General features: G+C 42.8%; 54 protein-coding genes and 4 pseudogenes (2 of these 58 cut by a window edge). 32 read left to right on the forward strand and 26 right to left on the reverse strand.

All coding sequences use genetic code 11. The features are described from left to right. The 9 genes and pseudogenes from PAV_RS24705 to PAV_RS24745 form a co-directional block, all read left to right on the forward strand. A protein-coding gene (locus PAV_RS24705) for a sensor histidine kinase (RefSeq protein ID WP_005550706.1) crosses the window boundary here: on the forward strand, positions 1 to 894 show its 3' portion. Its footprint begins 546 nt before the window's first position; the window shows 894 of its 1,440 coding nt (coding positions 547-1,440); its start codon lies beyond the left edge, outside the window; its stop codon occupies positions 892 to 894. Further along, the gene (locus PAV_RS24710; protein ID WP_005550707.1) at positions 891 to 1,670 is read left to right on the forward strand and encodes a hypothetical protein; all 780 of its coding nucleotides are present in this window, start codon (positions 891 to 893) and stop codon (positions 1,668 to 1,670) included. Before PAV_RS24705 ends, PAV_RS24710 begins: the two co-directional genes overlap by 4 nt. Before the next feature lie 232 nt (positions 1,671 to 1,902). Then, entirely contained in the window at positions 1,903 to 3,387 is a 1,485-nt protein-coding gene (locus PAV_RS24715; RefSeq protein WP_005550708.1) for an ABC transporter substrate-binding protein, read from the forward strand. Continuing rightward, positions 3,380 to 4,246, forward strand: coding sequence for a carbohydrate ABC transporter permease (locus tag PAV_RS24720; RefSeq protein ID WP_005550710.1), 867 nt, complete (start codon positions 3,380 to 3,382; stop codon positions 4,244 to 4,246). Before PAV_RS24715 ends, PAV_RS24720 begins: the two co-directional genes overlap by 8 nt. 70 nt (positions 4,247 to 4,316) lie before the next feature. After that, on the forward strand, positions 4,317 to 5,132 hold the full coding sequence (locus tag PAV_RS24725) for a carbohydrate ABC transporter permease (protein ID WP_081505832.1): 816 nt from the start codon (positions 4,317 to 4,319) through the stop codon (positions 5,130 to 5,132). 21 nt (positions 5,133 to 5,153) lie between these two features. Next, positions 5,154 to 6,293: an efflux RND transporter periplasmic adaptor subunit gene (locus tag PAV_RS24730; RefSeq protein WP_005550714.1), complete on the forward strand. Its 1,140-nt coding sequence runs from the start codon at positions 5,154 to 5,156 to the stop codon at positions 6,291 to 6,293. A gap of 338 nt (positions 6,294 to 6,631) precedes the next feature. Continuing rightward, positions 6,632 to 6,924 (forward strand): annotated as a pseudogene (locus PAV_RS24735) (TFIIB-type zinc ribbon-containing protein). A 347-nt stretch (positions 6,925 to 7,271) separates the two neighbouring features. Beyond that, positions 7,272 to 9,581 (forward strand): NPCBM/NEW2 domain-containing protein, encoded by a 2,310-nt coding sequence (locus tag PAV_RS24740; RefSeq protein ID WP_005550718.1) that lies wholly within the window; start codon positions 7,272 to 7,274, stop codon positions 9,579 to 9,581. 311 nt (positions 9,582 to 9,892) lie between these two features. Next, positions 9,893 to 10,423 (forward strand): GNAT family N-acetyltransferase, encoded by a 531-nt coding sequence (locus PAV_RS24745; protein WP_005550719.1) that lies wholly within the window; start codon positions 9,893 to 9,895, stop codon positions 10,421 to 10,423. Positions 10,424 to 10,509: 86 nt separating this feature from the next. Here the strand turns inward: PAV_RS24745 and PAV_RS35580 are convergent, their stop codons facing one another. Then, complete coding sequence (locus PAV_RS35580; protein ID WP_085981384.1) at positions 10,510 to 10,722, reverse strand: carbohydrate-binding protein; 213 nt, start codon at positions 10,720 to 10,722, stop codon at positions 10,510 to 10,512. Positions 10,723 to 10,994: 272 nt separating this feature from the next. On the opposite strand from PAV_RS35580, the gene PAV_RS24755 reads away from it, so the two are divergent. The 3 genes from PAV_RS24755 (at position 10,995) to PAV_RS24765 (ending at position 12,755) form a co-directional block, all read left to right on the forward strand. Beyond that, positions 10,995 to 11,423 carry a MarR family winged helix-turn-helix transcriptional regulator gene (locus PAV_RS24755; RefSeq protein WP_005550721.1) on the forward strand — a complete coding sequence of 143 codons (429 nt, stop codon included), beginning with the start codon at positions 10,995 to 10,997 and terminating at the stop codon, positions 11,421 to 11,423. A 163-nt stretch (positions 11,424 to 11,586) separates the two neighbouring features. After that, a complete protein-coding gene (locus PAV_RS24760) occupies positions 11,587 to 11,925 on the forward strand; it encodes a DoxX family protein (protein ID WP_005550722.1) in 339 nt (112 codons plus the stop codon). A gap of 101 nt (positions 11,926 to 12,026) precedes the next feature. Further along, on the forward strand, positions 12,027 to 12,755 hold the full coding sequence (locus PAV_RS24765) for a DUF981 family protein (RefSeq protein ID WP_005550723.1): 729 nt from the start codon (positions 12,027 to 12,029) through the stop codon (positions 12,753 to 12,755). A 186-nt stretch (positions 12,756 to 12,941) separates the two neighbouring features. Here the strand turns inward: PAV_RS24765 and PAV_RS33820 are convergent, their stop codons facing one another. Next, positions 12,942 to 13,280 (reverse strand): carbohydrate-binding protein, encoded by a 339-nt coding sequence (locus PAV_RS33820; RefSeq protein ID WP_202950517.1) that lies wholly within the window; start codon positions 13,278 to 13,280, stop codon positions 12,942 to 12,944. 367 nt (positions 13,281 to 13,647) lie between these two features. Here PAV_RS33820 and PAV_RS24770 point away from each other — a divergent pair, with 367 nt between their 5' ends. From PAV_RS24770 to PAV_RS24805, 7 genes and pseudogenes are all read left to right on the forward strand, one after another. Then, positions 13,648 to 14,106, forward strand: coding sequence for a cupin domain-containing protein (locus PAV_RS24770; RefSeq protein WP_005550725.1), 459 nt, complete (start codon positions 13,648 to 13,650; stop codon positions 14,104 to 14,106). 581 nt (positions 14,107 to 14,687) lie between these two features. Further along, positions 14,688 to 17,030 carry a helix-turn-helix transcriptional regulator gene (locus tag PAV_RS24780; protein ID WP_005550727.1) on the forward strand — a complete coding sequence of 781 codons (2,343 nt, stop codon included), beginning with the start codon at positions 14,688 to 14,690 and terminating at the stop codon, positions 17,028 to 17,030. A 202-nt stretch (positions 17,031 to 17,232) separates the two neighbouring features. Next, a pseudogene (locus PAV_RS24785) lies at positions 17,233 to 18,421 on the forward strand (amidohydrolase). A 1-nt stretch (position 18,422) separates the two neighbouring features. After that, on the forward strand, positions 18,423 to 19,832 hold the full coding sequence (locus PAV_RS24790) for an MFS transporter (RefSeq protein ID WP_005550728.1): 1,410 nt from the start codon (positions 18,423 to 18,425) through the stop codon (positions 19,830 to 19,832). 767 nt (positions 19,833 to 20,599) lie between these two features. Beyond that, positions 20,600 to 22,012: an NAD(P)-binding domain-containing protein gene (locus PAV_RS24795; protein ID WP_005550730.1), complete on the forward strand. Its 1,413-nt coding sequence runs from the start codon at positions 20,600 to 20,602 to the stop codon at positions 22,010 to 22,012. A gap of 34 nt (positions 22,013 to 22,046) precedes the next feature. Next, complete coding sequence (locus tag PAV_RS24800) at positions 22,047 to 22,976, forward strand: DMT family transporter (RefSeq protein WP_005550732.1); 930 nt, start codon at positions 22,047 to 22,049, stop codon at positions 22,974 to 22,976. Positions 22,977 to 23,279: 303 nt separating this feature from the next. Then, positions 23,280 to 24,191 carry a glycerophosphodiester phosphodiesterase family protein gene (locus PAV_RS24805; protein WP_051135226.1) on the forward strand — a complete coding sequence of 304 codons (912 nt, stop codon included), beginning with the start codon at positions 23,280 to 23,282 and terminating at the stop codon, positions 24,189 to 24,191. A gap of 223 nt (positions 24,192 to 24,414) precedes the next feature. On the opposite strand, the gene PAV_RS24810 is transcribed toward PAV_RS24805, so the two are convergent. After that, complete coding sequence (locus tag PAV_RS24810) at positions 24,415 to 25,038, reverse strand: DUF2272 domain-containing protein (protein WP_005550736.1); 624 nt, start codon at positions 25,036 to 25,038, stop codon at positions 24,415 to 24,417. Positions 25,039 to 25,275: 237 nt separating this feature from the next. Between PAV_RS24810 and PAV_RS24815 the strand changes: the two genes are divergently transcribed. The 5 genes and pseudogenes from PAV_RS24815 (at position 25,276) to PAV_RS24835 (ending at position 29,112) form a co-directional block, all read left to right on the forward strand. Then, positions 25,276 to 25,488, forward strand: a complete 213-nt coding sequence (locus PAV_RS24815) for a hypothetical protein (RefSeq protein WP_005550738.1) — start codon at positions 25,276 to 25,278, stop codon at positions 25,486 to 25,488. A 189-nt stretch (positions 25,489 to 25,677) separates the two neighbouring features. Continuing rightward, on the forward strand, positions 25,678 to 26,373 hold the full coding sequence (gene rpiA / locus PAV_RS24820; protein ID WP_005550740.1) for a ribose-5-phosphate isomerase RpiA: 696 nt from the start codon (positions 25,678 to 25,680) through the stop codon (positions 26,371 to 26,373). A gap of 622 nt (positions 26,374 to 26,995) precedes the next feature. Next, positions 26,996 to 28,123, forward strand: coding sequence for an endonuclease/exonuclease/phosphatase family protein (locus tag PAV_RS24825; protein ID WP_005550742.1), 1,128 nt, complete (start codon positions 26,996 to 26,998; stop codon positions 28,121 to 28,123). Between the two features lie 278 nt (positions 28,124 to 28,401). Next, a pseudogene (locus PAV_RS24830) lies at positions 28,402 to 28,883 on the forward strand (DUF2975 domain-containing protein). A 10-nt stretch (positions 28,884 to 28,893) separates the two neighbouring features. Further along, positions 28,894 to 29,112, forward strand: a complete 219-nt coding sequence (locus tag PAV_RS24835) for a helix-turn-helix domain-containing protein (RefSeq protein WP_005550745.1) — start codon at positions 28,894 to 28,896, stop codon at positions 29,110 to 29,112. A 1,490-nt stretch (positions 29,113 to 30,602) separates the two neighbouring features. On the opposite strand, the gene PAV_RS32735 is transcribed toward PAV_RS24835, so the two are convergent. The 3 genes from PAV_RS32735 to PAV_RS24855 form a co-directional block, all read right to left on the reverse strand. Beyond that, the gene (locus PAV_RS32735) at positions 30,603 to 31,943 is read right to left on the reverse strand and encodes an alpha/beta hydrolase family protein (RefSeq protein ID WP_051135212.1); all 1,341 of its coding nucleotides are present in this window, start codon (positions 31,941 to 31,943) and stop codon (positions 30,603 to 30,605) included. Between the two features lie 1,060 nt (positions 31,944 to 33,003). Continuing rightward, positions 33,004 to 33,717, reverse strand: coding sequence for a hypothetical protein (locus tag PAV_RS24850; RefSeq protein WP_005550747.1), 714 nt, complete (start codon positions 33,715 to 33,717; stop codon positions 33,004 to 33,006). Positions 33,718 to 33,810: 93 nt separating this feature from the next. Next, entirely contained in the window at positions 33,811 to 34,392 is a 582-nt protein-coding gene (locus PAV_RS24855) for a hypothetical protein (RefSeq protein ID WP_005550748.1), read from the reverse strand. A gap of 453 nt (positions 34,393 to 34,845) precedes the next feature. Between PAV_RS24855 and PAV_RS24860 the strand changes: the two genes are divergently transcribed. After that, complete coding sequence (locus PAV_RS24860) at positions 34,846 to 36,000, forward strand: IS4 family transposase (RefSeq protein WP_005543483.1); 1,155 nt, start codon at positions 34,846 to 34,848, stop codon at positions 35,998 to 36,000. A 162-nt stretch (positions 36,001 to 36,162) separates the two neighbouring features. Here the strand turns inward: PAV_RS24860 and PAV_RS24865 are convergent, their stop codons facing one another. The 4 genes from PAV_RS24865 to PAV_RS24875 form a co-directional block, all read right to left on the reverse strand. Beyond that, complete coding sequence (locus PAV_RS24865; RefSeq protein WP_005550749.1) at positions 36,163 to 36,357, reverse strand: response regulator; 195 nt, start codon at positions 36,355 to 36,357, stop codon at positions 36,163 to 36,165. Beyond that, the gene (locus PAV_RS36520; protein WP_005550751.1) at positions 36,354 to 36,860 is read right to left on the reverse strand and encodes a sensor histidine kinase; all 507 of its coding nucleotides are present in this window, start codon (positions 36,858 to 36,860) and stop codon (positions 36,354 to 36,356) included. Before PAV_RS36520 ends, PAV_RS24865 begins: the two co-directional genes overlap by 4 nt. Continuing rightward, positions 36,842 to 37,981, reverse strand: coding sequence for a sensor histidine kinase (locus PAV_RS24870; protein ID WP_005550753.1), 1,140 nt, complete (start codon positions 37,979 to 37,981; stop codon positions 36,842 to 36,844). Before PAV_RS24870 ends, PAV_RS36520 begins: the two co-directional genes overlap by 19 nt. Before the next feature lie 319 nt (positions 37,982 to 38,300). Then, positions 38,301 to 38,882, reverse strand: coding sequence for a DJ-1/PfpI family protein (locus PAV_RS24875; protein WP_005550754.1), 582 nt, complete (start codon positions 38,880 to 38,882; stop codon positions 38,301 to 38,303). A 143-nt stretch (positions 38,883 to 39,025) separates the two neighbouring features. Between PAV_RS24875 and PAV_RS24880 the strand changes: the two genes are divergently transcribed. Both PAV_RS24880 and PAV_RS24885 read left to right on the forward strand, forming a co-directional pair. Then, a complete protein-coding gene (locus PAV_RS24880; RefSeq protein ID WP_040736866.1) occupies positions 39,026 to 39,463 on the forward strand; it encodes an Lrp/AsnC family transcriptional regulator in 438 nt (145 codons plus the stop codon). Between the two features lie 90 nt (positions 39,464 to 39,553). Beyond that, positions 39,554 to 40,111 (forward strand): SMI1/KNR4 family protein, encoded by a 558-nt coding sequence (locus PAV_RS24885; protein WP_005550756.1) that lies wholly within the window; start codon positions 39,554 to 39,556, stop codon positions 40,109 to 40,111. A gap of 220 nt (positions 40,112 to 40,331) precedes the next feature. Here the strand turns inward: PAV_RS24885 and PAV_RS24890 are convergent, their stop codons facing one another. After that, on the reverse strand, positions 40,332 to 41,252 hold the full coding sequence (locus tag PAV_RS24890) for a DUF1963 domain-containing protein (RefSeq protein WP_005550757.1): 921 nt from the start codon (positions 41,250 to 41,252) through the stop codon (positions 40,332 to 40,334). A gap of 356 nt (positions 41,253 to 41,608) precedes the next feature. Between PAV_RS24890 and PAV_RS24895 the strand changes: the two genes are divergently transcribed. Next, positions 41,609 to 42,058 carry a hypothetical protein gene (locus PAV_RS24895; protein WP_005550758.1) on the forward strand — a complete coding sequence of 150 codons (450 nt, stop codon included), beginning with the start codon at positions 41,609 to 41,611 and terminating at the stop codon, positions 42,056 to 42,058. Positions 42,059 to 42,102: 44 nt separating this feature from the next. Further along, positions 42,103 to 43,494 carry an SMI1/KNR4 family protein gene (locus PAV_RS24900; RefSeq protein ID WP_005550759.1) on the forward strand — a complete coding sequence of 464 codons (1,392 nt, stop codon included), beginning with the start codon at positions 42,103 to 42,105 and terminating at the stop codon, positions 43,492 to 43,494. A gap of 136 nt (positions 43,495 to 43,630) precedes the next feature. Here the strand turns inward: PAV_RS24900 and PAV_RS24905 are convergent, their stop codons facing one another. The 14 genes and pseudogenes from PAV_RS24905 to PAV_RS24965 all read right to left on the reverse strand — a co-directional run bounded on the left by PAV_RS24905 (position 43,631) and on the right by PAV_RS24965 (position 54,484). Beyond that, positions 43,631 to 44,191, reverse strand: coding sequence for an SMI1/KNR4 family protein (locus tag PAV_RS24905; protein WP_005550760.1), 561 nt, complete (start codon positions 44,189 to 44,191; stop codon positions 43,631 to 43,633). Between the two features lie 219 nt (positions 44,192 to 44,410). Next, on the reverse strand, positions 44,411 to 44,854 hold the full coding sequence (locus PAV_RS24910) for a DMP19 family protein (protein ID WP_005550761.1): 444 nt from the start codon (positions 44,852 to 44,854) through the stop codon (positions 44,411 to 44,413). Between the two features lie 103 nt (positions 44,855 to 44,957). Further along, entirely contained in the window at positions 44,958 to 46,625 is a 1,668-nt protein-coding gene (locus PAV_RS24915; RefSeq protein ID WP_005550762.1) for a DUF6138 family protein, read from the reverse strand. A gap of 77 nt (positions 46,626 to 46,702) precedes the next feature. Further along, on the reverse strand, positions 46,703 to 47,041 hold the full coding sequence (locus PAV_RS24920) for a DUF4274 domain-containing protein (protein WP_005550763.1): 339 nt from the start codon (positions 47,039 to 47,041) through the stop codon (positions 46,703 to 46,705). An 84-nt stretch (positions 47,042 to 47,125) separates the two neighbouring features. Beyond that, positions 47,126 to 48,421, reverse strand: a complete 1,296-nt coding sequence (locus tag PAV_RS24925) for a hypothetical protein (RefSeq protein ID WP_005550764.1) — start codon at positions 48,419 to 48,421, stop codon at positions 47,126 to 47,128. Positions 48,422 to 48,472: 51 nt separating this feature from the next. Next, on the reverse strand, positions 48,473 to 48,832 hold the full coding sequence (locus tag PAV_RS24930) for a hypothetical protein (RefSeq protein ID WP_040736868.1): 360 nt from the start codon (positions 48,830 to 48,832) through the stop codon (positions 48,473 to 48,475). A gap of 62 nt (positions 48,833 to 48,894) precedes the next feature. Next, positions 48,895 to 49,098, reverse strand: a complete 204-nt coding sequence (locus PAV_RS36525) for a hypothetical protein (RefSeq protein ID WP_238555915.1) — start codon at positions 49,096 to 49,098, stop codon at positions 48,895 to 48,897. Continuing rightward, positions 49,091 to 49,402, reverse strand: a complete 312-nt coding sequence (locus tag PAV_RS36530; protein ID WP_005550767.1) for a hypothetical protein — start codon at positions 49,400 to 49,402, stop codon at positions 49,091 to 49,093. Before PAV_RS36530 ends, PAV_RS36525 begins: the two co-directional genes overlap by 8 nt. A gap of 148 nt (positions 49,403 to 49,550) precedes the next feature. Beyond that, the gene (locus tag PAV_RS24940; protein ID WP_005550769.1) at positions 49,551 to 50,714 is read right to left on the reverse strand and encodes a Ger(x)C family spore germination protein; all 1,164 of its coding nucleotides are present in this window, start codon (positions 50,712 to 50,714) and stop codon (positions 49,551 to 49,553) included. Then, positions 50,711 to 51,817, reverse strand: coding sequence for a GerAB/ArcD/ProY family transporter (locus PAV_RS24945; protein ID WP_005550770.1), 1,107 nt, complete (start codon positions 51,815 to 51,817; stop codon positions 50,711 to 50,713). Before PAV_RS24945 ends, PAV_RS24940 begins: the two co-directional genes overlap by 4 nt. A 49-nt stretch (positions 51,818 to 51,866) precedes the next feature. Continuing rightward, positions 51,867 to 53,459: pseudogene (locus PAV_RS24950) on the reverse strand (spore germination protein). A 37-nt stretch (positions 53,460 to 53,496) separates the two neighbouring features. Further along, on the reverse strand, positions 53,497 to 53,973 hold the full coding sequence (locus PAV_RS24955) for a hypothetical protein (RefSeq protein WP_005550773.1): 477 nt from the start codon (positions 53,971 to 53,973) through the stop codon (positions 53,497 to 53,499). 53 nt (positions 53,974 to 54,026) lie between these two features. Beyond that, entirely contained in the window at positions 54,027 to 54,266 is a 240-nt protein-coding gene (locus PAV_RS24960; protein ID WP_005550774.1) for a hypothetical protein, read from the reverse strand. Between the two features lie 2 nt (positions 54,267 to 54,268). Next, the gene (locus PAV_RS24965; protein ID WP_005550775.1) at positions 54,269 to 54,484 is read right to left on the reverse strand and encodes a hypothetical protein; all 216 of its coding nucleotides are present in this window, start codon (positions 54,482 to 54,484) and stop codon (positions 54,269 to 54,271) included. A gap of 439 nt (positions 54,485 to 54,923) precedes the next feature. Here PAV_RS24965 and PAV_RS24970 point away from each other — a divergent pair, with 439 nt between their 5' ends. The 3 genes from PAV_RS24970 to PAV_RS24980 are packed head-to-tail and all read left to right on the forward strand — an operon-like array spanning position 54,924 to position 57,443. Further along, positions 54,924 to 55,745 (forward strand): MerR family transcriptional regulator, encoded by an 822-nt coding sequence (locus tag PAV_RS24970; protein WP_005550776.1) that lies wholly within the window; start codon positions 54,924 to 54,926, stop codon positions 55,743 to 55,745. Continuing rightward, complete coding sequence (locus tag PAV_RS24975) at positions 55,720 to 56,352, forward strand: GNAT family N-acetyltransferase (protein WP_005550778.1); 633 nt, start codon at positions 55,720 to 55,722, stop codon at positions 56,350 to 56,352. Before PAV_RS24970 ends, PAV_RS24975 begins: the two co-directional genes overlap by 26 nt. A 26-nt stretch (positions 56,353 to 56,378) precedes the next feature. Next, positions 56,379 to 57,443 carry an alpha/beta hydrolase family protein gene (locus PAV_RS24980; protein ID WP_005550779.1) on the forward strand — a complete coding sequence of 355 codons (1,065 nt, stop codon included), beginning with the start codon at positions 56,379 to 56,381 and terminating at the stop codon, positions 57,441 to 57,443. Here the strand turns inward: PAV_RS24980 and PAV_RS24985 are convergent. Next, positions 57,406 to 57,671 carry the final stretch of a lipase family protein gene (locus PAV_RS24985; protein ID WP_005550781.1) on the reverse strand. Its footprint extends 586 nt past the window's final position, so only the last 266 of its 852 coding nucleotides appear in the window; the start codon falls outside the window, past its right edge; it ends in the stop codon at positions 57,406 to 57,408. The two genes, PAV_RS24980 and PAV_RS24985, sit on opposite strands and share 38 nt — an antisense overlap.

The following is a 57,671-nucleotide window of genomic DNA, read 5'->3' on the forward strand; positions in this document are numbered from 1 at the left end:
TTTATGTTGATTATGTTCTTCGTGAGCAGAGGATTGACACGATCCATAGACCGGCTGAATAAGACGGCGCAGGTCATCGCTCAAGGTGGATTTTCGGAAAGGGTTCATATGAAGTCCAAAGACGAAATCGGCGTATTAGCCAATAACTTTAATGAAATGGCTGCAGTCGTGGAGGATAAAATTTCGGATCTTGAACGGCTCAATCAACAAAAGCAAAGGTTCATCGATAATTTTACTCATGAGTTAAAAACGCCGTTAACCTCCATTATCGGCTATGCCAATTTTATGAGGACGACGAAATACAACGAGGAGCTGTTCCTTGACGGCTTAAACGTCATTTATTCGGAAGGAAAACGATTGGAATCGTTATCGCTGAAGCTTATGGACTTGATTATGCTTCAAGAGGATCGCTTCGAAATGGAGGCGCATGAGTTCGGAGCCATTGTTGCAGAAATTCGGCCGGCGCTGGAGATCATGGCCAAGGAGAAGCGGGTTCATATCGACACGGATTGCGAGGAAGGGAGCTTGCTTGTCGATCCAGATCTGATTAAGGTACTGATCTTCAATCTCGTAGACAATGCGATTAAAGCTTCGGCAGAAAACCAGACCGTTGAGCTGCGTACTTTCTGGCGCGGCAGCCATTATATTGTTCAGATCGTCGATCAAGGCATCGGGATTGCCGAAGAGCATCGGGATAAAATCTTCGAGCCGTTCTACATGGCGGATAAAGCAAGAACGAGAAGCAATAACGGGGCGGGCCTTGGCCTCTCGATTTGTCAAAGTGTCGCCAGATTGCACCATGCTGACATTCATATTGCAGACAATGAGGTTCAGGGGACAATCGTTGAAGTTGCCTTTGCTTCGATCCAGTCGAAAGGCGGGGAACATTCGTGAAAAAATGGATTGTCGCATTTATGTGCATGGCATTCCTCGTCCTGTTGACCGGTTGTGAAGACTGGTTTAACGCGATCCCCAAGGATAAAGTGATGGTCAAACAAATCATAGAAGAGAACCCGGGCAACGAACCGGAATATGAAGGCTTGCTTTCACAAGAAACGGCGAAGACGCTTAGTCTAAAGGCGATCAATAAATTTTACGAAATGAATGTGGCAATGGATGAGCTTCAATTCGAATCAATGTACGTAGACCAGAACAAGCTTAACGATCTGCTGAACAGCCCGCGGCCGCAAGACGAACCTGTAGTTTACTACGGCGACAAAGTCTTGCCCGATCAAATTTACTATAGAGACAAAGCCTTGCTCGATCAAATCCCGAGAGGTCTATATTATGTAACCCTGACGCAATCTGAGAAGCCCAATGAGGTTTATGATGTGGTGCTGAATGCAAAAGACGGCGATGTTCTCAAAATGTCAAGAAAAGGCCGCCAACAGAGCGCCTCTCAGAGGATTACGGAAAATAAAGTCTTCGATATTGGGGATCGATCCATTATTGCGAATCGATTCATTGAGGAAAAAGGAAGTTACCTGCTGTCTGAATTGACGTTGAATCAAGATATGACGCGGTGGGACATGAATGATGCGGTGGAAATATTCTACACGAGCAAGGACAACCAAACGATCAAATACAGTGTTACGGTAAGCTTGCGAAATGAGGTCAGTGGTTTCAGTAAAGATATTATGGCGCTGCTGAGCTATATTCGAGTTAAATAGCCAGACTCATAGTCTCCAAGTCGATTGCCTATAGCGATCGGCTTTTTTATTGTTAATTTTGGAGCTCCCCGCAAAGTATCTGAAATTACTCTGAAGCCAAAGCTTCACTTAGTGGGGATTGAATTTACAACTTCTATACAAGTCCATCTAACTTCTCATATATCGGCTCATTATACTGACGGAGAACCGCAAGTGCGGTGAATACTATACTGTAATCGAGAGGAAGTGCCTAATGAAAAGATTTTTGATTATCCTGACAACCGTTCTCTCCATGGTCGCCGTTTCGGCCTGCAGCAGTTCCGGTAACGGCAGCGGAAATGGCAATAGAGCCGGAGGAAGCGGTGGCGTCAGTGATCATGCAACCCAAACGGCGCAGAAAGGTCATGCTGCCGAACCGCCGGGAGGAGCGATGCCGCCCCCGTCCGATACGGAGAAAAAAACGGTGGTGTTCTCTACCGGCTTTCCAAGCGATTATTATAAGCTGGCAAAGCAGCAATATGAAGCCAAGCATCCTAATATCACGATTGAGCTGCAATCCGTCGAAAGTGATGATTCCCGAATAGAACAGGATTTGGAGAAATTCGTTAAAACGACGAATACGGCCATGCTATCCGGCAAAGGTCCCGATCTTATCAATTTGGATCAATTGCCTTCTGCCGCTTACATCATGAAAGGTTTATTAACTGATATGTCCAAAATCATCGACACGGATCCCGAATTTAAAAAAGAGGACTATTTCAATAATGTATTGGACGGTATTAAGGCCAACGGTGGAATTTACGGGATGCCGCTATATTTTTTCGTTTATGGTTTAAAGGGAAACCAGACATTCATCGAGAAGAGCGGAGTGACATTCGATGATACGAAGTGGACCTGGGCCGATTTCGCCGAAACCGCCAAACAGTTGACCAAGAATTCGGATAAAGAATATTATCGATATGCCTTAGGCGGAATTCCGCCCGAGATGATGTTGACCAATTTTGTTAAAGACCAGTACGGTTCCTATGTGGATCAAGTTAATGGGAAAGCCAAATTTGATACTAGCAACTTTATTCAGATGATGAAGCAAGTGAAATCCTTGTACGACAATAACATTATTAGTTCAACTGAATTTTCCCTAATTTTCAGCCCGGTTCAAATCAATTCCCCGGAAGATTACATAGAAGAATTAAGGCAAAGCGATTTCGCGGGCAATTATGCTTACAAGTCGAAGCTCTACTTGAGCCCAAATCCCAACGGGGGGAAACCCGGAGCCACGTTCAGGACGTATATGACGATCGGCATCAACAACAAGTCGTCTGTTAAACCGGAAGCTTGGGATTTCGTCAAGTTTATGGTATCCGAAGAAATGCTATCTCAAGCGAAAAGCACCGGTTTCTCCATCAATAAGGCTGCCTATAAAAATAGAGTGAAGGAACTGCTGAAAACGGGGAAGGTAGAATCCATTCAAGAAATCGGCCCTATGAAAGGCAAAGTATTCGAGATTACGCAAAAGGATATTGACGATTTGGAGAAGTTCGTGACCGGAGCCAACTATCATGTGTTGGAGAAGCTCGTGAGCGGCCCCATTTCACTTGCTTCTTCGTCTCAGAAAAGTAGTAACAAAATCGATCAAATTGTGCAGGAAGAATCGATTGCTTATTTCAGCGGGCAGAAAACCCCGGAAGCTGTGGCCGAACTGATTCAAAATCGGGTAACCACGGTACTGAATGAGTAAGCTGCTGCGCAATGAAATGGCCGTGGCTGCGCTCTTCCTGTCGCCAAGCTTGATCGGCTTTGCCATCTTTTATTTGATTCCCTTTATTATGGGGGTTCTATATTCATTTCAAGATAGCCCGGGTAACGGCTCTTTTGTCGGTTTTCACAATTATGAGTCGCTGCTGGAGAGCGCTTCCTTCCGCAAAGCGGCAGCTAACACTTTTCTTTTTACCGGTGTATGCGTACCGCTAATCGTTGCTCTATCTCTATTATTTGCCCATCTTCTGAACCAAAGACTGTTTATCCGGAATTGGCTGCAAACCGCTTTTGTATTGCCGCTTGTTGTCCCTGTCGCTTCCATTGTGATGGTATGGCAAATCGTATTCGACTGGAACGGAACGTTAAATGAATGGCTGCATAGCTTGCATTGGGAGCGGGTTGATTGGATGAAATCAGATTGGGCTATCGTCGTGCTGGCAGTCGTATATGTATGGAAAAACATCGGCTATAACATCATTGTGTTTTTGGCTGGCATGCGGAACATTCCAAAGGAATATTACGAGACGGCGGAGATCGAAGGAGCGGGAAAATTCCATCAATGGACTCATATTACTTTAGTCTATGTAACGCCAACGATGTTTTTCGTCGTTCTCATGTCCATTATCAATTCGTTCAAAGTGTTCCGCGAAACGTATCTGATCGCAGGCGATTATCCGCATGATCAAATCTACATGCTCCAGCATTATATGAACAACATGTTTCTATCGCTGGATATCCAAAAGCTGACCGCGGCGGCCGTTGTTATGGTGGGGGGCATCTTGATTTTCGTAAGCTCCATGCTGGCCATCGAACGGCGTTTCCGGAATTTTATGGAGTAGGCGAGGGGGAGTGAAAGTGGCTATATTTCGCAAGCTTGTGCGAACACTGGTACTGTTCCCGATCGCCACGATGATGTTGTTTCCCGTTGCGGTCACATTTGCCAACTCACTGATGACCGAGGAAGAAATTAACCATAACTACCATCTCATCGGCAAGATGGTTCAGATCGCGGCGGGGGAAAACGACTCATTCATTAATATAAAGCTGATTCCCGATTGGGTATCCTTTAATCAATACTCGGAAGTACTGATCTATAAGCCTATGTTCCTGCAAATGTTTTGGAATTCCGTTTTCTTGGTCGTACCGATCATTGTCGGACAGATTTTCGTTGCGTCTTTGGCTGCTTATGCGCTGGCAAAGCTCCGATTCAGGGGGCGAGATAAGCTGTTTTTCGTTTATTTAATGACCATGCTCATGCCCTTCCAAGTCACGCTGGTCCCCAACTACATCATTGCGGATAAGCTCGGAATCATGAACACCGAATCCGCTATTATTTTGCCGGGAATTTTCAGCGCTTTCGGGGTGTTTATGCTGAGGCAGTTCATGCTGCATATCCCGCAAACGTATATCGAAGCGGCGCAAATGGATGGAGCCGGACATGGAAAGATTTTTTGCAAAATCATCGTTCCGTTGATTCAGCCCGGAATTGCTGCATTAATCGTATTATTGTTTGTTGACAACTGGAACATGGTCGAGCAGCCGCTCATTTTTTTGGAGGACTCCTTCAAGCAACCGCTATCTTTATACTTATCGCGCATTAATGAAGGAGCCCGCGGAGTTGCTTTTGCCGCATCCGTGATTTATATGGCTCCGATGATCTTACTGTTCTTGTATGCGGAGTCCTATTTTATCGAGGGAATCCAGCTATCGGGGATAAAAGGATAGACCTTACATGAGGTGAACGGTATGGAATTACAACGAAGTGAACAGTCAGCAATCGGTCGGAAACGAAACATACGCCTCGTATTTGGCTTGTTTATCGGGCTCTTGGTTGGATTTACACTGTTTAGCAATACGTTAGCAACGATGAGCTTGCCCAAGGTAGTGTTGGCGATGCCGTCCAGGGGACAGCTTGTTCATACTTTTTCGGGCAGCGGGGTGGTGAAATGGAAGGCGGAAACGGCCTTGTCAAACAACTCGGGATGGCGAGTGGAGAAAGTACTCGTTAAGGAAGGGGAGCCAGTGAAGAAGGGACAGACGCTCGTCATATATAACAAAGAAGCGGCCGAGCAGCAAATCTTGGACGAACAGGCCAGTCTGAAAAAGCTGAAGCTTTCGCAGGAAGAACTGAAGCGCAATTTTATCGAGGCTTCGCAAAAAGCGGACGAAGAAGCGATTGCAGCAGCGAAAAATGCGCTTGGCATCAGTGAAGTCGATCTCGAGGTTCAGGAGAGACGAATTCAGAAGCTGCAACATGATTTAAAAGCGAACGGCATGCTGATTGCTCCGTTTGACGGGGTCGTTACAAAGGTCGGCGCGACGGAAGGACTGCCTTCTGGTGGAGCTCCCGAAGTCGTTATTTCAAACAAAAGCTTTGGATTTGAGTTTGAATTCCTTGCCCCGGCAACTATGGCCGCTTCTTTAGAGGCGGGCGAGAGCGTCAAAGTACGGGTGGAGGGAAGCCAGGCTCTTCAAGTTGAAGGCCGCATTGAACATATCCAAAATGCCGTTTCCAGCTATCAGACCGGTGCCCCGGATGGAAAAAGAACGAACGCCGAAGTCTCCATGAAGCTTGTACGGATTACGATGAAAAATCAGGATATAAAAGGCGGCGAGAAGGCTCAGCTCGAGTTGACGAAAGTGACGGACGATGCGCTCCTCGTACCTAATAAAGCGATCCGCGATGACGGCGGCCAAAAGTATGTGTTTGGAATCGAGGAAAAAAATGGTCCGCTCGGCAACGCATTTTACATTCGGAAACTGCCCGTTACCGTTATCGATTCCAATGAATCCGTATCGGCCGTAACCGAAGGATTGTTCGAAGAGGGAAAAATCGTCACCGAGAGCAGCGAGCCGCTTCAGGCAGGCGATAAAATTCGATTATAACAGAACTATGTATCATGAAGTTCAAATTGCTGGTTCGATTCCATGGCTCATCGCTTATAATAAGATACGGAAGTAGTTTACATATCTGTGATTGACATTCAGATTAAGTAACTTTATAATGTGATTAATTGAATAGCGCTTCTGTGTAGAAGGGGAGTAGCTACTACAGTAAAGTCGTCAATTCGGGTGCATGCCCCGGCTTTATTGGCAACGTATTCCGTTGTAAGCAAGACCTTTGCCAGCCTTAGGTGAAGGGTTCTATATGGATGATAACAGACCTTTGCCGATGCTTGGCAGGGGTCTTTTTTCATTCTTAACGATAAATGGAGGGATGTCCGATGAATTGTCCGATTTGCAACAATGTCCGTATGCGTGAAGTTGAAAAAGAGGGCGTAGTGATTGATGTATGCCCGGACTGCAAGGGAGTATGGCTGGATAGAGGCGAGCTGGAGAAGCTCATGTCCGATGTAAGGGAAGAACGTAAAGTGTACAAGGAGTGGTATGATGAAGACGACCGGCGTTCGCAGAAATCAGATTATCCCTATCATAGCCCGAATGCCGGATACCCGCCGCACTATAAGCACAAAAAAAGAAAAGCGTCCTAGACCGGCTTGGAGATATATTCGATTAAAACAGCATCTTGTCTAATGAATCCTTCTGTTATGGAAATGGCATACGCCTGCCTCGTAGCATTAGGATTTTTTTGTTCTGGGAAGAAATTTCCAACATCATGATGATATGAATCAATCGGATTGTCAATAGAAACTTACAGCTAATATTGCGAGTTTGTTTTTTATTAAAAGCAGAATAAAGATGGAATTGAAGCAATAGAGATAAACGGTGTTATTTAACAAATGTAAAAAAGTGGAATGAAATAGAATCATTTTAGCCTGAAATCCATTTAATACTTGCCAAGATGGATACGCCAGCATGTAAATGCTAGCTATGCATAAATTTCATTTGTTTTAGGAGGATTTGATGAGAAAACTTAAGAAGTCACTTCAGGTTTTATCTCTTACGGTGGTAACAGCGGTTGTAGTAGCTGGCTCGCCAACTTGGGCACTAGCCCAAACTTCAGAGCCAGCAATCACACCATCGGAGCCAGCAATCACACCAACAAAGCCAGTCATCACACCAACAGAGCCAGTCATCACGCCAACGGAGCCAGTCATCAAACCATCAGAGGAAGCCATTACAGAGCTAAATAATCTTGTTGTTCAGCGAAATTTTGAAGTAAAAGCGCTTGGAGATATATGGACGGAAGGCGACCGAGAGCGTAGATTCATAAATGCTCGAAAAATATATCAGCCAACAGGTTTATATGCACAACCCAATGAACAAATTAAGATAGAAGTTTTAGGTGACAAACCAATTACAGCGGTTATTGGGATCCATCGTCATGATAAAGAATGGGCGCTTTTTTATCCATTACAACCAGGCATAAATACAATTTCCTCACCAAATGGCGGTTTATTGTCATTTGATAACAGCAACAATGAAGGCAGTATTCATGTAAATGTAGTGAGTGGGGGGAGTCCGGTTCCATTCTTTGTATTAGGCAAGAATACAAAAGAGGATTGGCAGGCAATGATGAATGCTTATCCTAATGCACCTTCTGTTGTACTTCAATCAGAAAGAGCTCTCTTTGTCTTCTATTACGCTACTGCTAAAACTCATATCTTGAATCAAGACCCAATTCCTGTTTTACAGACGTATGATAAGTTTATTACAGCACAGGATCAAATATCTGGACTATCTAGTTCTGATTCTGATCCTAGGCATCGGTTAGATAGGCATTTGATTGGCTTTATTGAATCAGAAAACACCATACCAGGAGCGTATGCATATGCAAATTGGGATGGGGCAATTATGCCTAAAGATACTGGAGCAAGTGCTGATGCTTTAGACCTTACAAGAACGGGTTGGGGGCAGTATCATGAGGCAGGTCATTTGAGACAACAAGCACCTTGGAATTGGGATGGGATGACCGAGGTGAATGTAAATATATATTCTATAGCCGCTAAGAAGGCTCTTAAACCTACTGAGCCTGCAAGATCCCAAGGCGAGTACTTAGCTGCTTTCACGTTTGTAGAACAGCCAACCAAGAATTTCTCGGACTCTAATTCAAAATTAGAAATGTTGTGGCAACTTAATCTTGCTTTTGGGGATAACTTCTACCCGCAGTTACACCGATTATATCGTGAGATGGCAAATACTGATCTGCCAAGTACTGATGATCAGAAAAAACAGACATTTATTCTAAACACTTCAAAAGTAGCTCACTATGACTTGACGCCTTTCTTTGATAAATGGGGTTTGTCTGCAACAAATGAAACAAAAAACAAGATTAATGCATTGAGTTTACCTGTTCTAACTGCACCAATTTGGTTTGGGTCAGATTATAACATCATTAAACCGACTGATGGTATGGATAAGGTAAAAGGCATCATTGGGGTAACAACAAATAGCCAAGAGACTTCAAATGCTAATAATGCCGCAGTAAATGCATTTGATGGAGATACAAATAGTATCTGGCACACTCAATGGAATAAACAAAATCAGTTCCCTTTCAATATTACAGCAAAGTACGCAAATCCGTTAACTTTCAACAAGCTGACATATTTACCACGTCAAAGCCAAGAAAATGGTATTATTACAAATTATAAAATCCTAACTAGTCTTGATGGGGTAACATTCAATGAGATTGCAACAGGCACTTGGGCAAAGGACAACACAGAAAAGACAGCCACTTTCACACCTACTCTTGCTAAATATGTTCGACTTGAAGTACCTCAAGGTGGTGGAACAAATGGTTATGCATCTGCAAGTGAGATTAAAATCTTTGAAACCGATCCAATAACACCACAACCTGTTACAACATATCTGAGCGATATGAATTGGTTTACTGCCACAACAGGTTGGGGAACAGTCCAGAAAGATCGTAGTGTTGATGGTAAAGCACTTACGTTAAATAACAAGACCTATACAAAAGGTTTGGGCACACATGCCAACAGTGAAATCGTCTACAAACTGAATGGGCAGTACACATCCTTTGCCGCGCTAGTTGGGGTAGATAATGAGGTAGGTACTGTAGGTTCTGTGGAGTTTCAAGTTGTTGTAGACAATCAAGTTGTATTCTCTAGTGGTGTAATGCGTAATAATATAGCGCCAAAAGAGGTAAACGTTAATCTTACTGGAAAGAATGAGCTAAAACTTATTGTCACAGATGGTGGAGATGGTATAAATAGTGACCATGCCGATTGGGTAAATGCTCGTCTTATCAAATAATATTGCTTAAAGCACGTCAAAAAGAGAGGGTCATCCCTCTCTTTAGTTTTAGGGTTGATTGATAATACATCTTGGTTTGCTAGACTTGCATTCGCAGTAGTTATAGCCAGCTTCTTAAGCTAACGGGCAGGGTAGTTGGACAAGGAAGAAGATATGCCTGCCTAAACTCCGTCCTTTTTTGGGATTAAGTGTAGATAAAGCCCATAGCCTCTTATATAATGTATCTATCTTTAAAAAATGAAGGGACTGAACTATGCGCAGATGTCAATATTTTTTAACCTAACTATTATCATATAATGGAGGTAAAAGTATTGATTACAGAGTTACACACAGAACGTTTACATTTGAGAAAAATGAAGATATCGGATTCGTCTAGTTTGTTCAAAATTTGGTCTGATCCAGACGTTATTAAATATATGAATATTTGTTGTTTTACGAATGAAAATCAAGCAAAGGAAATGATTAATCTCCTTGATGATCTTTCTCAAGATCGTAAGGCTATTCGTTTCTCCATCATTAACAAAGAGTCCAATGAAATTATTGGTTCTTGTGGTTATAATGACTTAGATTTTGAAAATGGCAAGGCAGAGATTGGGTACGACATTGCTAAATCATTTTGGGGAAGAGGATACGCTACAGAAGCTATCTCTTCTTTGATCGAACATGGATTTTCATCTTTAAAGCTGAATCGAATCGAAGCAAGGGTTGACCCTAGAAACGTGAATTCTATGAAGCTTTTACAAAAGCTCAACTTTACGTTTGAAGGAACACTCAGACAATATGAAAGAGTAGATGGAAAGTTTAACGATCTCAGTATTTATTCAAAATTAATATCAGATTGATTGTGTTGAAGATAATAATAGAAGAGGTAAGGTAGGGAATGGATATGCCCCTACCTCTCTTTTATTTAATCAAGTTTTTATTCTTTTTAGCAAGGACCGAGCACAGTCCAAACATCGTTCGGGCCATTTTTCAGATCTGGGTATTCATTTTGCGTCCACCATTTGGCCTGATACTTCACACCGTTATAAGAAACAATATCACCTTGAACATAAGTGGAATAGTTGCAACCACACTTTACCACGGGGACTACTTTTACAGAGAGGGGGGTAAAGATCTTTTGCAGATTCAACATCCCCATAATTTCCGTTGTTTTAAGTTGGTACCACTATGAATTTATCTACAAACGATCAAATTCTAAGGACACGTGAGCATTTAAGAGAAATGCGTTTCTACGGAGTAATACTTGACTTTTTAAATAATTTTTTATATGCTATAGCATGTAATTTTTGTGAAAGAAAATGAAACAGTATGAGTTCAATGATGTGACTATGTGAATTGGAATCAGGTGTACTGGAGTAATGGGGTACTATAGGTAAGTCAACAGTCCATATTAATGTTTGGAGGGAAACTATGGAATTGTATAATATGACGGGTTTTTTGATTCACCGTACGGATGTTAAAATGACCAACTATTTTACAAAGCAATTAAAGCCCTATGAGATGACGCCAGAGCAATGGAGTATTATCAGTGTTCTAGACGGGGATAGACCAACAACTCAAAAAGAGCTTGCGGAAGCAATCGACCGAGATCAGAGCACGGTTGTTCGAATGATCCACTCGCTCGAGAAGAAGGAGATCGTCAAACGGATTGTAAATGATACAGATAAACGATCTCATAACTTATATCTGAGCGATAAAGGAATACTACTCAAATCAGAACTACTGCCGGTTGTCATCGAAGCACACAAGCACGTGACAAGGTACTTAAGTGAAGATGAAATTCAGGAACTGGAATCTTTACTTGAAAAACTGTATGCAAGTGTTATGGAAGACGGTTAGATCATCTTCGTTCCACGTTACCCGAGACGGTACGCACAAGACCCAACTCTATGGTCTTACGTCTATGAAAGCTTTTAAGAAACGATTTTGGCTAGAGGAAATAAATATTTTTGCATATTATATGCTATAGCATATAATATGCTGCGAGAAATGGGGGATTTTCTTGGTTATTATCATTTTGCAAGTTATTATAGGATTATTTTTTATGTTTACTGGGAGTAAGATTATTTCCGGTAAAATGGCAGATGAGTTCAAGCGTTTCGGCATGCCTCCCATCTTTAATTTTTTGACGGGATTTATTGAGATTGCATCTGCAATCGGATTATTTGCAGGTATTTGGTTTCCAATAGCGGCTGTTATTGCAGGATTTTTACTAGCGGTTACGATGTTTGTCGCAGCCTTTACTCTTCTTGCTATTGCTAAGGATCCTTTTCCAAAAGCAATACCGGCTATCGTACTTTGCTTATTGTCTGTCATCGTCAGTATGAATCATTTGATCTAGTCTGAAAGCTAGTGATGATAAAATCCTTCTAACTTTGCTGAAGAAATATGAATAAAGTTAAAGGAAATAATATGTAACAATTTAAGTGAGGAGTTTTTTTAATGGTTATCGATTGGTCAACAACAGCTGTGTATAACACAATAATGTCAGTTGCAACTGGTATAGGGTTATTATTAATTCTTCGATTTGAATCCCATTTAGCCAAAGGAAAAGTTGGACAACTAGAAGGTTGGGCTATAGGATTTGGAATACCCGGGTTTATATTAACGCTAACAGGAGCTCATATGACCCTTACTTGGCCCTTGTCAAAGATTGGATTCCCATTTGATGATATTATATTTGGTGAGTCGTCTCTAGGTTTTGGGGTTCTGCTTCTAGCTGCAACCGTCTTAATATGGAGAAAATCTAATCTATATGTAAAACAAGGCATTAATATGAACGATACGAAAATAGTATCCAATACATTAAAGGCGGAATTACCGTATTTATTAAAACCAGTATCTTATTTTGCTGCAGCAATGGGGCTAGCACTCATCTCAATCGCATTTGCAGGTATTGGATTTCAATTATTTGCAGCGCCACCAGAAGAACCAATATCAGGAGCTTTTGCTGATTATCCAATGTTGGAAGCTACTTTTATGTCAGGATTATTCGCGATTATAGGGATTGGAGCTGTATTATTTCCTTTTGCCTTAAACAAAGACGCAAATCGAAACTTTGCTAAAGTTATTAAGTTCCTTTGGGCACTTGCAGGCATAGCCTTTGTTCTATTTGGAGCCATGAACTACTTTACACATATTGGATTGATTGTGAATACAATGCCCAAATAGTATTGAATGATATACAATGACTATCGCTCCCAATTCGATAAAATGCGGGTTGCATAAAAAGATAAAGAGAGAAATATTAACCTGCTATTAGAGCTGAAGTATAGGGTTATCGAAGATAATAATAGAAGAGGCAGGGAATGGATATGCCCCTACCTCTCTTTTATTTAATCAAGTTATTTATTCTTTTTAGCAAGGATCAAGCACAGTCCAAACATCGTTAGGGCCACATTTCAGATCTGGATATTCATTTTGCGTCCACCATTTGGCCTGATACTTCACACCGTTATAAGAAACAATGTCACCTTGAACATAAGTGGAGGAAGCGCTCCATGGAGCAGGGCAGGGGTCAACTTGAACTTGAACGGTCACCGAGTTACTTGCCGCAGATAAATTACTAAAGCCATCCCGAGCCTTAACAGTAAACGTATATGAACCACTTGTTAATCCACTGATCGTGGCGGAGTTGCTAGTTGATCTTGCTTTAGCAATAGGATCGTTATTTACATAAATGTCATAGCCGATCAATCCAACATTGTCCGTAGAAGCTGTCAACGTTGAAGAATGTTCACAAAAATGTTTAGGTTTATCTATTGTAAATAGCTATGTAGAGGATAAACTAAAAGGGAGCATGCAATTTGAATCTACAGCGTGTGGAACAATAGTTTCATTCACGTTTAATATGTAATAGAGGACTACAAAGGCGTAGTCTTACTTAAAGCAAAGAGGCTTAAGGTTATAACATTCCTACGGAATCGGTATAACTTTAGGCCTCTTTGTGTTTATTATCTGTATTGAAGATCAGGAAAGTGTATCACAGCTCTATTGGTTGCTATGCTCATTGCAAGTAAAATGGTTCCAAAAAATTGCACCTAAGAAATCGAGGAGGGTACCCATGAGTATCGATAAAAAGATGATTGAAGAGATGGTTCGTAAAATCATCATGGAAAAATTAGGGGCTGATGCTGTTGAAGAGAATGTTCATAGAGGTCCTGGAGGGATTACTTCCGTTAAAGTGCCAAATATGAAAGTAACAGAAGAGGATCGTCTCGACACAGGCAACCCTAATGATATCGTCTATTGTAAAGATCTTTTTTCGCTAAAGGAAAGTCCAAGACTTGGCTGCGGTATCATGGAAATGAAAGAGACAACCTTTGACTGGACACTTAACTATGATGAAATTGATTATGTGATTGGGGGACATCTGGATGTTATTATTGATGGTACAAAGGTGTCAGCTGATCCAGGAGAAGTGATCCTGATTCCAAAAGGAAGTAAGATTCAATTTTCTGTGCCAGAATATGCACGATTTATCTATGTAACATATCCGGCTAACTGGGCAGAACAAGCGTAACATTCTAATTTTCTACTGAATGCCCAAGGGTTTCTCAGTGCATTGATTAAGCAACAGCAAAGTTGATTAAATCGTCAGAACTAAATCAAATTTTTATCAAAGTGCCTGTAATTCATACGGGCACTTTTTTTGTTGCATAGAGGGCTACATTCCCAGATTGGCGGTTGTATTATTGGTGTGTGTGGCTGGCAATTCCGGTGCTTTTGTATCCGGGAGGAGAAAGATACCTACTTCCGCTTGAGCGCCTGTGGAAAGAACATAGGCAGAACACGATAAGCATGACTATTGGCCTTGCCCATAAATTTGTAGCCGATCATCCAGACACGAAGCTGGTTCATATCATCCATGGATCAATAATTGGTGCTGCTTATGAACATGATAGAACAAAGGCCTAATTCACACTCGCCAGTGTATGCAGAAAGATAGTCAAAAATGCGTTCATAAAATAGTTTTCGCGGAGTGGATGATCTGTCTGGAGCAGTGCTTTATAGAGATTACATTGCCTATTGTGAATCTTTGATCACTCTGTGTTTTATGGTTAGGCCTTATAATGAGAAAAAATAACAGGAGGTCTGGCCCCAATGGCGATGCAGAGACGAGAGGACTATCAGGTGAGGGTGGAAAATATTAAGCACCTTCCGCCAACACAGTTTTCAGGCGTTACAATCATTTTCATGATTCAGGGCGAGGTGGAAATACATATTACCCAGTCTAACTACACCCTGCATGAAGGTGATGTGATGGTCATCAATCATAATGAGAGCCATTCCATTCGAGGAAGTGACAATAATGTACTGATCGTATTGCAGATAGCCGGACATTTTTTTGCCTCTCACTATGAAGGATACTTCCACTCCCGGTTTCATTGTATCTCGCAGGAGATGGATTATGGCCGGGAAAATATGCTGGGCATGCTTCGCCGGCACTTATCGGAAATGATAATCTCCAGCTCTAGGAATGATGACAGCAGTAATCTTGAGATCCAGAGCAATATTTATCGGACGATGCTGTTGCTTACCCGTTTCTTTAGAAGAGAAATCTCTCTGCGGACAGGAAAGCATTTCGATGAGAGAATCACTCGAATTATGAACTATATGGAGCAAAAATATGATGAACCCTTGACGTTGAAGGAGGTAGCGGATAGGGAGTATTTATCGGTATCGTATTTATCTCGTTATTTCAAGAAAATAACAGGTATCGGCTTCCAGCAGTACTTAAACCAGATCCGTTTGAAGCATAGCGTGGAAGCCCTGTTATATACGACAGAGCCGATTTTGCAAATTGCGCTTAATCATGGGTTTCTAAGTACGAAGCATTTCAGTACGGTATTTAAAATGAACTATGGGAAATCACCAAGCCAGTATCGGCTGGAGCATTCCGGTGGAATGCATGAGGATACGAGAAACGCGGCCGATATAACGGAGATCCCCCCGATCCTCTACACTCCGGAACTCATTGGACGGTTATCCCGATACATTGAAGACGCCGATACAAGTCAACTACCTAATGAAGCACAGTTCAAGACGAGAGAAATCCAGATTCGCCCGGATAAGGCGGCGGAGGTTGCGGCAAGCGATCATATTCTAGTGATTGGCGAATTGAAGGAACTGCTTAAGGAAAATGTGCGCCAGCAGGTCCTGCAATCCAAACATGAGCTGCGCATTACACATGTAGGAATACGGAATTTGATATATGGTCGAACCTTTTTGCCTGAGGTGGAGACGGACGAGCCGTTCGCAACCTCATCGCCGTATGTGAATGCGGACATTACTCTGCATTTTTTGCAGCAGGCAGACCTTGATTTGTTTATTCGGGTAGAATATCAGGAGATTACGAAGGATGAAGAGCGATATTTTAAAAAGCTGGACGAGTTCATTTGCCATGTTCTGAATGTATTTGGCCCGCGGTTTGTGGGCAGCTGGAGTGTCATGTTTTTTAATCCTCAGCTGACACTTGTATCGGCTGCAAAAATGAGACGCGTCTATTTAAGGTTGTACCAAGTTTTGAAGAACCGTTCTCAAAGCTTGAAGGTTGGCTTATTTATGCCCTTCTCAGAGCAGAATTCCGAAATTTCCACTTCACACCGCTGGCAACTGGAGGAGATGAAACATATTGATTTCATATCGTATAACGCCAATCAGAACGAGGTCGTCAACTTTGATAACTACGACGTCAACGAATTCAAAGAAAAGGAGGATTATATTCTTTCGAAGACGCTGGCTTTGAAGAAATATCTGAATCAGCAGCACATCGAGAAGCCGCTTATCCTCATTACATGGAATACGTTAAGCGGGAATACGCGATATACGAACGGGATATTCTTTCGCGGAGCCCAGATCATGAAGATGATCTTTGATCTTAGCAGTGAGGTAGAAGGCATCGGCTTCTGGCTGAGCACAGAGCTGCATGAGGAAGAGCATAAGGGCGGGAACATTGTGTTGGATGGGCTTGAACTGTTTCATTATTACAGTGGAAAAAGGCCTGCCTACTATGCGGTTCAATTTAAAGAGCGTCTCCGCGGTAAAATCGTAGCCCAAGGCAATGACTATATTATGACGCAAAACGAGAAAGGATATCAGCTGGTTCTGTTCAATCGCAAAAACTTCAATCCACGTTACTCCGTGGAAGAGATTTATGTTAAAAGCCTGAGGAAGGAGCTGCATATCCATTTGTCCGGACTCGCACCGGGACCGTACCAAATCCGTAAATTCATATTTGACCGCACACATGGGGCGCTTTATTACAAATGGGGAGAAGTCACTACCAAATACGGACGGGATCTGGAAGTGATGAATTATATTGTTCAGGCGTCTCTGCCTGCCCTGGAATTAGCGGATGATTGGATTGAAGAAGAATGGTCGTTTTATGCTTATCTGGACATTAATGCGATTCATTTCATTGAATTGCACAAAATTTATGAATAACTGAACCGCTGAGGAAGAAAAGTAAAATGGAAATTCCTTTTTTTGTCCTGTGATGCTTAAAGGTCAGCAAAGATGACAAAAAATAAGAATAACAGGTAAATATAACGAACTTAAATTGGACTGGATTTCTTTAATATAAGGATATAAACATTGTTCAATGTTGATGTTACTTAACAGGACAAAATGAAGGAGGTCATTTGGAATGAAGGAACAATTATTTCAAAGACTACGCGAAAAGAAAGAGCAGATCATTGAGATAAGGCGTTACTTGCATGCTCACCCTGAGCTATCTTTTCATGAGGAGAATACAGCTAAATATATTCGCAATTTCTATGCTGATAAGGATTGTGAAGTTCGTAACAACGTTGGTGGAAATGGAGTTGTCGTTACGATCGATAGCGGCAAACCGGGGAAGACGGTTGCTATCCGGGCCGATTTCGATGCGCTCCCGATTACAGAGGAGACCGGACTTCCATTTGCGTCGGAGAGCCCCGGCGTTATGCATGCGTGCGGTCATGATGGGCATACAGCTTACATGCTCATTCTGGGCGAGACCTTAATCGAGATGAAGGATCAGCTCCGGGGCAAGATAGTTATCCTTCATCAGCATGCGGAAGAGACTCCTCCTGGCGGCGCAATGCAAATGATCAAAAAATGGCTGCCTAGATGGCGTAGATAATGTATTTGGCATTCATGTGATGTCTACGCTGGAGACGGGAAAAATATTTTATCGCGAAGGAAATATACAGACCGGACGCGCTTATTTCAAAGTAAAAATTATTGGAAAAGGCGGACATGGCTCCTCGCCTCATATGGCGAATGACGCGATTGTTACTGGAAGTTATTTCGTTCAAGCGGTGCAGACGATTGTTAGCCGGCGCTTGAATCCGTTTGATGTAGCGTCGATTACCATTGGCTCCTTCGATGGCAAGGGAAGCTTCAATGTCATTAAAGATTCCGTGGAACTGGAAGGTGACGTGCGGGTTATGACCGAAGAAACCCGTGAAGTGGTTGAACGGGAGATTCGTCGGATACTCGATGGACTACAGGCCATGTTCGGAATTACTTATGAACTGGATTACCAGAATGATTACCCTGTACTCTATAACGATCCGGAGTTGACGGAATTCGTAGCTAATTCATTAAAGAACAGCTCGATACCTGGTGTCACTGGAGTGGAACGCTGTGAACCACAGCCTCCTTCCGAGGATTTCGCCTATTATGCTAAAGAACGCCCAAGCGTATTCTTCTACGTTGGGGCGATGCCGGCAGACGGTACGTATTACCCGCATCATCATCCTAAATTCGACATCAATGAAGACTGCTTGCTTATTGCTGCAGAAGCGATGGGCGCTGTGGTTGTAGACTACTTAAGAAGGGATGACAAGTAATATGGAAACCCAATATCGAGGTACAAATAAGCTGATCATCGGGATTGTATTCGGAGTAATCACCTTTTGGCTTTTTGCTCAATCCATGGTTAACATCGTACCAGACGTTCAAGCCGATCTAGGAATTTCACTGGATGTCCTTAATATCGCGATCAGTTTGACGGCATTATTCTCCGGGATTTTTATCGTCGTGGCCGGGGGATTGGCGGACAAGCTTGGACGTATGAAGCTAACTTATGTTGGGTTAGTGCTTAGCATCATTGGCTCTTTGTTTCTTATACTTGCCCACGGCTCCGTTCTGTTGATTATCGGACGGATTGTTCAGGGGTTATCGGCCGCGTGCATCATGCCGGCTACGATAGCTCTAGTCAAAACTTATTATGACGGAGCGGATCGTCAGCGGGCGCTAAGTTATTGGTCGATCGGCTCCTGGGGCGGCTCGGGCGTATGTTCTTTTGCCGGGGGCGCGATTGCCACTTATATGGGCTGGCGCTGGATTTTCATTATCTCCATTGTGTTCGCAATACTCGGGATCTTCCTGATCAAGGGAACTCCTGAGAGTAAGGGTGAACAGACCGGAAATTCCAAGTTTGATGCTAGCGGTTTGTTGACTTTTATCGTAGCGATGATCTCATTGAATCAGTTCATTACCCGTGGATCCTCGTTTGGTTGGACTAGCGCTGCCACGATTTTGCTAATTGTTGTATTCTTGCTGTCTGCCTTTGTATTCTTCAAAATTGAGACTCATAAAGCTGGCAGCGGTTTCATTGATTTCTCCTTGTTCATGAATAAAGCCTATTCCGGTGCAACGATTTCCAATTTTCTGTTGAATGCGGTTGCCGGTACACTTGTGGTCGCGAATACGTATATCCAAGTGGGTCGCGGTTTCACGGCATTTGCAACAGGCATGCTCTCGCTCGGTTATCTGGTCAGTGTGCTGGTCATGATTCGAGTTGGTGAGAAGATTCTGCAGAAGATCGGGGCGCGTAGACCGATGCTACTCGGTTCCACTTTGACAGCTATCGGGATTGCCTTGATGGCTTGTACCTTTGTTGAAGGAACGACCTATTCTATCCTCGTGTTTATCGGTTTTATGTTGTTCGGCATCGGCCTGGGAATGTATGCGACGCCTTCGACCGATACAGCGGTAACCGCTGCGCCTTCCGATAAAATCGGGGTGGCTTCGGGTATTTACAAGATGGCAAGTTCGCTAGGCGGTTCCTTCGGTGTGGCGATTTCCGCGGCAGTGTATGGAACAATAGCGGCCTCCGGCAAATTGGAACTTGCGGCGTCTGTTGGCCTTCTCGTGAATGTTGCATTCTGCGTACTGTCGATCCTTTCCATTCTTGTTCTCGTCCCTAGTGACAAGAAGACGGAGAAGCTGAAGCTCTCTAAAGCTTCAAAAGCTTAATCGGATCCAATCTATAAATTAAACTGGATTTGAATAAGCGAATTGGAGGAGTTAAGTATATGCAATCTATTGTTATCTATGCTCGAAGCTCGGAATGAAGAGATAATTGAGATCGGACATTTGCATGCCCATCCAGAGCTTTCTTGAAGAAGCAACTTTACGATATCCTCTATAAACACCTAAAAAAGCCGCCTTAGTTCGGCTTTTTTGTTTTATAGGATCAAGTTTTTGTCCCAAGCTGAGGACAAAAACTTGATCCTATTGCCGAGTTGCTGAATGTCTAATCAAGAGTCTTATGCCGTGGCAAGCGATGCGGCATATACGCCTTTCGATCCGCGGCATGTTAACGACTGGGCTGAAGGGCCGGAGAGAGGCGGGACTCACACGCTATTGTAACTGCTTCTTGATCAACGCTTCACTTTTCGTTTGGCTGCTTCGGATCGTGCTACAGTTGAAAAGCTTGCAGGCGGCCCCGCTATTTGATCCAACCAAAGAAGTTCCTTCGTTTCATGGAGAGCCTAAAAAAAATTGTTAAAAATTTTATAATAGCCCTTTACATACTATAGGGGGGTAGGGTATATTAACTGTGAAATCAAGGAGGTGAGGCAATGTAGATGATTTCAGAAAGTTTTAATGAAAATTGTTGTAATCACATCAATGCTGCTCATAAGACGGTGCAAGAAAAGCCGCCATTCCGATAAAGTAAAGAATAACTTAATGATTCGTTCAGAAGATTATAATCCATATATTGAAAGAGGTGGAAGATCATGAATTTAGAAGCTTTAAATGAACAAGTCAAAAGGGATCTTTCGTATCTTGCATTTGGGGGAGAGGACTGGGTATGCCGGGCCCGCCATCCCAAGGGGCATGTCTACGATGCCGTGGTTATAGGAGGGGGCCAGTGTGGCTTAGGTGTGGCCTTTGGGCTTTTGCGTGAAAGAATATCTAATATCCTTGTCATCGACGAAAACGTTGAAGGATATGAAGGGCCATGGATAACTTACGCTCGTATGATGACATTGCGCACGGATAAACATTTGATATCCATTGATCTTGGAGTTCCTTCTCTGACATTTCGCTCCTGGTGGGAAGCGCAATTTGGACCACAAAGTTGGGGAGACATCGATAAGATTCCACGGAACGATTGGATGAACTATTTACGTTGGTATCGAAAGGTTCTTAACTTACCTGTTGTTAATGAGGTAAAGGTGAAGCTTATTGAGCCTGCAGGGGAAAATGTTTATCGACTGCATATGGAAGGAGCGGGAGCATCTTCTCAACCATTACTGGCCCGCAAGGTTATCTTAGCTACTGGTATTCAAGGCGGAGGGGAATGGCACGTACCCTCTATGATTTCCGAAACATTACCTCGTCACCTCTATGCACACACCTCAGAAGACATTGATTTTGAGACCCTTAAAGACAAGAAGGTGGCCATTTTAGGCGGTGGGGCCTCAGCTTTTGACAATGCCAATTTTGCATTATCTGAAGGCGTGGGTTCGGCTCATGTGTTTGTTCGCCGCACGGAAATGCCGCGCATTAACCCACTTCGACAAATGAGGGTATCAGGTCTAATTGAACGTTTTCATGTTCTATCTGATGCTGATAAATATTCCGTTATAGCCCATTACTTTAAGCATCAACCTCCTACAAATGACACGTTTACACGTGCAGCCTCACATCCCGGCTTTACATTACACTTAGGTGCCCCATGGCTTGACGTACAGTATGAAGCTGAGAAGGTAATTGTCACTACTCCACAAGGTAATTTCACTTTTGACTTTCTAATCATTTCCACCGGTCTTTTAACTGATCATTCTTTACGTCCAGAGCTTAAGCTGTTTGAACCTCATATTGCACGTTGGGACGACTATTATCATGCACCTGCTGAGAACGCCAACCATAAGCTTGATGCGTATCCTTACCTTGGTCCTGACTTTACTTTCACATGCCGAGACAAAAAGGATACAAAGCTTCTTCATGGGCTCTTTGTTTTTAACTTTTCAGCTATAGTTAGCTGTGGTATTTCGGCCTCTTCGCTCCCTGGAATGAGATATGGGATACCTAGACTCGTCTCAGCTGTAGCAGACCAACTGTTCGCTGATAATCGGGAGGAGATTCTGAATAACTACTATTCTTATAATGAAGCTGAATTCGTTGGAGAATGGACAAAGACTTAGTTTCCTATTCAACTATTGAAGGGAGGATAGGCAATTGGGGAAGGTCTTTACAAAATCGACGTGTGCCTTACTATTATTAGTCTTTATTTGGGGTGGAAGTTGGCCAATCTATAAAATGGCTGTGCCTTATACGCCCCCGTTATTATTTGCAGGAATGCGTACCGTAATTGGGGGCCTTATCCTTGCAGCTCTCCTATATAAAATGAGGAACAGGATCAACTGGCGTGAAAATTGGTCGAAATATTGTATTTCAGCATTCTTTAATACGATTCTCTTTTTTGGGCTACAGACAATAGGGCTTAGTTATTTACCAGGAGGATTGTTTTCCGTGCTTGTCTATTTTCAACCCGTTCTACTTGGATTGTTTGCTTGGATTTCGCTTGGAGAGTACATGTCGCTGTTTAAAATTATGGGTATGATTATTGGATTTATTGGAATTGTAGTTGTCAGTGTGGACGGATTAACCGTTCATGTATCGAGCATGGGTGTGGTCTTAGGGTTGCTTGTGGCATTTAGCTGGGCACTTGGCGTGGTATATGTAAAGAAGGTGAGCAGCGAAGTAGATGCTTTCTGGATGGTGTCTTTGCAGTTTATCATTGGTGGCGTTATTCTAATAGGTACTGGAACCATTGTTGAAAACTGGTCAGCAATTGAATGGAATGGCAAGTACCTTTTTGGACTCGGATACGGCTCTACTTTCGGCATTCCACTGGCCTATATCATTTACTACAAACTTATTCATGCTGGGGAGGCAAGCAAAGTCGGGACATTTACGTTTCTTGTACCGATCATTGCCGTAATCATCAGTACGGTGTTTGTAGATGAACCGGTTACTTACCGCCTTGTCGTAGGGCTGTTATTAGTAGGTGTAAGTATTTATTTCGTGAATGATCGCAGAAAAAAGGGGAATGCTTCATTATTCAATAGAGCGCAGGAAAAATGTAATACGAAAGATGTCGGATGACAAGAACGTATATGCTTAAAAGCCGCGTAGCAGCGGCTTTTTTATTTGTTTATTGAATGATTCAATGATATTCGGTGAACATATGCTTGTGTCACTAAACTGTATAGAAAAAGATTTGATTTTCAGATAATCGTTATCCGGATTACATTTTTATACATTGCACTGTATTAAAAGTTCTACTACCCTTATAAAAGGGATATAACATGTAAAGTCATTTTAAAGTAAGAAAAGAAAGGATAAACAAATGAAAAAAAGAAAAAGAAAACGACATATATCATTTTGGGGGTAACCCTTTTGGTTGTTATGGTTTGGATAAATAATACGAGCCTATTTTATTCGAAAGATACAAATTATAAGATTCTGGCTCATAGAGGGTTGGCTCAAACCTTTGATATTTCACAGGTAGAGTATGATACGAATACAGCTGAAATCATTTATCCACCTGAGCACCCTTATTTAGAAAATACAATTCCTTCTATGAAGGCAGCATTTGATCATGGTGCTGACGTCGTGGAATTAGATATTCAGTTAACGAAGGATCATCAATTAGCTGTTTTTCATGATTTTACTTTAGCGTATAGAACAAATGGTAAAGGTGAAGTCAAAGATTATATAATGAACGAATTGAAGAAACTAGATGTCGGCTATAGATATACGGCTGATAATGGAGAGAGCTATCCGTTTCGTGGCAAAGGCATTGGTATGATGCCAAGCTTAGATGAGGTGTTTGCAGCTTTTCCTAATAAAGAGTTTTTAATTCATGACAAAGATGGAGATATGGAAACAACAAAAGTATTGTGGGATTCTTATTTAAGTAAAATGTCTAAAAATCAATTAGATAAAATAACAGTTTATGGTGATGGAGACAGCGAAGGGTTTGATTATTTACGTTCAAAACATACAGAGTTGAAATTGTTAACGAAAACAATGATGAAAAATGCACTTTTAAAATATGAATTATTAGGTTGGACGGGATATATTCCGAAAGAATTGCATAATATGGAGCTGCATTTGCCTTTAAATTATGCGAAGTTCTTATGGGGTTGGCCAAATAAATTTATTGATAGAATGGAGTCTGTCAACACGCGGGTCGTAATCGTAGAGGGAAATGGTAAATGGTCAGAAGGATTTGATACAAAAGAAAGCCTTGAAAAAATTCCAGAAGGATATCAGGGCTATATATGGACAAATAGAGTTGATAAGGTTACTAAATGATTTCATTCATCAAAAATAGTTGATTCTTCATGATAAGGTATCGTACTTCTTATGTAATTAAAGGGCAGCATTCCTGTTGTGAATAGACAAAAATCCCATCGTAAAGAACCTGATGGGATTTTTATTATGGGTTCGGGAGCGATAGGCTAAGAGATCGCAGCACTATTCATGCGATTGCACGATCCTTGGATCTTTAGAGAACCACAAACCGTCTATATACCAGCTATATATTGATCCGCACAATTGCGAAATGAGAGTTTTCTCCACCAGTTGAATTGACAAATCCATTATCATTGAGCGGGAAAGTATTTTGCTTAACCGTATCTGATACATTTCCGCCGATGACTGTTATGTCAGTAGAGCTTACATCAATGACAATGTCACCATGCGTCTCTTTAGAAATAAAGTCGTTCCACGTTGCACCGCTTCCATTTCTACTCTTTACTACAATATCACCTTCTTTTGGTCTCACCTCATTAATAGCGAAAGCCCAGAAGGGATTACTTGCACTATTCATTTGTCGATTAATCTTGGCAGGCGCAGTATAGCGCCAATGTGCGGCCGGATTTCCGAATTCATTCCGATAATTTGATTCATCATGAACCTTGCCAAAACGATCGCCTCCGCCTGCCTGAGTCACAATCCATGAGATAAAGGCAGCACTCCAAGCACTTCCTGGAATTGTTATATATTCTGGTATCGATACTTCCTTATAAACACCTTGTTGCCAATATTCACGTATCCGTGCTTGCATATCATATTCCTTGATGGTTCCTTTATTCCACGTCAATTCGTATTCCTGCTTTGCAAGATGGATCATTTGCTGCCTTACGTTTTCCCAGCTCAAGCTTATCTGCTCCTAACTACTACTAAAATAAAAAAATTCCAAGTGTCCAAATACACGACTTTCCGTCCACCCTTGGATAGTATCCCAATCAACTCGCAAGCTATTCATGATAATGGGTTAAGAGATATAATGATGCGGATGCCGCCCATTACGAGATCATTTCACACCAATTTTAGAAAACAGCCTCAGACTATATAATCGTGCGTTCTCGAAAAGGACTATCAAATATCAATTGAGATGGCGTTTAAACACGATCAGACCGTTCTGCTTAAAGAATTCATGACAGGTAAAGAATATCGATTCCTGGTTATGGGCGATGAGGTTGTAGGGATACTGCATCTCGTATTAGCCAATGTCGTGGGGGATCGAATTCACACGATTGAGCAGCTCGTCCATGAAAAGAATAAAGATCCGCTTCGGGGTCGCGGTTATAAAATACCTTTATTATAGGAAGATAAGCGCGACAAGGGTTTGAATATACTTTTATACATATGAACAAAATACAATGTGTTCTACACTATGAAGCATATATCGCGGAAAGTGGTCGATACGGAGGGGGAAGCCTTTGTTAAGACCAAATAGTTCGTTGAAGAGGTTGTATCAAAAAATTCAGCTAGCTTTGCGTGGGTGAAACGACAGATGACCAATTATGAACAAGAAAAAGAGCTAGCTGCATTAAGGGCGCTGGCTTATGTAGAAGACAAAATGATAATCGGGATCGGAAGCGGAAGCACGGCAAGCCACTTTATCCAATTTCTCGGAGAGAAAGTGCGAGAAGGGCTTCAAGTAACCGGCGTGCCTACGTCCAAAGAGACGGAACGCCTCTGTACATTACTTGGCATTCCACTGATCACGACTCAAATTCCGGAAAAAATTGATCTTACCGTTGACGGAGCAGATGAATTCGATCCGTATCTGCGATTGATAAAAGGGGGAGGCGGCTACTTGCTTAAGGAAAAACTGGTTGCCTCTTGTTCCGCTAGAACGATTATTATTACGGATTCCAGAAAACAAGCAAGCGTACTCGGCCGCACATACGCGCTACCGATCGAAGTGATTCCGCTAATGTGGAGCCAGATCGCGAAGAAGCTAAGGGACTTGGGAGGGGAAGCGAAATTACGCACTCTTGGGACACCACCTGCACCTTATTGGAGCGAAAATGGAAACTATATTCTAGACTGCAAGTTCGCATCTATCGATCAACCAGAACGCCTCGCCCAGGAGCTATCCCGAATGAACGGCGTGGTCGAACACGGACTGTTCATCGGAATTGCAGATGAGGTTATCATGGGGGAGAATGAGGGGACGAGATGTTTCCGCGTTGGCTCAAAATGACAGAGTTCCAATGTTGTTTTTCCGGAGCAGCGAGCGGCTAGTTTATAGTCCAAATTGCTGCAATGGGGTGAGTCTCCGTTGTAGCAATCGACATCAATATGACGGCCTTCACCCCACGCAAGAGAACGAGTATTGGATTACAGACTGCTGGTAACATATCCATGGTATTGAAGACCGCAAAAAATTATTATAATCCCCAAACAGGGATTTTTTAATGTCCGTAGAACAAAAGGAGCCAGTGAGGCTCCTTTTGTTTGTAATTATCACGTTTTACGAAATGTGGCACATCTTGTCGGATGACAAGAACATAATAAACATTACCGATTCAAACGGGAATAATGATGATTCGTAAGAGAGCCATTTATCAAAGGCGGACGAGCGCGCAGCATAGTGACAATGAAATTTTAGATGAATTATTGCTAACGCATTCGGTTACAATACTTTGGGAATTCCGAAGTAATTAGGAGGAATACAAACGCTATATTCGTCTTGTTGATGATGCTGATGAAGTGGTGAATATCATTATTGAAAATGCGCCGTCCGTCGACCATGTCGTGCGTAAACTTGCCAAGTTTGGCATCATGGCTGATTAGATGCAACAAGTATTAAGGAGGTAATTTTTTTGAGGCTAGCTTCATACAATGTCGAAAATCTCTTTGAGCGGGCTAAGATTCTAAATCAGACCGAATGGGTAAATGGAATTGATTCGGAAACTATGCTTGTATCCGGCCAGAAAGTTTTAGAAGGGGTCGCGAAACTTAATGCGCTTATAGCTCAGCAGACGTACAGTTCAACCGATAAAATTGAGATTGTGCGCTTGATGGAGGCACTTGGACTTAAGGAAAAAGATGAATCAGATTTTGTCATACTGCGTCGGAATCGCGGAAAATTTGTTACTAGAAAGAATGGTATACTAAAGGTCGTCGCAAACGGTCGCGAAGATTGGATAGGATGGCTTGAATTAAAGACTGAGGCAGTAAATGAGCGCGCAACGCAGAACACCGCAAGGGTGATCCGAAACATTGACCCCCAAATCATGGTGGTGGTAGAGGCTGAGCATAGGCCCTCACTTGTTATGTTTAACGAACAAATACTTTATCCCATTGCAAATTGGCGTTTTGATCACGCACTCTTAATCGATGGGAATGATACTCGCGGTATCGATGTCGGACTTTTTACTCGAGCACCATTTGCAATTGATTTCATGCGAAGCCACGTTGATGATATGGTGGACGGTATGCGAGTGTTTAACCGTGATTGCGCAGAGTACCACATTTCTTTGCCAGGAAGTCGAAACTTGGTCATTTTGGCCAACCACTTCAAGAGCAAAGCAAATGACAATGAAGCACTTAGAAAGAAGCAGGCAAAGCGAGTTCGCGAAATTTATGAGGGTCTGCGTGCTTCGAATATTGATCTAATTGCCGTGATGGGGGACCTTAACGATAGTCCAGATAGCGATTCACTTGCCCCACTTCTACGGGACGGTTCGGATCTCAAAGACGCCAGTGAAATCGAAGGTTTCGATTTTGCGGGCAGGCCCGGCACTTGGGGCGACGGTGAGGCCAAAGACAAAATTGACTATATATTAATGTCGCCTGCGCTGTTCCAGCTCGCCCGTGGCGGGGGCATTTACCGCGCGGGCGTTTGGGGCGGTAAGGACGGAACCCTATTTCCACATCTTCCTGAAATTACAAACGCTGCACAGGCTGCATCGGACCATGCCGCAATCTACGTAGATCTGGACTTGTAGCGTTTCTATTTAGATTTAAGATGCAGGATTAATGGAGGCTTCCGCAAGGAGTAAGGTCAGCTATAGTTGGTGGATCCCGAAAAACAGCAATATGTGCAAAACGTTATTGTAAATTTAACATTTAAAAGTAAGAGCATTTCTTTGTAATGAGAAATGCTCTTTATTTTTGTCAAATCGTACAACAATATAAATACAATAAAAATCAATATTTATTTATTGTATAACGATATAGTTAATGATAAAGTTACTTTATCATTAAATCAAGTGAGGTGCTTTTTTTGAAAAAAGTAACGACGTTCTTTTTAAAGTTAGCTGTTATTCTTATCGGAATCCCCGTTCTTGCATTTTGTATATTTATGGCTCCTAAAAATCGGAGTTTTTGCTGGAAAATTGTATCCAGATATTGCCTATCTAAAATCCCTCGTTTTAATTTTGTTGTATGGAGCGGCTGTGCCTTTTTACTTTGCCCTCTATCAGGCTTTTAACCTTTTGCGATACATTGACGAGAACACAGCGTTCTCGGATTTATCTGTAAAGGCGTTAAAGAACATAAAGTGTTGTGCAATAACAATAAGTGGTTGGTACGTATTAGGTATGCCACTCTTTCATTTTGTAGGGGAGAAAGTTGACCCTCCTATCGGGTTTGTGGGACTCATCATCATTTTTGGTTCGTTGGTTATCGCTGTTTTTGCAACTGTTCTCCAAAGACTTTTTACAAGAAGCGATTCATATAAAATCAGAAAATGATATGACGGTCTGAGGTGGAGGATATGGCAATTATTATTAATATTGATGTGATGTTAGCAAAACGAAAAATGAGTGTAACGGAGCTTTCAGAAAGGGTAGGAATTACTATGGCCAATCTTTCCATTCTGAAGAATGGAAAAGCAAAAGCGGTTCGTTTTTCAACATTAGAAGCGATATGTAAGACTTTGGATTGTCAGCCAGGCGATATTTTGGAGTACAAAAGCGACAAGGACTCTCAATAAGAATATACAACAAATTTTATTTAACTAACAGGACACGTTAGTTAAATGGAACAGCGACAGTCTAGGACTTTATTTTCTCATCCTTAGCTGTCGCTGTTTCGATTTCTAAGGTCAGTCTAAAAATTTATTTTATGGAGTCTGGTGGTATGATAATTCGAAAAGGCGAATGGAATAAAGACACTTAGTCTCATACTTTATTTTCAACTGACAGCAACATTCTAATGAAACCTCACTACGGAGCGGGAAAGTAGAGCTACGGGCAGAGTGTGATGTCGGCGGTGGTGTTATAGATTGAACGGACTTTCAGCTCGGCACCGGCATGTGTTTTCAGAGAAGGAGAGGGCGTTAACCGAAGCATTAAACTTAATTTAAATCACTGGTCGATATAGAGCGGAGCGGGTTAAAATGACCTACGTGAGATTTGGTGTTCAGGCATTATCATTTCGAGGCGAATTTTGATCATAGAACGATTTTTATACAAATCTTCAAGGAGAACTGGTCTAGTAATTAACGCTGCTGATCGTTCTTTAGAAAGGATAGAAATGAAACCATTTATTTGGCCTATTATCAAAAAGAGCCTTATAAACAGATGATAGACTGGAGATATCTATGATAGACGCTTTTCAGAAAGTGCAACTAACGCCTTGTCGTTGTCAATCTGGTTTAACCTTGATACAAGGCGATGTCATGTTTCTGTGACCGCAACAGACTTAAAGACCTTGATAATATACTTGCAAACATTAAAACAATAACATTTTGAGATAGGATGTTTAGATAGGAGTTATATGGTCGTCCAAGGATAGGTAAGAGTAGCGCAATACAATTTGTACTACGCTATATCCCTTCAAAACTAGGTGCGCCCATTCCTATCTTCCGTTTTTGTCAAGAAAATAAGGACATTACCGTATAGCATTGTTCAATAAGACGTTTTGGATTAACACAAAGCTTCAACATTTTAAAAGAAATAAAAAGACGGTCGTTAAATAACGACCGTCTTGACTTGTAAGTATAAGTTTTATAAGTATACATGTAACACAGGCGACTTGCGGGAAGCGGTGAAGTTCGCAGAATCGCCCTTATTTGTAGTTACACCGTAAGGGTACTGTAATACAGCCAGCTCATGCAATTTCACAAAACCCGCATTTATTCGATGCGATTACGATAAGGGGAGAGACATTCGATCCTCACCGTTAATAATGTAGATAAACGAGATACAAAATCTATACGTTTCCTTGAAAGAGTTTGTCTTGATATAAAGCTAGTTGTACACACTGTATACGAGTAAGAATCAAAAAAAAGACAGGGATCCCTCCTTTTTGTAAGTTAGATTGGATTGATGTTCGAGATGGCGACAGGATAGGGAACGTGACATATGTTCTGCGGGGTATGTACCCCTTGGATCTTATGATCCTTGGGCGATGTGTACTTTTTATGAACCTAACCAAAAACCTCCCCGGTCATTTACCGAGAAGGTTCCAGTTAAATTTATGCTATTTGGAAGATGCAGGTTTGGTTTTGACGTGCTCTCCAATCTCTACCTTTACATCTTCGATCTTGTTTTTACCATTGAGCAGCTTACTTGGCTTACCCTTTAGGAAATAGTCAAAGAAATCCAATGAATATGCATTAATACTGCTGTGAGTACGATACAGGGCCTGTAATCTGGCAGCATCATTCGGTGCAGATGGATAGGGAATTAACGGAGTGTCTGAAAATGTACTATGGTCTGCATGACGGAATGATACGGAATAACTAGAGCGTACTGCCTGCTTATAGCGAGAAATCACATGTTTCAACATCTCGGTTATCTTCTTCTCATCCAATCCTTGTGCTTGTGCAGCCTGCTTAGGATCAATACTTTCTACATTTTTCAATCCATCGTAGCCAGCATTCATCAGCATAAATGGACCTGGTATTCCGGTCTCAGGAATCAATTTGCCAAAGAAACCGCCGTCCATATTGATGCCAGCTTTTACACGTTCATCCTGTAGCATCACTTGAGCAGCTGTAGCACCGCCGAATGAATGACCGAGCATTCCAACTCGACTCAGATCAGCCTGCTTCCAAATATGATAGCTTTTTTTCTCTGAAAGTTGTTCTAGGTGATCTAATACAAATTGAATATCTTTCACCCATACTTTGGTAATTAATCGATCTAAGTAAGAGGTACTGTCGCTATTAGCGCCGTTGAAATTGACAACTTTTCCGTTAGGAAATGTGGTTACTAACGAATTATACGTATGCTGAACACTTACAACGATGTAGCCTTGGCTTGCTAGTGGCTCTGCAATAAATCGATATGCATCATTAAGCATCCCCAAGCCGTGTGATAAGATGAGTACCGGATATTTTTGGTTTGATTCAGCAATAGGTGCCTTGATCAAAGAATGCGTAGTAGATGAGAGCAAGGGTAAAAATTGAGCAGCAGGTATTTTAGAGTAGCCTTCATATGCTTTTGCCAATGATGTTGGATCCGTTGCATAAGGTTCGCGCTTATGAGAGGCGCTTGATGCGTTAGTAGGATACCAGACTTGAATCATCAGCTCACGATGATCCGACTTGTTTGCCGTAAATGTTTCCGGACGAGATTTGTCTACCCAATGAAAACGTTCTGTCCCCACTTTATATGGGCCTTTAAGGGCAGGGAATGTTACAGCTGTCTGCTTAGACGAAGTCGTCGGATCCTTAGATTGTTGGGTAGCAACTGCTGATTGTTGCTCTTGCTGGGAAGGGCTGCTTCCAAACGCGTTTATTACGCTATTCCCGATAAACAATGAACACAGCATAATTGCCACCAAAAATTTACGTTTCCCGATAAGCTTTACTTCCATAATGCAACTCTCCATTTCAACAATAGGTTTGTGTGAGCGAATACTTGCTTCCAATGTATTAGACTCTACTACAGCAAATTCCCCTTCATTGGCAGGTAAATGTGCAGGAAGTCGAGGTGGTTCTAATCCTAGCAAGTGTCTTATGAAGTCGTCCCATTTCCTGCGGATAAAATACGTTTCTTCCGGAACCCCATGCCCGACATTAGCCATAATCAGCAGATCAAAATCTAATTCCGCTTTGATCAGTGCATCTGCTAATCGTAACGTCTGGCCGACATGGACAATACATACTGGGGGGAGCGTTATACGGGTTTGCGCATTATCAGATCTATACCGACATTGACAGTCAGCTAATTAGAAATAGAGGGGAGCATGGAGCGGGTCTAGGGCTATTGACCGCGCGTTGGATCGTCGATCAACATCAAGGTTGTTACAAAATTCTAAATGTAGTAATAGAAGAACGAGAGATGTTAAGTGTAGACCATTCATTCCTCAACACGTGGCAATGATGATTTATAGTGATCCAGACAATCAGAGACTTCAAGAAGAAGCAAAATATGTTGAACGCCATGTGCGTCGACATATGTAGGGCAATTGAAGTAGCAGCAAGAATAAAGGATGGTCTTCAATGTTCTGAAGTCCATTCTTTATTGCATGTAGGGGAAAATGAGAAGCTAATCGGAAAACCATACAAGATCTTGTTTTCCGACAAAACACCGAATCCACAAGAATGATGGTGGATACATACACACACGAGGAAAAGGAGAGTCTATACATATCATGGCATTTCATCGATTTTCATACATATGTACAAAATACGGGTTTTGTGAAACAGTAGTATAGTTTTAAAAGCAGTCTCTCCAAATTGGCCTCAATCAGTGTCAGAGCATTCAAAACACATATTTCTAATATATGTCTTTTTTCCTTGTGTCAAGATTAACGCCGTAGATTAACCTTTAATGCTACGCACATTTCAAAAGTAAAATACCCCCGAGGTATTATTTCTCGGGGGTTCAAGTTGCTGATTTTGATTTGCTCAAGACAATTCCTATTCTTGTTTTTACATTGGCGAAGTCGATGTCAACTCTACGTTTGCATCATCTAGACTAACTACAGTTCCACCGATTGCTTCTTCATAAATACCAATTTGACTTCCTGAAGATGCATACTTCTTGTAAATTAACTTACCATTTGAATTTACACCAACAGCATAATTTGTAAGGTACGCCGTTGTCTTTGGAGCTACTGTAACCCCTACTCCATAAGAAGTTCCTTTAATCCATTTTCTCGTAGAGTCTACTTGTACAGATGTCGAGGCTTCAATCCCAGCTAAAAAACCTGCTTTTACTTCAGCTTTTGCACTAATAGCTGATGAAACATTCCATGTAGTCTCTGTGGTTGTTTGCTGAGTATATGAAAGTGTAGCAGATGTACTCAGCGCATTATTAACTCTTATCGTGCCGGTGGATTTGTAGTTCCAATCCTTAGAGTTTCTACTAGCGTCATATCTATCAAAAGCATATTTATATCCATCATTCGGTGGAGCCATTGTTGTAACTCTTTGACTCAGGGGGACAACTTCTGTACGATTTCCATCCATATCAATTTCCCATGCCTTTGGTTCTGGCGCTTGATAATGGGATTCTTTTGCCTTAGCTTTTTCCAGCACGTCCTCTGGAATATCACTATCACTAGCTTGTGCAAAAACCATTTGTGATGAAAGCAAAAAAGTTAAACTCAAAACTCCAACAGCCAGTTTTCTGAAATGAAACATAGATTAATCCCTCCTTGTATTACATTGTATACCAAATTATGGGTGATATCAATCCCATAATTTGGTATAGTCAATCTCTTTAATATTTGGATGTTATATTTTGAATATTACGGATTGTTTCCTTTGTAATATCGATGTCTTTTTAGTTTCAGAAATCTGATAGATAATAAAAACAATATTTTTGTAACTAAATGTAACAATATCACTCATTTCCGAAAGTTTTTCATTAATATTAGATAAACCTGTGAGCATAGACCAATCAATTATATCTTCACCTATATAGTTTTGTGTATAAGCTATTCTTATAGAAATTTGCGTTGATTGATTTTTATTTTCAAAAATTAGGAGTTCTTGCGTTGTTTTTGGTTCTCCAGTATCCAGTTCACCATTTAGAGTTAAATACTGTCTTTTATTATACGTCAAGTCTTTATCTACGATCGTGAGATCACTCGTAAAGGTGCCAGTTTTCAATTCAAAATTACTAATTTTTAAATTACTTTTTAATGCCTCAAACAATGTTTGATACTCAGCGTAAGATAATATTTTTTTAGTATTTTCAATAGTTGTGTCTCCAATTTTAGTTCGGCTCTCTGCTATTTTGCTATCAGAGTTACTACAGCCAACTAAAAAAATACAGACTGTAGATAGAATTATTAGCATTTTATAATTTCTCATCACTAACCCACCTTCAATCTATAATTCGGCTACACTTATCGTTATTACCAACTACTTCTTGTTATATACTAACAGTATTTCCCTATATTTGAAAGTGTTTTTTCTATCCCTAACTATTATTACGAAAAAAATAAAAACACCTGAGAGACCCTACAAAAGCCCACTTTTGCTCATGTTGTGTTTAAGTAGACATATTTTATCCTAAAAAAAATCTTCAGTTCTTCTAACAGATACGACTTTTTGCAGTAGTCTCCAAGAGATGTTCATAGTTTTTGAACCTTATCATGCATAGTTATATTTTAAGTCAATAGCGTTGCATTAAATTTCAGACCTAATTACAAATTCTAAATTGTACTAAAAATGTTAAATTATCGACGTCCATTCAAAGAAAAAATCTCCATAATTAGGGGAGCAGGTAGTCCTGTCCAAATCCCTAATCATAGGAGATCGTACATGGACAAGGATACACTACTTTCATCATTTGGTAAATGGGTCGCACCACTAAATGCACAAATCATTTCAGATTGGACGGATAAAACCGGCGAAGATAAGTACGTTAAAAAGCTGCATTCACTGGCCTATCTCTTGATCTTTATGGATGCACAGCTGCAGCAGCGAGACTGTTTACGAACTATCGTTACTGAATTGCAGTGTAACGAAGCGTTCCAGAAAGAACTTGGAATTACGTCCATAAGCACCTCACAGCTATCAAGGAAAAACAACAAGCTTTCCAGTGAGGTTTTGCAAAGCATATTTGCGGATCTGGTCTTGAAAATCAGCGAGCACAGCCGTCCTGCTTCAGGGCGAATCGGCACAGTAAAATTGCTAGATTCCACGACGATGAGCCTATGTTTAAGTAAATACAAATGGGCAACGTACCGAAAAACAAAATCCGGTGTCAAACTTCATTTGCGAGTAACCTTTTGCGATCCGGACACGGTTTATCCAGAAAAGGCAGTGCTTACACCTGCGAAGCCTGCGGATCGTACTCAAATGGATGCTCTTATTGATGAAACCGGAGCCACCTATGTGTTCGATCGCGGCTATGTCGATTACAAGAAGTATGATCATTACTGCAGGGAAGGCATTTTTTTCGTAACTCGTTTGAAGAACAACGCGGTCGTGGAGACGCTCTCCGAATTTCCAGTAGCCGAAAACTCCTTGATCCATCGGGATCAAATGGTTCGAATCGGTAAAGGAAAGAAACAGATGGAAGAGGCATTGCGACTTGTAGAAACGACCGATTTAAAGGGTAAGCTGATCCGCATCATTAGCAATCGCTTTGATTTAACAGCAGAAGAGATCAGTGAGCTGTATCGCAATCGTTGGAAGATAGAAACATTCTTCCGTTGGGTTAAACAGCATCTGAAGCTGACGCGTTTCTATGGAGAGCAAGAGAACGCGGTATGGAATCAGATCCTCATTTGTTTGATCGCATATAGCCTTCAGCTCTTGATGAAAATGGAGCTTGGTACAACGAAGAGCTTATTAGATCTACATCGACTACTTATCTCAATGCTGTATCAGCCCTGGGAAACGTTCAGAGAAGCTGTTTTTCGGAAGCCTGCTCGCACTTCCAAAGGTCGGCAGAAAGTCGTAAAGACCTAAGATTCAGGAAAATAGTTCCTTGAAATGATAGATATTACCAAATGGGCGCGGCTACTTGCTTTCATAGAACCCTTAACTTTTTGGCTTATATGAAAGCAAGAAAACTGTAAATTATTTTATCTGCAACAATATCTTTCCTTTAATATTTGCAGTGGGATTCTTTTATGCAACGCTATTGATATCCAATAGAATCAGATCCGGAACCGCGTCACCGCTTTCTAAATAATCCAACGCTTCTTTACGGTTCTTGGCCATGTATGGAGCGGCAAAGCCGGTTGTTTTTTCGACATAATGCCGATGAATATCCGCTACTCGAAAGTCATCCTCGATGATCAACACTGAAAACAAGTCCTTCATAGCGATCTCCTCTCGTCCTTCGGTATCATAATCATAAAACAAGCTCCTCCGAGCTCACCTTCCCCTGCCTCCAGCAATATCTCCCCGCCGACTGCATTGAGCATCAGCTTCGATAGTGCCAGACCCATTCCCCGATGGCTGCCCTGCTTCGTTGAAAATCCTTGCTGAAATATACGGGGGATATCCGCCTCGGCCACCCCTATTCCTGAATCTTCAATCTCAAAAATACAATCCTCACCGATATCCGTAAAAAAGATGGCAACCTTACGTTGACCCTCTTCCTGTTGCCTTACCGCCTCCAATGCATTCTCAATGATATTGCCCAGGGCGGTTAACAGCGCATCTTGCTTCTCATCTGCAAATGAGCCTTCCAAACGGCTGTCGGGATGGATGACCATGGAGATATTCAGTTCATTCGCTTGATTGAATTTTCCTTGAAATAAGGCTTGAAGCAGAGGATCGGCTACTTTTTCCGCTAAGAATGTTAACCTGGCCTGCTGCATATTGCTTTCTTTTTTATAAAATCAATCGCTTCCTGTAGTCGCCGGTTCTGCACCAGCCCCAGGATGATATGCAGCTTATTGGAGTACTCATGCGTCTGCGCCCGCTGCGCATTCGCATATTGCTTAATACGGGACAGCTCCTCTGTCACTGTCTCCAGTTCCGTTTTCTTGCGAAACGTGTAGACGCTCCCCGTGACGGCATCTTCCCTTACAATGGGGGTCTGATTGACGAGTACGATGTCTTCGCCCAGCACCATCTCTCGGTTCACCAAGCGGCTTCTCTCCTTGTCCTGTGCATCACTGTATAAGGAAGGGACAATCTCATGAATGGATGCTCCTGCATAATTCAATTGTTTCTGCTCCGTGTCTGTGAAAAGAATATCCTTGGCCGCTTTATTCATTGCTGATATTGCCCCATCATTAGCCACCGCGATAATTCCTTCATGCGTGGACTGCAGTATCGCTTCCTTATGCAGATACAGATGGGAAATCTCCTCGGGCTCCATATTATGCAATAATTTTTTAATATGAGAAGCAATAAAGACCGCTCCCGCGATGCCAAACAGAACAATGAGACTCAAGGTGAGCCAGAGGGATTTGCTATTTTCCGCTACGATGCGGTGCACATTGTTAGTAAGAAAACCGACCGACACGAGCCCCACGATCTTCCCTTCATCGAAAATGGGAACCTTCCCTCGAATCGACAAACCTAGCGTTCCCTCCATTTTGGACACGTACGACTCGCCATGATGCAGGGCCCTGTCATTATCGCTTCCGACCATTTTCGCCCCGATAATGCTTTCATTGGGATGCGATTGCCGGATTTCCCGCGTATCTCCGACAACAATGAATTCCGCGCCAGATTCCCGCTGTATCGGCTTCACGATCGGTTGTATCACGACGGAAGGATTATTCAAGCGGAAAGCGCTTTGTATTTCGGGGATATTCGCGACGCTTTGCGCCAGACTCAATGCTCTTTTTCCCGTCTGATCTTCTACTATCTTCCCTATGAAGTGTTCCAAAAACACCCCGAAAATCGAACAGATTCCAATAATCAGTAGGCTGATGAGCAAAATCATCTTCAACCGTAAATTACATTTCAGATGTAACAACCGGATCATTCGCCAACTCCTAAAAATCGAAATGATTAGTTTTGAGTATCCTATCGTCAAATAATTCCATTATAGCATGATCCGTTTCTTAACGTTTTTGCTATAACAAGCAATGGTACGTTGTAGAGGAATATATGGTTTGGCAATGCTATATTGCAGCAGATGACCCCTGATTCTCATCTTGGAATTTCCTCCTGTGGTCATAAAGTGCTTCGAACGGAAATAATAGGTTTGATAAAAACAAAAAACCGCATTATCATGCGGTTTCGGATAGCATGTTTATGAGTTGATAAGCATAAAAGAATACCCGTTTTGATCGAACCAATGCCTAAAATCCCATAAGTTCTTTTACATGTTCCGTATTTTTTTTAGATGTTAGTTTTTCGAGTAATAAAAATGCAACATCAAAAGCTGTGCCTGGATTTGAAGATGTAATAATATTTCCATCCTGAACAATGAAATCATTTTGTACAACTGCACCGAATTTCTGTAACTGCTCTTTTCGTTTACTCGTTGAATGATTGTATGTGGTAGCTTTTTTTCCTTTAAGAATTCCGCTTTTGCCAAGTGCTAATGATGCAACACAGATACTAGCAATCGGTTTCTGATTGGAATAAAAATGTTGAATTACACGTAAAAATGGCGTACTGAAGGCATCCTCGTAAAATCCAGCTTCTTCAAATCCTCCTGGAATAGCTAGTGCATCAAACTCATCCAGTTGAATTTCATTGACCGTTTTTTCAGGTATAACAGTAAAATTCCATGTACAGGTTAATTGATTCCGAAGACCAACTGTTACGACCTCAGTTGATCCATCTCCCTCCCATTTATTCCAACCTAGTACATCTGTAAACACACTAGCTTCTACTGCTTCAAATCCGTTAGCTAATAATAATAATATCTTTTTCATATCCCAAATTACCTCCTGATATCCTTATTTTATAAAAATATAGAGGGCTCATAAACAAGCTAGAAAAGGATATTTTATTGTTTGGCTTTAATTTATTAATTATTTTAGTTATTCTATATTATAAAAAAAAGGTTGGATACGTTATGGATCAAATTGATAAAAACATCGTGAGAATATTACAGTCGAATGCGAAAATCTCCATGAAGGATCTAGCAGAGGCTGTTCACTTATCTTCTCCATCCGTCACTGAGCGAGTAAGAAAGTTAGAGGAGCAACAAATTATTGAGGGTTACCATGCACGTGTTTCTTTAAAAAAAATGAACCGTCCAATTTCTGCACTTATATTGTTTGAGTCAAAGGATTGTAAATCATTAGCAAACTTTTGCCGTAATCATCCAGATGTGCTTGAGTGTCACAGGGTAGCAGGGGAAATTAGCTATATTGTCAAATTAGCAACCTATTCTGTAGAGAGTTTTGAACAATTTATTGATGATTCCATGCAATATGGTACGCCCTCAACAAATATCGTGTTATCTTCTTATGAACAAAAAGTAATCGCCCCTTTTCCTAGTAAAGAATAAAAATCCTAGTAATCAATTCATTATTAGTGATACTTTCCCCTGAAATATTCATATATTATCAATCGACAGGTCAAAAGGAGGAATGCTCGGATGAATTGGGCGTCTGTATTCGAAGTGTGCTACCAGAAGCATCCCGGTTTAACGGAGCTAGAAGCGCAACATTTCATTAGCCATTGGAACAAACCTTTATCTGAGGAGGAGATTACGGAAATACGGGGAAGGCAGCGCAATCCCTTTCCTGTAACCGATCCTTTACATCAGCTATACCAGCCGTTCGATCCGGCAAAATGGTTCATTCCGAACAAGCGTCTCCCCGCCGCTTATCTTGATTTCCTTCGTTATTCCAATGGCGGTGAATTCGGGAATGGTACACGTCATTTTCAGTTTTTCAGCGCTGATGAGTTCAGGGCAATGATGCTAGCCTATGAATTTCCCGAGTATATGCCAGAGTCGATCCCCTTTGCCATGGATGGCTGCGGTATTCATTATGCTTGGGATATGCGCAGCAGCTCGGAAGAAAATGAATATCCCATTCTTGTGTCTCACTCGGGAAATTTAGGCTATGCGGACAGCGCGCAAGTTGCTTCAACGTTCTTAGAGCTATGTATGGGAACGATCTCGGCAGAAGCCATACTGTACGGGGAATAGGGGTACATGCAGTTTGCGGGAAAACCATGGTGTCCATATGCGATGGGCCAACCGCTAGTCCACTGCCCTTCCCCATCGATCCGTTCCGCATGGAAAATGTCTTGAATCCTATTTCAATATAACCTCTTCCTTCACAAACGCCTTTGGCTCATAGACAAGGTTGATTCATTGCAGGAAGAGGTTTTTTGCATATATCATAACGATGAATGTGCCTTAACTTTCATTTTAAGGATGTATTGGAAATACTCAATGATTGTCTAACTCGAATACAGGGAGCAATACGTATGTGCAAAGTTCCCTGCCAGCAGATCTTCCTTTCGAATAAAAATTGCAGCTCGCCTGCATCCCACCAGCAAAATCCAACATCCTGATCTGAATCTAGTGCCAGCAGCAACAGCGTATCGCGGACTTCACGCTCCGCTTTGTCAGCATCCCCGTTCAAATGAGCCGTTATCTCCTTCAGGGCCGTCTTTACGGAATAGTTGTACGCTTTGCCGGTCAACAGTCGAAGCGCCGCTTCATATTCACAATCGCCATGCTGGGTTGCGGGATAACCGAACATAAGGGCGAGATCGTTGGAGCTCTCTTCATTCAATTCGAAGCAAAGTTCTTCGTATTGCTCGAAATCATGCTCATCATCCTCTACTTGCTCGTAATCCACATAGCCGAAATTGGGAGGCTCAATCGTGGATCTGGCAGTTACCTTGTAACCGGTAAACTTCTCCTCAAGCGTAGTTACCTCTGGCGAAGGACGCCGCTTGGCATCCTGCATCTTCTCCTCTGGTAGATAGAACACCTTGTGTTCAATATGATAGGCAGGTTCATCTACGCCAACGAAAAAGGAAAGCATGCCGCTCACCGGAAGTAAGGATGTCTCATCAACAGCCGCCAAATCACTTAGACGCAGTTGAGCCAGGAACGTCATGGCGGTTCCGCTAGAATCAAGCGGCCACTCTACGTCAGTTGGCAGATCCGGATCGCCCCCAATGCGGGAAGAGCACATCTCCTTGTCATTCTCTGGCCCCTTTTTGGACAGACGAATCCCTTGGCGCACAGAATGCTGTAAATAATCCAACGCGTGTTCGAAGTGATGTTCCCGAACAATTCGTTCCAGCTTCTTCTTGTTGTTCTCGCTTAACATGATCTACACCTTCCTTATATATCGGGGATATCTACTAATTCGGAATCCAAAATTGCCATACATAAATTCAATTGTAACATATAGAAAGGGAGAGGAATTCTTTGCATGCAAGATTAATGAACTCTCATACGATGAACTGAGCATGCTCCCCATTCACTCCCCCTGATCGTGCTCTTATAAATGTACACAACTATGTATTGATGTTACTATTTAGAAAGGTAGAAGATACCATGATTTATACTTGTTCGCATATAAGGCGTTCAACAATTGGAGTCAATACTCCGATATCGTTACTTGTGAAACTTCTAATCGTCAGATAGGGTGATGTTTGTTAATCCAAACAGTTGGAGGGTGAAATGACGTTTTTACTGTTGATGGCGGGGGCCGCTGTAAATACGATTCAATGTGTGTTTATAGGGGGCGTTGTTTTTGTAGGCTTTGTTTTTTACCTAGTTGGGTTGGCTCCAACCAATTCCTCGCAAAAAAGGTTCTCGCATGACAAAATTAAGTTTACACTAACGGTCTCTTTTACCTTGTCCATTTTAATTTTGTACGCGATTATTGCCTATTGGAACGTACGAACCGCAGGAACCTTAGCTTTCGACCGACCAGATTCGACCGGTGCTTATCTGGCGCAAGCCAAGCAAATGGTTCTTTGGGGCACGGTACAGGGTGCCTACGCGCCCATTGCTTTTGTATGGCTACTGCCCCGGGTCATTGGAGAAGTGAAATTAGATAAAAGCATATATGGATCATATCAGCGGGTGCTCTATTGGCGATCGCGGGCGGTGGTGCCGCATGGCTGACGGTATAAAGTGATGTACAATTTATAGAATTCATGGAGGCAGCAATGAACCAAGTACATATCGATCAATTGAATCAATGGCATGAAGATGATGAACACCAGCGAATTGTGGATGCACTGTTAGCCATACCCGAGAACGAACGGGATTACGACATAATAAGTAGACTGGCCCGAGCTTATAATAACTTGGAACTCTATGAAGAAGCGCTCCATCATTTTGAAAGCATCGCTGAAGCGGGACAGAACGATCCGCTGTGGCACTATCGGGTAGGTTTTGCTCTTTATTATGTAAAGCGCTATGAGGAAGCAGTTCAGGCATTGCGTACCGCTAATCAATTACATCCTGGTGATCAAGATGTCGAATACTTAATGCGGTTAAGTGTGCAAAAAGCGGAAAAACAGCAAAAACAAGAACGCCGTATTGCAGCGAAGAAAGAAGCAGCCTTGAAAGAGAATGGATCAGCAGGATTATCAGTAGATGCGCCATTTTCAGATATGTCGCTTGACGATTTTTGGGACGACAGCGAGTATGCAAGAGAGGCATATCTATCCGAGCCGCCTACAGATGAGCTGATCGCTTCAATCGAGGAAGAATTGGGATATAAGCTCCCGTCCTCCTATATCGCACTGATGAAGCACCGCAATGGCGGAGTTCCGAAGAACACCTGCTTTCCAACCGAGGATGCTACTTCTTGGGCGGAGAATCATATCGCAATCTCAGGAATTCTGGGAATCGGCCGAGAGAGGAACTATTCGCTTTGCGGGGAATTTGGAAGTCCGTTTATGATTGAGGACTGGGGATATCCTGACATTGGCGTTGTGATCTGCGACTGTCCTTCGGCAGGCCATGACGTGGTCATGCTGGACTACCGAGCCTGCGGTAGAGATGGCGAACCGGAAGTGATTCATGTCGATCAGGAGGGTGATTATGAAATTACGTTCCTAGCCGATAATTTCGAAGCGTTTATTAAAGGTTTGGTGAGCGAAGAGGACTATGATACCTCTGAGGAGGATAAGCTAGCAGACCTTTACAGGGTAACTCACGGCAAATTTTCTCCGTTGCTGGAGGAGTTATGCGCTAACGTAATCGAAGTGGATCAGATTGAGCAGAAAATCCGCCGGATCTGTACACAGATTGTCGAAGCGAAAGGCCATTTTTCCTTTCATGCAGATGAAGGCTCGTATTTGATGTATGATGTGCAGTTTTGGTTATATACAAAGTCATATCCAGAGACCGGCCGTGAGCAGTACCTGGGTATCTATGAGAAAATGATCGCCTTCGGCGGCGAGTTCGGTCAAGGCGGCTATGCCCCATCCTTTATTTCAGACTGGTTGGATCGCCGCATTCATGAAGGACGGATCGTACAGGTGAATGGACACCTTCGGTTTACAGAGCAGTATGCGGAGGAGTTGGTTCGGCAACTGCAAGAGGCCTAACAAGACCGAGCAAGCATCATGCAACCAATATCAGAAGAGCCCACGTTCGGACGAGGGCTCTTCTTCTTTTTAGTAATGGGAGATTCGCTATACAGCAGGGACAAGAATATTTCCTTCTGTCAGAAGAAAATAAAGACTATTTCAATTCAAAAGCATAGTCAAAAAACGATTTAAAATTGGGATACAAAAATTTCATTGACGCTTTCAGTTGATCGCGCCCGGTCTTTTCTTCATCAAAATCAAATAATATTTCATGGTCAATCTCATAGATTGCATAGTGCTCCTCATCCGGGCCAGTAAGATCCATGCATAATATGTGACCATACTCGGAGTCCCAGGCGAATGGAAGGTAACCACACTTGCACAGGATTGGATTATACATATCTTGAATGCTGCGTAACGGCTTATCGATCGGTTGTTCTGGCACGATGCCGAAATAGTGATGATAGGTTGAAATGAATGCTTGATACCATTCCGGAAAGTCCAGCCCGAATTCTTTTTCCAGCGCACAAATGTCGCCATCAGTTACGGTAGAAGGAACTAATCTCCATATCGACCACTCCTCATTAGAGTCGGTAGCCTTCATTTCACCCGGAACGTCTGGTACCATCCATCTACAAAATCCATCCTCCGTTACTTGGTCATATCGGCGATAATAAGCTTCAAATCCTTTTTTGATATAGTCCCGTTTATCCAATACATCGCCTCTTCTCATTAATGTAATCGCATGTAATTATTTATTATCCAGTTTATAACCATGAATTTCTTTATTCGGATATTGAGTCTAAAACTAATTTTTAAATATCAAATGATTTAGAAGGCCGAGCCTCCTTATATGATAAAGGGTTCTGGTCTAATCCGTTATTTCCACTGAACAGTAAGGTAATTACAGTCGATCTCGTCACAAAACACCCTTCTACGGAGTATGTATTCCCAACTGTTCCACGTAGTATCGATGTGCTTTTTCCGCGATTTTATCCGGGTCTTCCCAAAATTGCTCGTCCAACTTATCCAGTCTCTCTATCTCTTCCTCAGTAAGGTACTGCGGAATATCCCATAGCTGTGTAAGGCGCTTGTCTCCTGACAACCGTTCGATACAGGCATATCCAGATTGTATAATTTCGAGTGCATGAACCGCCCCAATCGCTTGTAGCGCTCGAACCGCATGGAGATATGCCGCTTCTCCCCAATTGCAGAAAAATTGAATAAACCCGCCGTTATAGAGGTCAGCTTCCAGCAGCCACAAGGCAGTGATCTCTTGTTCCTCTGGGGGTAAGGCATCCCAGCCAGAATCATTCTTCTTATCCACAAAGGACGATGCAAAATCGAACCAAATGTCGCAGATATCCGTCTTCTCCATTTTGTTTCCCCCTTTAATGTGTAGACCTTATGGATCAGAACATCATTTATACACACAATGTCGCTGCTTACCTGTCTATTTATTAGGCTAATTTTCAATAGAGTTAACATTGCGAAAGAGCCAATAGCCGCTCTAGTCTTTCTTTAAGCGGCGACTCTGCTTTTCGTGCCGTTCCCTCCAGCTTCTTTACGCTTCCAAAGATTCGGCACACAACCATCTCACATTGATAATTCTCTTTGTCTTGCAATGCCTCGATAAGCGCCTCTGCAAGTTCAGGGCGGTCGATAGTCAGATTTTTTACCTTCGTCCCCTCGTCAATGCCTCCCAGCAACATAGATACGATCACTGGCATATGCTCTGGCTTGACGCCATGCGCCTCGATAAATGCCTGCGGATATCCATCCTGCACCATTTGGTGCTCTGTATCCACCATGCCCATATAACGGCATACCAATGGGAAATAATCCTCGCTATATAAGCCGAGGCCTAGTACAGCATAAGTGCCCGGCATAGCCGATTTCTCGCTGGGCTCCACATCGCTGTACCATGCGAACTCTTCCATTGCCGTCTCCGCATATTCTGCAACTTTGGGGAACAGCGCCGGATAGCTGAGTGCATTGGCAAAAAAACGATGCAGCTTGGACTTCGCCAGCTTTTTATACGGAAGCATATGCTTTTGGCTGCTTTTCAGCTTTAGGTTGTATTCTTTGGGGAAACCCTGCCGCAACAGATCGATGATATAATCGAGCGCTTCAGCGTATGCTGCCTCCTCTTCAGAGAGAATCCGGATGTCGATTGTCTTCGTCACATCATTGTTGTGGGCCTCTACTTTCTCTCCTCGATAGGTGCTCACAAATTTACCGCTGCCTATTTTCAAATAATCTGCTGCCCGCTTTGAACCCAATTGCGCCGCAAGTCCCAGGTACTTCAGCCGATTATCCGGCTCGGTGAAGCCAATTTGTACGGCTGCATAAATAAAGAACTCCAATTCTCCAGCATCTGCGGAAGAAGGGATCGCTTCCTCCTTCAACACCCATTCGTTTCGATAATAACCGGTTTGGTTAAAATGCTGCGGTAAAAAGTAATCCTCCGCCCAGCGTTTGAAGGTATAAGTATATCGGCTGGTCCATTCTTTTTTGCGTTCGTGGTTCTCCTTCAGCTTATCATTGAGTCGTCGGATCAACGGCTCGATTTCTTCTACTTCCTGCTTCATTAAATCAGGATTGACCAAATGACTGGCAAAAAAGAAATAGTCATCTTTTGCTGGTAGGACCGGTGGATCAGATAATACCTTTGTTTGAATAAATTGCTCCAGGGTCTGTTTCAGTTGACTTAACTTTGGCTCATTGATGAACGGTTGGTTACGTGATAATGTAGATTGTTCCCATTCAAACTCCAATACAACTTCAAACTTGTAATCAAAGAAACGGGCTCCCAGCTCCTCAGAGCGGAACAGTCGCTCTACCCGTTCGCACAAGGCAGGAAAGAATTCCTCAATGAGGAGTTCATCCGTTAATTCCGAGATGTATGCACCAGCTTTCACTTTATATGAGCTGTCGCTCCAAGATAATGGCTCATAGATATCGATATGAATATTTCCATTTGCCCATGAAAACTTCCCTTTTCTCCATGCGACTCGAAGATAATCCTTCACTCCAGCCTGTAAACTTCTTTGATCCTTAAACTCGCTCAGCCTTTTGCTCTCTTTTGCGTAAATCGAAGTGACTTCTTCCCACACATCATTCAAAAAAGCTTCTACAGCCTGATTCAACAGTCTTTCCTCCCGACCAAGAAATAAATATGCTTCTGCCTACTATTTGGATGTTCACATGTCCTACTAATTGAAAGCTAACCCTTGTAAGAAGGATCCTGCTCCAATCTTCCCTTCAACCTTGTGGCAAGCTCTTTCCAGCGCATTCCCTCCGCCGTTCTACGGAGCTCAGACTCGTCCTTCTCCAGCCAGTACTCCCCTTCCATCAGTTCGTACATATCCATCAGCGTTATCTCGGGGGTGTCTGGATTCTCGAAGGCGGACAGCATAGGCTCTGAACCATCATCCCAGTTATAGCCGTTCACGACTGCATGCAGCAGAACTGGTAAATCTAAGAGACGAATCTTCTCACTCATACTGCTCAGTGACTCTTCATATAAAATTTCATCAACAGCTCCCTCTTCTTGCGCCGTCAACGATAGACGAACCGCTCCTTCCGTAGCGAGAAGCAGATCTGCAATGTTCTGATCACTACGAGCCGCGTTTGTTGCGAGCGTGGATCAGCTCTGCTGGTATAATGTAGCCGTCAACCTATCTTCAACACAAATAAACATATAGAAAATTCCTTCACCATATTGGTCAAAATCAGCCCAGTTCATCTGGACGAAAAACCGCATTCTTTGGGCGCAGCAAGGGCAATGCGGATAGTCGGCATCCTGCACCCAGCTTGGGTGGCCTCCGATTTGCGAGTCTTGCTGAGTCAATGTCCAAGATGAAGCATAGTACGGAGAGTGAGGCTCAGATGCTAGGCTAAGCTTCATATCTTCAACTGCAACGCTGATGTCCTCATCATCCAGACTAGGCAAATAATCGGGCTTCTGATTGAATTGACTCCAGGCCGGTTCCCCCTGTTGATCGAGCTCCATGTAAATGGTGCTGAAGCTTCCACAGTGCTCGCATGTTGCTACTTGCAGGCGTTCTGTAGACAGGCCGAGATACGACAAGGATGGATGAGTGGTATCCGCGTCCATCAAGACAGTGAGCTTTCTCTCGCACCATGGACAATGGGAATTGCTGGTCATTAGGAAGTGCGCAGCAGACGTCTCCGCTCCTGAATCTACCTGCTGTTCATCCGTTGCACGAATCGCGTAGCATAAATTACTGATCAAATCACGTCTTTCCCCATTCGATGAGAGCTCCCAGCCCCCCTCTAAGGCATACACGTCAGGATTGACGAACAACTGTCCCGCCCACTTCGGCGGATGCAGCCGCCATTCCTCAAATTGTCTCACAACCTCTGAGTCACCAATCCAGCTCAGTATGAGCAGGATATGATTGCGGTTGTCGTCGTCCCATTCCACTTGCTGGAGCAGGCGATCCCGTATTTCGGACGGTGCATCTTTAAATAAGATCGAGGAATGATATAGGTCACGCTCTATAAGCTTGGGCAGAACTTCTGAAATATCATCATTCCGGTAACACACGAGCGATAATAGGATTTGTTCTGCTTCATCCTCATGGCCTGCATCCAATTGCTCCACCGCATACTTTAGCATTTGCCCCGCCTCTGCAACTGTTAAAGATACATAGATTTGTTCTCTACTATACGGGTAAGCAACATATTGAATCAGCGGATTATATGTTCTTTGCGTATGCATAACCTTCAAAATGTCTATCGGGTTCGTCAAGCCTTCATACAAATTCACCGTTTTGCGATGCTGATTAATATACGCTTGCCGTTTCTTCCGTTCTTGTTCCTGTTGGCAGGGCATGCAGATACCGCCTGTTTTAGTCGCCGTAGTCGGCAGGATCGTCGAGCTGCAGCCTTCCGTTTTGCATGGAATGCGTTCTGCCATAGTTGAGTACCCTCCATATGTTGTTCTTTCATCTAACAATCACGATTCGGTTCATTTTGGAAACTGTCCTTTAAGATAGGAACTCCAGAGTCTACTGACAAATGCATTGGCGAGCTTGCTGTCGAAGGCCTTGGCAATGAGACCAAAGTCATCAGATACATAACTGGCCAGCTCGGAATTTTGCGTGAGTCGAAACGTTTGCTTGAATGCATATTCTCTAATATCTCGAATTGTCGCACTTTCAGTGGGGTCTTTCTTATGTAATGTTTCATAGCTAGCGTTCCATGCCGCATCGAATGCAGATGATTCTCGAGCGTCTAATTCTGAATCCCAATCCCCTTCTACAAAAAAGACTTTTTCAAAAAAGCCGTCAGTTCGGATGATCGTAAAAATTTCATTTGCTGTTTTCAACGGAATCCCGCCTCTATCAAATTTATTCGTCAATCAACCTAACCTCAACATTCACCTTCCGTTCACGATCCGATATACAGCGTGTGCTCTGAGAAGGTTGCGGAATATCCCAGTCTATATAAGTCGAAATACGGTGCAAACGGGTCGCCCTTAAGTCCGTAGCGGTGCCACTGCAAATAATAAGAAATCCAATAATCGCAGGCAATCGAGTAATAGGCCTCGTCTAGAATTTCAATCGGTGCATCATAATCCTTGTGCTCACTCACAACCTAGCTGTTCGCCATGTCTCCTCAGCACATCTTGAGGCACATCTGCAACCTTACTAGTAAAATAGCCTGGCACCGTGTCACCGCCAAAATCCGCGGGATCGAGGATGTCATACATTTGTACAATTCGCTGTAAATAGGCGTCTCCATCTTGCAGCGGCGCAAAGGTAGCCTCCACCCCTTTACCGCTCGGCATATACATTTGAAAATATCCATAGAGCGAGTCCTCATCAATCATTTCATCGGCTTCTTCTTCTTCATCCATGAGATGGAGCAGGTATCTTGCGTATGACTGCTTATCCAAAGTAATCCTCTCCTTATCGCAAATAAGCGGAGTTATAAGTTCTCATTCGTATATTTTAGTACAAAAAAGACCTTATGGCTAAAATAAGGCCTTTTTTGTGCGATTATTGGCAGATTTACGAACTTTCATCTTTTTATTTCATTTTCCTTCAGAATTCCCGACGGACCCAGTTTCCCTTCTTCCCAAACTTGCAGATGTAATGAAGCGATAACCTCCGCCTCGGCAAATTTGTTAGCCCATTCCTTTTTATCCCTTTCCATGCATAAGGATGTTGCCGGTGAAAGGCTTCCCCGAATCCAAAAATATCTGTACCGAGGGCTTGTGCTTCTTGGATTACCTTTTGAACAAATTTGCCGGTTTGTCTATTTAGCTCTTGCTGTACCAATATCACGTTTTTAGACTCGCTTAAGTCTAGTCGCGTGTTATTTTCCCGAATTGTACCTTTTCCGCCAAGTGTAACGGTAATACTAACCTTATTGCCGCGCTGGGATGTTTTGATGTTTCTCTTCAAATGGTCTAACTCAACTAAAATGTTTCCCTTCTCCCCAGGAATATTGACGGTGAAGACATTGGAATTTAATTTCCCTACGATCCATTGCCGGATGAAACTCTCCTTCATCGGCAAATAGGTAACGAGACGGTTTTCCTTATCGAAAATAGCGAAGCCCCTTAGCTTCATCTCAGGAGCTGTTTGTTCCGAACCTTCTTTAGAAGGGCTGTCCGTTTTTTCAACGGCAGGCAAAATGGGGCAACTTTCCTCGCTCGAAGCGGCCATCAAAAAGTTTCGCAAGGTGAGATCTGGATTTAACCCAGCAGCCTCATGCATTTTGACAAGAGCATTCGCCGAAAGGCGTTCCAACGGATAGGGTAATTCAAGAAAATCCTGCACCGATCCGCCTTTCAAAACGAACATATCTGCTCGCAGCCGTACAATGGGATCCCGGCTTAATTGATCCAAAATTGTTGCAAGACCATGTCGTGCTAACTCTTCCCCAATCAGAATTACCCTGCGATGCCCGGAAAACCATGTACGGGAAACTTTAAGTTGCATATCCCTAGCGGCTTCGTACAGATTTTTACCAGTTCCCGAGACAGTAACAAAAGCCTTGTTGCCCTGACTTGCCGATTTACCGCTGCCCATTTTCGATGGGAGCGCAAACTGTGTCGTCCCCCGATACGTTCCATCTTTGTTCAGATCAAATCCCCACGCGATAATAATGGCTCGATCATTCAATTCTTTGCGATCCCAGCAACCTGTCGTCAACAGTATGAGCAAAATGAAAATAAGAAAAATCACCCTGTTTTGTTTCATTGTTGCCTCACCTTCTTGTTGGATCTCTTTTTACGGATCGTCCCGACAATCCATAATAAAAGAGGAATTCCGAATACGTTAATCGGCATGACATAGGGCAGCCAAAATTTTTGTGGGTAATCGATCATGGCCTGTGCGATGTTTTTTGGCAATAGTGAAAAACCGAATACGATCGGAACAACGACCCAGATTAACTTTCGCCAATCTTTTATGTTCAACCATTGTGCGGTTCCGTAAGTAGTGGCAAACAGGAATAAAGAAAGCTTGGTAAAAACAGAGAACATCCAGACGACCACAACCAGGATATCAACATTTTGAATGAAACCCAAAACGGAAATAAAACGTGACATATCATAGAAAGGAAACCACATCCGCGAAGAAAGTAACGGCCCAAACGTCATAATAGCCACCGCTGCCGCCACAAAAACCAATAAAGACGGGACAGCCATTCCCCACATTGCCCGTGGGAGCGCTTGGCGGGTATCGGATAGAAAGCAAAACACCATCATCAATATGACCGTTTCACTATAATAAGCAGCGGTTGGGAGTGCCCCTTTCAAAATCGGCCCTAACCCGGAATCGGCGTAAACTGGAGTTAATTGCTGCCAATCCAGATGATTCAAGCTAAGAACGCAGGTACCCAAAACCATTAGGACTATAATTGGACCCACAATTTCACTGCAACGGGCGATGCCCTCAATACCGCTTGTATAAATAACATAAACCGCTAAGATCAATTGTGTGAACAATAGCACTGTTAACGGTGTTTTCTCAAATAATGCTAGGTGTAAAAAATCCGAGGAGTCGCGCAAGATTACTCCATCTACCGAATACCACATCACAAAGTAAGGGAGGACAATGATTTTTCCCAACCATTTTCCCAGTATCGTTTGGCTAAATTGGATAAAGGTTTGATCCGGGTATAGCAGACTTATCTTAGCGGCAAGGTATACTACGCCAAGCCCGATGATTCCCGAAAGTAAAACGGAAATCCAAGCATCTTGCTTGGCCTCAGCGATCGCTGGAGTCAACGTAAACAGTATACCTGATGCGGTTTCAGTACTCACTATCAGCCAAAAGAGCTGTAGTCCGGAGATTTTCATAAGACTTGCTCCTATCCAATGCAATTCATGTTGGTGTGTAAATATCTATTTATGTACGTTTCCCACGTTGCGGATCAGGCTTTTGACCTTCCGGAATGCGCTCTTTATCCCTTCCTGCAAAAAATGGGCGATCTCGCATAGCCCATCGCGGCGCTCGTATAAAAATATCCTTTGAATTTCCGGGAATCTCGGGGGAAACCGGAGTGAGATAAGGCACTCCAAAAGAACGCAGATTTACTAAATGAATAAGCAGTACAATCAATCCAAGGCCAATTCCATATAAACCCAGCGCCCCCGCCAAGATCAGAAGAGGAAACCGAACGAGTCGAAAGGCGAGCCCAACATTATATCGTGGAATAGAAAATGATGCGATGCCAGTAAATGCGACAACAATGACCAGAGGAGCAGCAACGATCCCCGCATTGACTGCAGATTCTCCAATCACCAATGCTCCAACCATGCTAACCGCTGAACCGATCGGTTTGGGCAAACGAATCCCGGCTTCCCTTAATGCCTCGAACATAAATTCCATCAAGAGCGCCTCTACAACGGCCGGAAAAGGAACGCCTTCGCGAGCGGCGGCGATACTCAGCAATAATTCTGCTGGTACTAACTCCGGATGGAACGTCGTAGCTGCAACATAAAGGGAAGGAAGGAGTATCGAAATGAAAAGCAACGTGAACCGCAGCCATCGAATGGCTGTGGAATAGATAAAATGCTCATAATAGTCTTCTGCCGCCTGAAGGGCCGACCAAAAGGTCATGGGAACGATAAGTACAAACGGGGAACCGTTAACAATAATCCCGATTTTGCCTTCCAACAAACTTGAAAGTACAACATCAGGCCGTTCCGTGTTCTGCACGGTTGGAAATGGGGAGAAGGGAGCATCTTCGATAAATTCTTCAATGAATCCGGAATCCAGTACTGCATCAATCTCAATCCGGCTAACTCTCTTTCGGACCTCGTCCAGGATGGAATCTTCTACAATGCCTTCAATGTACACCAAGGCCACATCCGTCTGAGACAATGCACCGATGGTTACCGCTTCGGTTTTCAGCCTTGGGCTTTTTAACCTTCGACGCAGCAAACTCGTATTCGTTCGTAAGGATTCGGTAAATCCTTCACGGGGACCGCGTACTACGGATTCGGTTTACGGTTCAGTAACCTGACGCTTTTCAAAATTAGTAAGATCGGCGAGCAAAACCTGGTGCTCCCCCGCTGCAAACACGGCGACGTGGCCACTTAAAATGTCCTGTACTGTTTCTGATACACGATCTGTTAGCTTGATTTGCCGGGTAGCGACAGCTTGATTAGCTATCAATTCTCCCAAGCATTCCAGTTTACTCAACTCATTCGGCAATCCCGGGTTGATTAGCGGCTTCAGAATGGTTTCTTCCAAGCTTACACTGTCAATCATCCCATCAACATAGATCAATAGTGCTTGCATTTGCCCATGAAGCTGAACTGAACGATATACAACATCCGAACAGTTTCGGAACAGCTCGTTCATCATTTGCTCATTTTGTTGTAAATCAAAAGTGAACTGCTGATTCAGAAGGCACGCATCTTCTTGCAGCACAATTTCCCTCTTGGCCCGTTTTTTAAGGAATGAATTCAAAAACCGCTGAGTAATACGTGTCATAAGGAAATCTCCCGAATTTAATAATTTATACCGATTATTAATCCCCAATCCAGGGACATTCATACAACATTCGAAGCCCTCGAACTAACAGGCGAGACTTCGATATGATATGTAACCCCTTTAACCAACAGGCATGACCGCCATTAGCCAGAACGTCAAGAAGATCGCCAACCATCTGGCCAAGTGGGCTGGATAGGGCGATCCACAACTCGTCTCCAATCTCTACACCATATAACGGCTCAATAGATTGGTGAATATGATAGCTGCCTCCGGCTCTTTCCACCGTAATCTGCGCCAATGGACGTTCTCCGAGCGTGCCTACGAACCGCACAGAGGTCACGATGGCAGCTCCCTGCTTCCCTTTTTGCAAACGGAGCTCCTTCTCGTAATCGTCATTTCGCATGACAACCGGAATGACCACGCCAGCTTTCACAGGAAAGCCTTTCGGGACGAAGAGACTGTTCGACTTGCGCAGCCGTTCTGCTTCATCGGTCAGAATGGTTTCCAGCATCATCAGTTGGCGATCCGCAATCGTTATTGGAATTCCTCGATGCGGATCACTTCTCCCTAAATGGTCACTTGCTTGTTGTCTTCGAAGCTTACTGCATTCCCATAACTGTAGATTCTAGCCGCATCTTGAGACAATGCGAGGTTAGCCCTCTCCCCAATGCGGTATGCAAACCCAGAGAGCTCCAATGCAGGCACAGCATAATCCCGGCCGTCAGCCGTAAAGTGGAGCTGTAATACCCGGCTGCGATTGATTTGCCCGCGTTCTTCGATCCGACTTAAGACAGCATCCTTGATCATCTTCAGTCCACTTGCTCCGGAATGTTATCCTCCGTGACAAATACTGCGCTGTTCTTCCTCCGGTTATAGCTGATGACGACCGGATCCCCAACCTTCACTCCGTTCAAGAATGATAGGACTTTCTTGATCGCTACCTCTTTTGTCTGTCCTTCATCCGTGAACCTGACGGTAAAGCGAACTAGCGGCTGGTTGTTTATGTAGGTTCCTGTCTCTTCCATTCTAGCGATTGTGCCTGGGAAAATTGTGCCTTCGGCGTTTTTCCACCCTATATCTTCTCCCTTCCAATTCCAATCAAGTCAATTCTAGAGATATGTCCTTTTTACCATGTAAAAAAATAATCAGGAGTTAAAGAACCCCCGTGATTCAGTGATCGTTAAGCAGCAAGGGATTCCATGCCTGATTTTGGCTAGTATGCGAGTAAAGGAAGTCAGCAATCAACCTATCCCTCAGTTGCGTCTTTTTTTCAATGTATATTGGCATGGTAAATAGATCAAATGTCACATTTACAATCGAAGCCCTTTATTGTGAACAACATAACACACCATTTATAGAGCAAGCTGCTCCATTTTTATCAGCGTTTTAAAATTGTTACTTGACCTTAGGTCAGACCTAAGGTATATCGTTGAGATATTCCAAGCTATTCCCTTAGGAGTGAACATGATGAAAAGTGAAATTACAATTAGTGAATTAGCGAAGCTGATGAATGTGTCAGTCCATCAAATACGTTACTTTGAAGAGAAAGGCGTTCTTCAACCCAGCTACACAGCTAACAACCAGTATCGCATGTATGACATGGAGCAAGTGTACCAGTTGGCGCAAATTCTGCTGCTTCGCAAGCTTGAAGTGCCTGTTTCATCCATTAAGGAGTGTATGACTTCCTTCTCTGCGGATCAATATCGTCAGCTGCTTCATTCTTCCCTGTGCGATATCGAAGCGGAAATACGGCGGCTTAAGGAGACGCAACAGTTTATCAAAAAAGTGCTGCAGGAGCAGCGATACGAAATGGAAAAGTCCAATTCTTATCCTATCAAGCGACGAGATATCACCTATTTCACACGTTGGATAGAGACGGATTCCCTTACAAAGCTTACTGCCAAACAATTGGTTGAGCAATCAAAGCCCATTCCGAACTTGTTCGAAATGGATATTCACTATATTTATCATGATGATGCTAGCCACAGCTTATGTTTGGAAGCGCAGAACCCTGGCGTTGGGGATTTTGCTCTACCTAGGGGGAATTACCTAACACAGCAGTGCGTCATTGAAGAAGAGGATGAACTTGATGAAATCATTGAACAGTTTTATCAATATGCGGCTGCGCAATCTTATGTTCTCTCAGGCCCTCTAATCCTGATTGAAAAATCATATTTATCTTTATTTAGCAACAACAAGTTGCACTACGAGCTGCAAATCTTGGTAGAGCCTATAGCCAATTCTGAAGGAGGCAATGATCATGACTGCGCGACAAATCACGATTGAACCGATGCAAGATAAGTACAATGCACAGGTTGGCCGATTGCTCGTTCATGGGTTCCGCGGGAAATTTCAACACCTAACGAAGTTGAGTGAGGAGAATCTTGCTTTCTTTTTCGAGAAGCTGTTGGAACAATACCCTTCTGAACCGGCAAGCTGTAGAATTGTCGCCCTGCAAGCGGGAGAAGTGATCGGTACGTTATCGATCAAATGGGGTGCAAGTGCAGAAGTTCAGGAAACAACGAGCAAGCTTCCCGTGTGGAAGGATGTTAATTACATTGGAAAATGGAACCTCCTTATACTGGTAATTGGATTATCCCTACTAGAACATAAGCCGTTAGCTAAGGAATGTTATATTGCTGACGTGGCTGTCCACCCCCATCATAGAAGCAAAGGAGTTGGAAGATTGCTGTTGGAATGGGCGCAGCAGTTTGCCCTAGCGGAACTAGGCCTGAGCTTACTAAGCTTGCACGTCGCAGGTTCAAATCCGCGGGCAAAACAGTTGTATGAGCAGTTATCCTTCTCTACCTATAAACAAGAATATAGTATTCTGCGTCACTTCTTTTTCAATGAAGGAACATGGAATTATATGACCCGAAGATTGAAATCATAGAGAGCTATTCACAAGGAGAACATAAGATGAAAAAGAAACTAGCGATATCCTTACTATTGATTGTTTTGATTTTTGGCGGTGCTGGACTATATATTTTGAATCAGTACGATTTTGACATGGATGAACAGGCTGTTGAAATCCAGACGCCTCAAGGCAAATTAACAGGCAGCTTCGTCCTGCCTAAGAACTACACGAACAAACTTGGACTTGTATTATTCATTCATGGGGACGGCCCTATTGACGCTACGCACGAGGACGGCTATAAGCCGCTATGGGAACGGCTGGCTTCCCTTGGATATGCTTCTTTGTCTCTTAACAAAAGAGGCATTAACGGTTCGGAAGGCAATTGGGAGCATCAAAGCATAGATGACCGAGTGAAAGAAGCCCGTCAGGCGATTGACTGGGCAAAACAGCAGCCAATGATTGATGAAAAGCAGATTGGGGTGTGGGGAGCGAGTCAGGCGGGCTGGGTCATTCCGAAGCTTGCCAAGCAGGAGCAGCTCGCTTTCAGCCTTCTTCTATCCCCTGCGATCAACTGGATTAGTCAAGGGCACTACAATACACGCAGGGAAATGCTGGCTGCAGGGAAATCGGAAGCAGAAATTCAAGACAGACTGGCCTATAACCGACAAGTGCGACAGTTGTTAGAGAAACATGCTTCCTATGAAGAGTATGCCAAAATCGCACGTGAAAATAGCTTGATGTCGAGAGACAGATGGATATTCGCCGGCAAAAATTTCTTGTCGGATGCCACGGATGATCTTCGCAACTTCAACTCGCCTGTATTGCTGATTCTAGGTGAAGAAGATTTGCAGGTCGATGTGAAGGATACGGAGCGGGTCTATCGAGACATTGTGAAGCCTGGATTGTTGACCGTTGCTGTCTTCCCTGACGCGGATCATTCTATGCTGAGCAAGCAAACAGCGAATTCGAATTTGCGGGCATTATTGATTAGTCTATTCGCTCCAAGACAAATTACGATCCCGGGTTATATGGATGCGATCGAGCAGTTTCTGAGGAAACTTCCCGTCTTTCAAGTCGGCGGATATCGGCTTACCCTTCCTCCTCCACTGGACTGCATATTCCTTTAAACGGTACGCACCAACTTGTATCCGGACATAAACCTGGATTTTCTTCACAAAGTAAGCTAGCGTAATAAGGATTTTTTTTGCTGAGATTTTTAAAATAACAGACAATCTCGTGATTACGATTGGCCAAACTATTCAATTGAAATGAGACCGGATATTTCGTTTTAACATGCTCATAGAATAACCCGTCTCTCGTAAATGGAGACGGATACGATCGTTCCGGCAAGGTTG

The organism is Paenibacillus alvei DSM 29 (assembly GCF_000293805.1).
GTDB lineage: Bacteria > Bacillota > Bacilli > Paenibacillales > Paenibacillaceae > Paenibacillus_B > Paenibacillus_B alvei.

What these genes read in the sequence shown, in the direction of transcription:
- PAV_RS24715 (WP_005550708.1), top strand. Translation starts at nt 1,903, where the DNA reads ATGAAAAGATTTTTGATTATCCTGACAACCGTTCTCTCCATGGTCGCC.
- PAV_RS24720 (WP_005550710.1), top strand. Translation starts at nt 3,380, where the DNA reads ATGAGTAAGCTGCTGCGCAATGAAATGGCCGTGGCTGCGCTCTTCCTG.
- PAV_RS24725 (WP_081505832.1), top strand. Translation starts at nt 4,317, where the DNA reads ATGATGTTGTTTCCCGTTGCGGTCACATTTGCCAACTCACTGATGACC.
- PAV_RS24730 (WP_005550714.1), top strand. Translation starts at nt 5,154, where the DNA reads ATGGAATTACAACGAAGTGAACAGTCAGCAATCGGTCGGAAACGAAAC.
- PAV_RS24740 (WP_005550718.1), top strand. Translation starts at nt 7,272, where the DNA reads ATGAGAAAACTTAAGAAGTCACTTCAGGTTTTATCTCTTACGGTGGTA.
- PAV_RS35580 (WP_085981384.1), bottom strand. Translation starts at nt 10,722, where the DNA reads ATGGGGATGTTGAATCTGCAAAAGATCTTTACCCCCCTCTCTGTAAAA.
- PAV_RS24755 (WP_005550721.1), top strand. Translation starts at nt 10,995, where the DNA reads ATGGAATTGTATAATATGACGGGTTTTTTGATTCACCGTACGGATGTT.
- PAV_RS24765 (WP_005550723.1), top strand. Translation starts at nt 12,027, where the DNA reads ATGGTTATCGATTGGTCAACAACAGCTGTGTATAACACAATAATGTCA.
- PAV_RS24770 (WP_005550725.1), top strand. Translation starts at nt 13,648, where the DNA reads ATGAGTATCGATAAAAAGATGATTGAAGAGATGGTTCGTAAAATCATC.
- PAV_RS24780 (WP_005550727.1), top strand. Translation starts at nt 14,688, where the DNA reads ATGGCGATGCAGAGACGAGAGGACTATCAGGTGAGGGTGGAAAATATT.
- PAV_RS24790 (WP_005550728.1), top strand. Translation starts at nt 18,423, where the DNA reads ATGGAAACCCAATATCGAGGTACAAATAAGCTGATCATCGGGATTGTA.
- PAV_RS24795 (WP_005550730.1), top strand. Translation starts at nt 20,600, where the DNA reads ATGAATTTAGAAGCTTTAAATGAACAAGTCAAAAGGGATCTTTCGTAT.
- PAV_RS24805 (WP_051135226.1), top strand. Translation starts at nt 23,280, where the DNA reads ATGGTTTGGATAAATAATACGAGCCTATTTTATTCGAAAGATACAAAT.
- PAV_RS24815 (WP_005550738.1), top strand. Translation starts at nt 25,276, where the DNA reads ATGGCGTTTAAACACGATCAGACCGTTCTGCTTAAAGAATTCATGACA.
- rpiA (WP_005550740.1), top strand. Translation starts at nt 25,678, where the DNA reads ATGACCAATTATGAACAAGAAAAAGAGCTAGCTGCATTAAGGGCGCTG.
- PAV_RS24835 (WP_005550745.1), top strand. Translation starts at nt 28,894, where the DNA reads ATGGCAATTATTATTAATATTGATGTGATGTTAGCAAAACGAAAAATG.
- PAV_RS32735 (WP_051135212.1), bottom strand. Translation starts at nt 31,943, where the DNA reads ATGGAAGTAAAGCTTATCGGGAAACGTAAATTTTTGGTGGCAATTATG.
- PAV_RS24850 (WP_005550747.1), bottom strand. Translation starts at nt 33,717, where the DNA reads ATGTTTCATTTCAGAAAACTGGCTGTTGGAGTTTTGAGTTTAACTTTT.
- PAV_RS24855 (WP_005550748.1), bottom strand. Translation starts at nt 34,392, where the DNA reads ATGAGAAATTATAAAATGCTAATAATTCTATCTACAGTCTGTATTTTT.
- PAV_RS24860 (WP_005543483.1), top strand. Translation starts at nt 34,846, where the DNA reads ATGGACAAGGATACACTACTTTCATCATTTGGTAAATGGGTCGCACCA.
- PAV_RS24865 (WP_005550749.1), bottom strand. Translation starts at nt 36,357, where the DNA reads ATGAAGGACTTGTTTTCAGTGTTGATCATCGAGGATGACTTTCGAGTA.
- PAV_RS36520 (WP_005550751.1), bottom strand. Translation starts at nt 36,860, where the DNA reads ATGCAGCAGGCCAGGTTAACATTCTTAGCGGAAAAAGTAGCCGATCCT.
- PAV_RS24870 (WP_005550753.1), bottom strand. Translation starts at nt 37,981, where the DNA reads ATGATCCGGTTGTTACATCTGAAATGTAATTTACGGTTGAAGATGATT.
- PAV_RS24875 (WP_005550754.1), bottom strand. Translation starts at nt 38,882, where the DNA reads ATGAAAAAGATATTATTATTATTAGCTAACGGATTTGAAGCAGTAGAA.
- PAV_RS24880 (WP_040736866.1), top strand. Translation starts at nt 39,026, where the DNA reads ATGGATCAAATTGATAAAAACATCGTGAGAATATTACAGTCGAATGCG.
- PAV_RS24885 (WP_005550756.1), top strand. Translation starts at nt 39,554, where the DNA reads ATGAATTGGGCGTCTGTATTCGAAGTGTGCTACCAGAAGCATCCCGGT.
- PAV_RS24890 (WP_005550757.1), bottom strand. Translation starts at nt 41,252, where the DNA reads ATGTTAAGCGAGAACAACAAGAAGAAGCTGGAACGAATTGTTCGGGAA.
- PAV_RS24895 (WP_005550758.1), top strand. Translation starts at nt 41,609, where the DNA reads ATGACGTTTTTACTGTTGATGGCGGGGGCCGCTGTAAATACGATTCAA.
- PAV_RS24900 (WP_005550759.1), top strand. Translation starts at nt 42,103, where the DNA reads ATGAACCAAGTACATATCGATCAATTGAATCAATGGCATGAAGATGAT.
- PAV_RS24910 (WP_005550761.1), bottom strand. Translation starts at nt 44,854, where the DNA reads ATGGAGAAGACGGATATCTGCGACATTTGGTTCGATTTTGCATCGTCC.
- PAV_RS24925 (WP_005550764.1), bottom strand. Translation starts at nt 48,421, where the DNA reads ATGGCAGAACGCATTCCATGCAAAACGGAAGGCTGCAGCTCGACGATC.
- PAV_RS24940 (WP_005550769.1), bottom strand. Translation starts at nt 50,714, where the DNA reads ATGAAACAAAACAGGGTGATTTTTCTTATTTTCATTTTGCTCATACTG.
- PAV_RS24945 (WP_005550770.1), bottom strand. Translation starts at nt 51,817, where the DNA reads ATGAAAATCTCCGGACTACAGCTCTTTTGGCTGATAGTGAGTACTGAA.
- PAV_RS24955 (WP_005550773.1), bottom strand. Translation starts at nt 53,973, where the DNA reads ATGATGCTGGAAACCATTCTGACCGATGAAGCAGAACGGCTGCGCAAG.
- PAV_RS24960 (WP_005550774.1), bottom strand. Translation starts at nt 54,266, where the DNA reads ATGATCAAGGATGCTGTCTTAAGTCGGATCGAAGAACGCGGGCAAATC.
- PAV_RS24965 (WP_005550775.1), bottom strand. Translation starts at nt 54,484, where the DNA reads ATGGAAGAGACAGGAACCTACATAAACAACCAGCCGCTAGTTCGCTTT.
- PAV_RS24970 (WP_005550776.1), top strand. Translation starts at nt 54,924, where the DNA reads ATGATGAAAAGTGAAATTACAATTAGTGAATTAGCGAAGCTGATGAAT.
- PAV_RS24975 (WP_005550778.1), top strand. Translation starts at nt 55,720, where the DNA reads ATGACTGCGCGACAAATCACGATTGAACCGATGCAAGATAAGTACAAT.
- PAV_RS24980 (WP_005550779.1), top strand. Translation starts at nt 56,379, where the DNA reads ATGAAAAAGAAACTAGCGATATCCTTACTATTGATTGTTTTGATTTTT.